This is a genomic window from Parvivirga hydrogeniphila, assembly GCF_023371205.1.
Classification (GTDB): domain Bacteria; phylum Actinomycetota; class Coriobacteriia; order Anaerosomatales; family Anaerosomataceae; genus Parvivirga; species Parvivirga hydrogeniphila.
Map to the genome: position 1 here is coordinate 115,344 of NZ_JAMCCO010000002.1, position 57,671 is coordinate 173,014.

Annotated in this window: 44 protein-coding genes (1 of these 44 only partly in view); 9 read left to right on the forward strand and 35 right to left on the reverse strand. The window is 68.0% G+C overall.

Going from position 1 to position 57,671, the window contains the following annotated elements:
* The 12 genes from MX659_RS06260 to tgt form a co-directional block, all read right to left on the reverse strand.
* Positions 1-1,051, reverse strand: partial view of an ABC transporter substrate-binding protein gene (locus tag MX659_RS06260; protein ID WP_267192624.1) — the beginning only. 1,664 nt of this gene lie to the left of the window's left edge; only the first 1,051 of its 2,715 coding nucleotides appear in the window; it begins with the start codon at positions 1,049-1,051; its stop codon lies beyond the left edge, outside the window.
* 20 nt (positions 1,052-1,071) lie between these two features.
* The gene (ccsA, locus tag MX659_RS06265; RefSeq protein WP_267192625.1) at positions 1,072-1,875 is read right to left on the reverse strand and encodes a cytochrome c biogenesis protein CcsA; all 804 of its coding nucleotides are present in this window, start codon (positions 1,873-1,875) and stop codon (positions 1,072-1,074) included.
* Positions 1,866-3,182, reverse strand: coding sequence for a cytochrome c biogenesis protein ResB (locus MX659_RS06270; RefSeq protein ID WP_267192626.1), 1,317 nt, complete (start codon positions 3,180-3,182; stop codon positions 1,866-1,868). Before MX659_RS06270 ends, ccsA begins: the two co-directional genes overlap by 10 nt.
* A 97-nt stretch (positions 3,183-3,279) precedes the next feature.
* Positions 3,280-17,169 (reverse strand): multiheme c-type cytochrome, encoded by a 13,890-nt coding sequence (locus MX659_RS06275; RefSeq protein ID WP_267192627.1) that lies wholly within the window; start codon positions 17,167-17,169, stop codon positions 3,280-3,282.
* Positions 17,170-17,389: 220 nt separating this feature from the next.
* Positions 17,390-18,085 carry a tetratricopeptide repeat protein gene (locus MX659_RS06280; protein ID WP_267192628.1) on the reverse strand — a complete coding sequence of 232 codons (696 nt, stop codon included), beginning with the start codon at positions 18,083-18,085 and terminating at the stop codon, positions 17,390-17,392.
* Between the two features lie 142 nt (positions 18,086-18,227).
* Positions 18,228-18,842: an MBL fold metallo-hydrolase gene (locus MX659_RS06285; protein WP_267192629.1), complete on the reverse strand. Its 615-nt coding sequence runs from the start codon at positions 18,840-18,842 to the stop codon at positions 18,228-18,230.
* Entirely contained in the window at positions 18,839-21,052 is a 2,214-nt protein-coding gene (locus tag MX659_RS06290; protein WP_323745494.1) for a RelA/SpoT family protein, read from the reverse strand. The genes MX659_RS06285 and MX659_RS06290 overlap by 4 nt, the downstream gene beginning before the upstream one ends.
* Positions 21,053-21,145: 93 nt before the next feature.
* Positions 21,146-24,769 (reverse strand): single-stranded-DNA-specific exonuclease RecJ, encoded by a 3,624-nt coding sequence (gene recJ, locus MX659_RS06295; protein WP_267192630.1) that lies wholly within the window; start codon positions 24,767-24,769, stop codon positions 21,146-21,148.
* Positions 24,770-24,840: 71 nt separating this feature from the next.
* The gene (secF, locus tag MX659_RS06300) at positions 24,841-25,770 is read right to left on the reverse strand and encodes a protein translocase subunit SecF (RefSeq protein ID WP_267192631.1); all 930 of its coding nucleotides are present in this window, start codon (positions 25,768-25,770) and stop codon (positions 24,841-24,843) included.
* Positions 25,763-27,067: a protein translocase subunit SecD gene (gene secD, locus MX659_RS06305; protein ID WP_267192632.1), complete on the reverse strand. Its 1,305-nt coding sequence runs from the start codon at positions 27,065-27,067 to the stop codon at positions 25,763-25,765. The genes secF and secD overlap by 8 nt, the downstream gene beginning before the upstream one ends.
* Positions 27,068-27,101: 34 nt before the next feature.
* A complete protein-coding gene (gene yajC / locus MX659_RS06310; protein ID WP_267192633.1) occupies positions 27,102-27,371 on the reverse strand; it encodes a preprotein translocase subunit YajC in 270 nt (89 codons plus the stop codon).
* Positions 27,372-27,462: 91 nt separating this feature from the next.
* Positions 27,463-28,587, reverse strand: a complete 1,125-nt coding sequence (tgt, locus tag MX659_RS06315) for a tRNA guanosine(34) transglycosylase Tgt (RefSeq protein WP_267192966.1) — start codon at positions 28,585-28,587, stop codon at positions 27,463-27,465.
* Between the two features lie 86 nt (positions 28,588-28,673).
* On the opposite strand from tgt, the gene MX659_RS06320 reads away from it, so the two are divergent.
* Positions 28,674-29,225 carry an RNA polymerase sigma factor gene (locus MX659_RS06320; RefSeq protein WP_267192634.1) on the forward strand — a complete coding sequence of 184 codons (552 nt, stop codon included), beginning with the start codon at positions 28,674-28,676 and terminating at the stop codon, positions 29,223-29,225.
* Positions 29,225-30,256, forward strand: coding sequence for a hypothetical protein (locus MX659_RS06325; protein ID WP_267192635.1), 1,032 nt, complete (start codon positions 29,225-29,227; stop codon positions 30,254-30,256). Before MX659_RS06320 ends, MX659_RS06325 begins: the two co-directional genes overlap by 1 nt.
* 3 nt (positions 30,257-30,259) lie before the next feature.
* Here the strand turns inward: MX659_RS06325 and queA are convergent, their stop codons facing one another.
* Complete coding sequence (gene queA / locus MX659_RS06330; RefSeq protein ID WP_267192636.1) at positions 30,260-31,294, reverse strand: tRNA preQ1(34) S-adenosylmethionine ribosyltransferase-isomerase QueA; 1,035 nt, start codon at positions 31,292-31,294, stop codon at positions 30,260-30,262.
* A gap of 91 nt (positions 31,295-31,385) precedes the next feature.
* Here queA and MX659_RS06335 point away from each other — a divergent pair, with 91 nt between their 5' ends.
* On the forward strand, positions 31,386-32,105 hold the full coding sequence (locus MX659_RS06335) for a CehA/McbA family metallohydrolase (RefSeq protein ID WP_267192637.1): 720 nt from the start codon (positions 31,386-31,388) through the stop codon (positions 32,103-32,105).
* On the opposite strand, the gene MX659_RS06340 is transcribed toward MX659_RS06335, so the two are convergent.
* The 7 genes from MX659_RS06340 to MX659_RS06370 form a co-directional block, all read right to left on the reverse strand.
* On the reverse strand, positions 32,102-32,686 hold the full coding sequence (locus MX659_RS06340) for an epoxyqueuosine reductase QueH (protein WP_267192638.1): 585 nt from the start codon (positions 32,684-32,686) through the stop codon (positions 32,102-32,104). The two genes, MX659_RS06335 and MX659_RS06340, sit on opposite strands and share 4 nt — an antisense overlap.
* Before the next feature lie 31 nt (positions 32,687-32,717).
* Positions 32,718-33,398, reverse strand: a complete 681-nt coding sequence (locus MX659_RS06345) for a TMEM165/GDT1 family protein (RefSeq protein ID WP_267192639.1) — start codon at positions 33,396-33,398, stop codon at positions 32,718-32,720.
* Between the two features lie 86 nt (positions 33,399-33,484).
* Positions 33,485-33,688 (reverse strand): cold-shock protein, encoded by a 204-nt coding sequence (locus tag MX659_RS06350; protein ID WP_267192640.1) that lies wholly within the window; start codon positions 33,686-33,688, stop codon positions 33,485-33,487.
* A 207-nt stretch (positions 33,689-33,895) separates the two neighbouring features.
* Complete coding sequence (locus MX659_RS06355) at positions 33,896-34,624, reverse strand: hypothetical protein (protein WP_267192641.1); 729 nt, start codon at positions 34,622-34,624, stop codon at positions 33,896-33,898.
* Complete coding sequence (gene folD / locus MX659_RS06360; RefSeq protein WP_267192642.1) at positions 34,621-35,469, reverse strand: bifunctional methylenetetrahydrofolate dehydrogenase/methenyltetrahydrofolate cyclohydrolase FolD; 849 nt, start codon at positions 35,467-35,469, stop codon at positions 34,621-34,623. The genes MX659_RS06355 and folD overlap by 4 nt, the downstream gene beginning before the upstream one ends.
* A gap of 22 nt (positions 35,470-35,491) precedes the next feature.
* Complete coding sequence (locus MX659_RS06365) at positions 35,492-37,186, reverse strand: formate--tetrahydrofolate ligase (RefSeq protein WP_267192643.1); 1,695 nt, start codon at positions 37,184-37,186, stop codon at positions 35,492-35,494.
* A gap of 62 nt (positions 37,187-37,248) precedes the next feature.
* A complete protein-coding gene (locus MX659_RS06370) occupies positions 37,249-37,827 on the reverse strand; it encodes an isochorismatase family protein (RefSeq protein ID WP_267192644.1) in 579 nt (192 codons plus the stop codon).
* Positions 37,828-37,903: 76 nt separating this feature from the next.
* Here MX659_RS06370 and MX659_RS06375 point away from each other — a divergent pair, with 76 nt between their 5' ends.
* Positions 37,904-38,254, forward strand: a complete 351-nt coding sequence (locus MX659_RS06375) for a desulfoferrodoxin family protein (protein ID WP_267192645.1) — start codon at positions 37,904-37,906, stop codon at positions 38,252-38,254.
* Here MX659_RS06375 and MX659_RS06380 read toward each other — a convergent pair.
* The 11 genes from MX659_RS06380 to MX659_RS06430 all read right to left on the reverse strand — a co-directional run bounded on the left by MX659_RS06380 (position 38,228) and on the right by MX659_RS06430 (position 51,184).
* Entirely contained in the window at positions 38,228-38,365 is a 138-nt protein-coding gene (locus MX659_RS06380; RefSeq protein ID WP_267192646.1) for a hypothetical protein, read from the reverse strand. The genes MX659_RS06375 and MX659_RS06380 overlap by 27 nt on opposite strands.
* A 71-nt stretch (positions 38,366-38,436) precedes the next feature.
* Positions 38,437-43,926, reverse strand: coding sequence for a cell wall-binding repeat-containing protein (locus MX659_RS06385; RefSeq protein WP_267192647.1), 5,490 nt, complete (start codon positions 43,924-43,926; stop codon positions 38,437-38,439).
* A gap of 161 nt (positions 43,927-44,087) precedes the next feature.
* Complete coding sequence (gene ruvB / locus MX659_RS06390) at positions 44,088-45,143, reverse strand: Holliday junction branch migration DNA helicase RuvB (RefSeq protein ID WP_267192648.1); 1,056 nt, start codon at positions 45,141-45,143, stop codon at positions 44,088-44,090.
* A 19-nt stretch (positions 45,144-45,162) separates the two neighbouring features.
* Positions 45,163-45,747, reverse strand: a complete 585-nt coding sequence (gene ruvA, locus MX659_RS06395) for a Holliday junction branch migration protein RuvA (RefSeq protein WP_267192649.1) — start codon at positions 45,745-45,747, stop codon at positions 45,163-45,165.
* The gene (gene ruvC / locus MX659_RS06400) at positions 45,744-46,241 is read right to left on the reverse strand and encodes a crossover junction endodeoxyribonuclease RuvC (protein ID WP_267192650.1); all 498 of its coding nucleotides are present in this window, start codon (positions 46,239-46,241) and stop codon (positions 45,744-45,746) included. The genes ruvA and ruvC overlap by 4 nt, the downstream gene beginning before the upstream one ends.
* Before the next feature lie 70 nt (positions 46,242-46,311).
* Complete coding sequence (locus MX659_RS06405) at positions 46,312-47,004, reverse strand: hypothetical protein (RefSeq protein ID WP_267192651.1); 693 nt, start codon at positions 47,002-47,004, stop codon at positions 46,312-46,314.
* Between the two features lie 32 nt (positions 47,005-47,036).
* Complete coding sequence (locus MX659_RS06410) at positions 47,037-47,687, reverse strand: hypothetical protein (RefSeq protein ID WP_267192652.1); 651 nt, start codon at positions 47,685-47,687, stop codon at positions 47,037-47,039.
* Positions 47,688-47,766: 79 nt separating this feature from the next.
* Positions 47,767-48,528 (reverse strand): YebC/PmpR family DNA-binding transcriptional regulator, encoded by a 762-nt coding sequence (locus MX659_RS06415; RefSeq protein ID WP_267192653.1) that lies wholly within the window; start codon positions 48,526-48,528, stop codon positions 47,767-47,769.
* 24 nt (positions 48,529-48,552) lie between these two features.
* A complete protein-coding gene (gene pdxT / locus MX659_RS06420; protein WP_267192654.1) occupies positions 48,553-49,131 on the reverse strand; it encodes a pyridoxal 5'-phosphate synthase glutaminase subunit PdxT in 579 nt (192 codons plus the stop codon).
* 1 nt (position 49,132) lies between these two features.
* Entirely contained in the window at positions 49,133-50,032 is a 900-nt protein-coding gene (gene pdxS / locus MX659_RS06425) for a pyridoxal 5'-phosphate synthase lyase subunit PdxS (RefSeq protein ID WP_267192655.1), read from the reverse strand.
* Between the two features lie 105 nt (positions 50,033-50,137).
* Positions 50,138-51,184 carry a DUF3048 domain-containing protein gene (locus tag MX659_RS06430; protein WP_267192656.1) on the reverse strand — a complete coding sequence of 349 codons (1,047 nt, stop codon included), beginning with the start codon at positions 51,182-51,184 and terminating at the stop codon, positions 50,138-50,140.
* Positions 51,185-51,296: 112 nt separating this feature from the next.
* On the opposite strand from MX659_RS06430, the gene MX659_RS06435 reads away from it, so the two are divergent.
* The gene (locus MX659_RS06435) at positions 51,297-51,500 is read left to right on the forward strand and encodes a hypothetical protein (RefSeq protein ID WP_267192657.1); all 204 of its coding nucleotides are present in this window, start codon (positions 51,297-51,299) and stop codon (positions 51,498-51,500) included.
* Between the two features lie 6 nt (positions 51,501-51,506).
* On the opposite strand, the gene lgt is transcribed toward MX659_RS06435, so the two are convergent.
* From lgt to MX659_RS06450, 3 genes are read right to left on the reverse strand one after another with little or no spacing between them, the layout of a single operon-like run.
* The gene (gene lgt, locus MX659_RS06440; protein WP_267192658.1) at positions 51,507-52,319 is read right to left on the reverse strand and encodes a prolipoprotein diacylglyceryl transferase; all 813 of its coding nucleotides are present in this window, start codon (positions 52,317-52,319) and stop codon (positions 51,507-51,509) included.
* Entirely contained in the window at positions 52,320-53,210 is an 891-nt protein-coding gene (gene htpX / locus MX659_RS06445; protein WP_267192659.1) for a zinc metalloprotease HtpX, read from the reverse strand.
* A gap of 7 nt (positions 53,211-53,217) precedes the next feature.
* Positions 53,218-53,775, reverse strand: a complete 558-nt coding sequence (locus MX659_RS06450) for a LemA family protein (RefSeq protein WP_267192660.1) — start codon at positions 53,773-53,775, stop codon at positions 53,218-53,220.
* Positions 53,776-53,881: 106 nt separating this feature from the next.
* Between MX659_RS06450 and MX659_RS06455 the strand changes: the two genes are divergently transcribed.
* Positions 53,882-54,571 carry a rhomboid family intramembrane serine protease gene (locus MX659_RS06455; RefSeq protein ID WP_267192661.1) on the forward strand — a complete coding sequence of 230 codons (690 nt, stop codon included), beginning with the start codon at positions 53,882-53,884 and terminating at the stop codon, positions 54,569-54,571.
* Between the two features lie 6 nt (positions 54,572-54,577).
* On the opposite strand, the gene MX659_RS06460 is transcribed toward MX659_RS06455, so the two are convergent.
* On the reverse strand, positions 54,578-54,967 hold the full coding sequence (locus MX659_RS06460) for a hypothetical protein (protein ID WP_267192662.1): 390 nt from the start codon (positions 54,965-54,967) through the stop codon (positions 54,578-54,580).
* Positions 54,968-55,098: 131 nt separating this feature from the next.
* Between MX659_RS06460 and MX659_RS06465 the strand changes: the two genes are divergently transcribed.
* The 3 genes from MX659_RS06465 to MX659_RS06475 are packed head-to-tail and all read left to right on the forward strand — an operon-like array spanning position 55,099 to position 57,409.
* Positions 55,099-55,752, forward strand: coding sequence for an AzlC family ABC transporter permease (locus MX659_RS06465; protein ID WP_267192663.1), 654 nt, complete (start codon positions 55,099-55,101; stop codon positions 55,750-55,752).
* Complete coding sequence (locus tag MX659_RS06470) at positions 55,749-56,078, forward strand: AzlD domain-containing protein (RefSeq protein WP_267192664.1); 330 nt, start codon at positions 55,749-55,751, stop codon at positions 56,076-56,078. The genes MX659_RS06465 and MX659_RS06470 overlap by 4 nt, the downstream gene beginning before the upstream one ends.
* Before the next feature lie 38 nt (positions 56,079-56,116).
* Positions 56,117-57,409, forward strand: coding sequence for a DUF1015 domain-containing protein (locus MX659_RS06475; RefSeq protein WP_267192665.1), 1,293 nt, complete (start codon positions 56,117-56,119; stop codon positions 57,407-57,409).
* The last annotated feature ends 262 nt before the right edge of the window (positions 57,410-57,671 follow it).

Here is a 57,671-nt window from a genome sequence, read left to right on the forward strand (position 1 = left end):
TCCCATCACGCCGAGGCCACGCGAGCGGCGCCCACTCCGTGAACAGGTCTTGCCAGGGCACCTGGATCTTCGTGACCGTCCCGTCTCGGTCGACGATCCACAACACCGCGACCTCGTTGGCCGGATCGCCGAGCGAGGACAGCCCGAGGGCCACGGGCTTCTCCGGGCGGAGCTCTTCCGCGTACAAGCGGCCCTTCGCATCGGCCGCGAACGGCCGCACGTCTTCGGGCAGCGTGTACGTGGCGATCTTGTCGCCGGCCTTGGTCCAGGAGGTCACCGTGTACGGCGGCGTGGTGTGCTCGCCCGTGATGGCCCCGTCTGACGCGACCCGGTACAGCAGACCGTCAGCGCCGAAGAACGACCCGCTCAAGATGAGCGACAGCGGGTCGGCCGGGGGTTCGAGCGAGCCTGGCATCGCGACGGGCACGAGCGCGTTGTTGAGGTGGACCTCCTTGCTCTCCGGGTCGATGGCCCACTCTTCGGAAAGCGCCCACACGCCGCCATCGGGATCGAAGGTGATGGCGCGAGCGAGAAAGCCGCGCGGGAGCTGGTAGGTCCCACGCAGCGATCCGTCCGGCCCATAGCGGAGAACGTGCTCCTGGTCGCCTGAGCCCATGGCGACGTCGACCCAGAGATCGCCCGATGGCGACGGCGTGAAGAGCGTTGCGCCGAGCGTGGTATCGAACGAAGCGAGCACGCTGCCGTCCCGGCCGAGCAGCCGGACGTGCGGGACGGCCCCCGCTCCCGGCGGATGGTGGACGAGCCAGAAACCCTCGTCCGCTGCTGGAGCGACGACCTCGAGGTACGAGGACTCCTGGCCTGGCGCCCTCGGCACGAAGGAGCGTTCGTCCTCGTACGGGAGCTCGAGGACCGTCGCGGCCGTGTACACGGTGTTGACCTGGCGTATCGGTGCGTTCGTGCTGTCGCGCGGATCTGCGCCCATCGTCCACGGCCGCTCACGGAGCACGAATGTGAGCATCGGCACCACGAGCGCCGCGATCACCACGCCGAGGACCCAAAGCGCCGTCGACGGCACCTGGAACCTTCCCATACGGACCGTGCGCCTCATGCTCACCACGCTCTGATGTCAGGGATATCGAAGTGATGGTACGTGTTGGACATGATGCTCCAGGACCAGAACACCGCGAGCACGAGCGGCAGCAACGCCAGAACGCACCACGCGATCCTGCGGCCACGCCACCCGAACATCGCGTACGCGTGCGCCGTCAAAGCATAGCCCAGCCACGCGGCGAACGCCGTCGTGCCGACGATCTCCCAACGGTACCAGTCTGCGAACAGGACGTAGCTGTAGACCGAGCCCACCATCATCATCGCGCTGAACGCAGCAAATCCCAGACCCACACCGCGGACGATGAGCGAATCGAGCTCAGCGCTCCGCTCGGCGTTCCGCTCGGCCAGCCGAACGAAGCCAGCTGTGCCCGCAAGCACCAGCATCGAGAACGCCGTCCACGCGAACAGCACGTGAATGTCGATGAAGAGGCTCCGCTCGGATATGGTGAGCGGATACGGCGTCTTGTCGAACGCCTGCCCGTACGCGAGGATCGCCACGACCCACCCGAGCATCAATCTGACGAGGAGCGGGTGAGCGCGCTCTTTCATCCGTGCCACGAGAACCGCTGTCGTCAGCGCGACGGCCCACGACGCAGCGATGGTGTTCTCGAAGGTCCCGAAAACCGGAGGGTGGCCCGTGACCGTCCACCGGGCGATCGCTGATGCGGCCTGCAGCGCCAGGCCACACGCCAGCAGCCTGACAATGGCCTCGCTGCGCTGGGGGCGCACAAGCGCAGCGACGAGGGCCGCGGCGAAGAACCCGCACGCCGCCCAGTAGAGCGCTGTGTGCACCGTCACCGCCATGAGCGCTCCAGTCGCCGCACGATGCGCTCGGCCACATCCAGGCGCGTCCCGTAGAAGTCGGAGCGCACGGACACGCGCCCAGACGCCCCGTCGGCCACGAACAGGGCCTCGGTGCGCGGGAACGCGAGGCGCAACGCCACGCCGACGACGACCAGCACCACTGCAATCGCGACAACGGGCGCCACCGGGTCGCGCACCACGCGGAAGACGCCGTAGTGCCGAAGCCCGGGGAACTCGAGCGTCAGCCTAGGCACCTCCACGGGCTCGCCGATTCTCACGAGCTGCTCGTCTGCAAGCACACGCTCCCCCGCCCCGCCCGTGAGCACCCGCGCCACCGACACGACGAGACGCGGGTCGTCGGAGTTGAACGACTGCACGCCTGGCTTTCCGTTCCTGTCGATGTAGTCTCCGTAAACTTGGACGTACACGCGGTAGCGATCCGCGCCGACAGAAATCTCAATCGTGTCGCGCTGCCCGGACGGGAAGGCTTTGAGCTTGTACACGCTGCGCACCGGCGCGCTTCCATCGTCTCCTCGCGCAACGACCTCGAGCGCGTACCCGAAGTCCGAGAGGCTGACGCTCGTGTCAAGACGAGGGAACCAGGGCCGACTCACAGACACGGCGTGCAAGCGACCATTCTCGCGCACCTCGGCCTCAAGCGACGTGAACAAGAGCATGTCTTCGTAAAACCGCGGTCTGACGCTCTCCACCTGAAACGATAGCGTCGGAGGCGACGCTGAGGACTCGCTGGACCTGTCGATGTAGGCGCTCTCCGCGCCCCCGAAGGTCTCTCCCTCGGCCAGCACAAGGTTTCCCTGGAAACGTAGATTCGGCCACAGCACGCCTGCGGTCACGCCGCTGAGCAGCACGACAAGGCCGGCGTGGAACACCACTGTCCCCAGCGGCGAGAAGCGGTTCTTCACCGCCCACACCCAGCCGTCGCCCGCGACGGGACGCCGGAAGCCGACAGCAGCGAAGACGCGTTGCACCTGCTCTGCTCCCACCGACGGCGCATCACGCAGCGGAACGCCGCCTAGGACGGCAGGACGTTCGCTGTCTGAAGGCGTCCTGCGGACGCGCGCGAGCGCCGTGCCCGTGTGAACGGCGATGCACGCGACCATGTTCGCAGCGAGCAGCGCGTACAGTACGCGGAAGAACGGCTCGCCGTAGACAATGGCCCGTATCTGCGGCTCAGGCAGGCCGTACGCCTGGAACGGCACGATCCACACGAGCAGGAGCACTATCCACACTACGAGCAAGAACGCAGCGAAGCGACGGGATCCTACGTATCGCATGATGCCTGTCATGTCGATTGAAACCTTACCGCAATGCGGCACCGGCGATGGCGCATGACACGCTCCGCCGACCGCTCACGCTGTCGCGTGCCAGCGCACACGCACGGCATCAGTTCGTGGGTCGAGCGTAGTAGTAGTTGGGCGTGACGGACTTGCCCCAGGTTCCACTATGCTGCGTGCAGCTGCTGTAACCGTCTGTGTTGTTGAGCGTCGAGCAGCCGTAGGTGCCGCTCGTGTCACCAAGCAGGTGGGCGTCCCACGCTGCGCCGTTGCAGAAGCGATAGCCCATCGGGTCGCCGACGGGCGCGCCGTCCTGCACGAGACCGTTCGTGCCGTTGTTGCCGTCGCCTGGCAGCATCGAGGTCCCGTGCAGCGCTCCGTTCGCGATGGCGTTGTCGTTCACGCGCCCCCCGTGGCAGTTCTGGCAACCAGTGAGAGCCACCGTCAGCTTGGTCGGATCGATGCAGCTTGAATTGACGTCGCCCACGTGCCTTGTGCGTGACAGATAGACTGCGGTCTTGTCGCTGTTGGAACCGCCGGCATCGGCGTAGACATCGACGCGATGGCAGTTGTTGCAGAAGCTCCGCGCATCGGCCGTGGTGAGGTTCACAACACCACCCGCCGTGGTCGTCTTCACGCCTGTGTTGTACCCGCGCAGGATCCACCGGTAGCCGGATCCGTGCGGGCCGCTCGCCATGTTCGTCCAAGTGTCGTTGCCGTGGCAGTCGGAGCAGGTCACGCGGCTCGTCGCAAGCCAACCATCCACGAACGTGTTCGACAGCCCCCACCCCGTGCTCGTGCCGCCGATGTTGCGCCGCTTGGTGCTGGAATTCCAGGTGCCGTACGTGTTCGCGGGCGGCTGGTTCTTGCCCTGCGCGAACAGCGGGTGGATCGCGTACTGCTTCGGGCTGAAGTCGAGCCCGACGTCCGTCATCGGCCCGTTCGCGTTCTTGAGCGACATCACCTGCGGCCGCGTCTGCTGCCCCCACGCGTAGATGCTGTGGCACTTCAGGCACATCTGCCACTCGTACGCAGCGGTCGTGACCTTGTCGTAGCTCGGCTGCGTCGGCGAGCCGAAGGTCCCGTCGCCTGCCCAGTTGCCGTTGGTGGCGCCGGTTATGTTCACTCCCCACACTCCCTTGTTCGCCGCGGAGATCGGCACCGCGTTCGCGCCGGTCGCACGGTTGTTCTGCGTGTTGTCCGTGGGGAAGTAGTAGGTGCCGGGTTGCGCCTCGTGCGGGTTGTGGCAGTCCTCGCACTCGACGTGCCGATTCGCGTTGCTGGTTCCCCACCATCCTGTGGTCGACGAAGGCGTCACCTGGGTCGGCGCGCTCACCGACTCGTCAGACCGATGGACGCCGCTGTACCCGGCCACGTTGTGCTTGTAGGTCTCCGCGAATTCGCTCTGGATGCTCCTGGACTGCGCGTCCATCGCCTTCGCACCGTACGCGTCGTTGCCGGCCGTGCCGCCGGTGTGGCACGTGAAGCAGAGGTTCTCCTCCGAGGAGGTGCTGGTGCCAGCGAGCGCGACCCCGAGCGCCTTCGCGATCCGGTTCTCGGCCGAGTAGTGCGTGCCGAACTTGTAGGTGCTCGTCTGGTACGACTTGAGCGAGTCCTGCTCGTCGTCGTGGCACTTCACACAGTTCGCTCTGAAGGTGCTCGTGCCGAAGCTCGAGGTCACTTCGTAGTCATGAGCAGACACGTCATAGGCCGCACCGCTGATGGCGGGCGTCTGGCTGCTCGCGCCCGTGGTCTTCTGGCCGGTCGTGTTCTTCGTGAGCGCACTCGAGTGGCACGACAGGCAGATGCCGTAGCTCGGCGAACCGCCCGCGATGAAGTCCGTGTTCGTGTTCGAGGCACCGCTCGTGTTGCTGATCGACGTGCGGAGGTTGGAGCCCTTGTTGGCATTGAAGTAGTTGTGGTCGGTGTGGCAGCTCACGCACGCAAGGGCCGTCGTAGAGTTCGGATACGTGCCGGTGCCAGGGGCCTGGCCAGGCGTGCCGGAGTCCAACACGTGGTGGTAGTACGTGGTGTCGCTCACCATGCGGTCGTACCGCTCGGTCGAGGTCGAGCCGTGGCAGTTCAGGCAGTCGATGCCGCCGTTGCTGCCGCCGGGGCCAGGGTTGTGGACGTTGTTGCTGGTCGCGTTCGCGTAGCTGTTGCCGTGGCATCCGTAGCAGGACTGCGTGTCCGCCTGGTTGTGGCCCGACACGGGCGGCAGCTTGAGACCGCGCTTGTTCGTGCTGTCGTACACCGTGCGGTCGATGCCTTCGATGTTCGCGCCCGCAGACACCGCGGCGTATCCGGTGCCGTTCCACCCGGCCGTCGTGTCTGCCGTGGTGTGGCAGGAGAAGCAGAACCTCCTCACGCCCGCGTCTGTGCTCATGTCGATCTCGCCTGCAGCGTCACCGATCATGATCGTCGTGGTGCTGTTGGTCATCGTCCTGACGAGCAGGCCGTCAGTGCTGTTCGCGTTCCCGTGCGGGTTGTGGCAGTCGTAGCACGGCAGGCCGTCGCCTGCGGTCAGGTTCCCGCCCGGCGTCTGGATCTTGTGGCCGTAGTTGGTATCCGCCGCCTGCGTCTGGTCGCCGCCGTTCGTCGTCGGGTAGTACTGCTTGATGTTGACGCTCGACGGATCGCCGTCGTGGCAGGTGAAGCAGTTCCCGAAGTTCGCTTTCGTGAAGGTGCCGCGAAGCTCGTCGTAGGTGTTGGCCGTGCCATGCACGTCGTGGCAGTTCTTGCAGTCGCCGTCCGTGAACGACGAGCCCGGCCACACGACGAGCTGCCCATCGCCGTCCGAGCGGTGGATACCGTTCGCGCCTGAGTACACGGTCATGCCGGGCCACGTGCCGTCCATCGGATACCCGGTGCCGGTCTCGGGCGTGAACGTCGGATACCCCGTCGACGCGGCGTTGTGGCACGCCTGGCACACGGTGTTGTTGTTGCCGGTGATGGCCTGGCCGTTGATCCGGTTGGTCTTGGTGGCCGGGTCGTAGGCGCCGAGCAGCTTCGGATAGGCCGAGCCGTGGTTGTCGTGGCACTCGGCGCAGCTCTTGGTCTCGGCGGCCGAGATGGAGCCGGAGGCGCTCCAGTGGCCGCGCGCGGCGTAGGTGCTCTTGTTGTTGGTGGCGGCATCCGCCTGCGTGACGGTGTACGGGACGTAGGTCGCGCCGGAGATCGTGCGCGAGGGCAGCGCGCCGTCGTGGCACTTCAGGCAGAAGGCCGACTTCTCCGCCACCGTGCCGTAGGCGGCGAGGTTGTAGGTGTTGTCCGGGTCGCTCACGCGCGCAGACGCGCTCACCGCGTGCGCGTTGTGGCAGCTCTCGCACTCCACCGAGTCGCCGCCCGCGGCCACCACGGGGTGCTTGCTCGCGAGCGCGAACTGCTGGTAGACGAGCTCGGAGCCGGCCGTCGGCATGTCCGCCACGCCGTACCAGTCCTTGCCGGCGACGCTCTTCTTCGTGCCGGCCAGGCCGTCGGTCGGCAGCGAGTGGCAGCGGTAGCAGTGCTCTTCCTGCAGCTGGTCGGTCACGGCCCCGCCGAGCGCGCTCACGATGTGCTGCGCGGTGCTCCAGTGAGGGCCGAACTGCTTGCCCGTGCCGGACTGCCAGTCTTTCGTCTGCTCGTCGTTGTGGCACTTCGAGCAGTTCGCGTAGAAGGTCGTCGAGTCGCTGAACGTCGAGGTCGCCTCGTAGTCGTGGGCAGAAACATCGAAACCGGCGCCGGCGATGATCGGCGTGGCGGTCCGTCCATCGCTCTTGCGGTTGACGGTGTCTTTCGCAAGCGACTGGTCGTGGCACGAGACGCACACGCCATACGTGCCGCTCCCGGGGAAGTCGCGGTTCGTGACGGACGACCCGGCGGCCGTGACGGATGTCCGAAGGTTGCCCGACTTGCTGGCGTTGAAGTAGTTGTGGTCGGAGTGGCAGCTCACGCAGAACACGTCGGTGCGCGTGCTGTTCGTCAGGTCCGGGTAGGCGCCGGTGTTCGGTGCGAGATCTCCGTCGTAGTACGTCGCGCTCATCGTGCCGCCGAGCACGTGGTGGTACACCGTCGTCCGGTTGGCGCCCGTCTTCGTGCCGGATCCGTCCTCCATGTACGCCTGGTACGCGTGGCAGCCGTAGCACTCCTGACCGCCTGAGCTCACGCCGCCGCTCGGATTGTGGACGTTGTTGGATGCGGCGGTGCTGTAGTCCCGCCCGTGGCAGTCGTAGCACGGCTTGGTGGACGTGCTGCTGTGCGGGTCCGGCGAACCGGAGAGGGCCTTGAGCTTCAGCCAGTTGTGCGTGTACCCGCTCGGAGCGGTCTGGCCCGCCAAGATGGTGCCGTCTCGACGAAGCCCTTCGACGAGATCGGTCCCGACGGCCACGTACGACGAGGTGCCCGGGTCCCACACCTGGCCGTCCGAGCTCGAATGGCAGAGGAAGCAGAAGCGGCGCAGGTTCGTGCCATCGCTGGCGTTCGGGTCGTTGTGCGTGATCTCGCCCGGCGCATCGCCGTAGTCGCGGACCTGCAGCATGAAGTCCGCCGCGCTCGACCCGTGCGGGTTGTGGCAGTCGTAGCACGGTAGCGCGTCATTCACCGTGAGCGTGCCGCCCGAGGTCGCGATGCGGTGACCGCTGCCGCCGCCAGCGCCGCCGACGCTGATCGGGTAGTAGCCCTTGATGTTGCGTGCCGCAGGACCGTCCGCGTCGTGGCACTCGAAGCACAGCACGAAGTCCGCGGAACCGTACGTCGCCCGAAGCTCGTCGTACGTGTTGGCCGTGCCATGCACGTCGTGGCAGACCTTGCAGTCGCCCGCCGCCGGCATGTTAGGAAGCGACGAGCTGCCGCCGCCGTTGGCGGTGGTGTGCGCGCTCGCGTTGTAGGTCGTGAACCCAGGCCAGGTGCCGTCCGCGATGTAGCCGCTGGCATCACGCGTGCCGGCGGGATACCCCGTCGACGCGGCGTTGTGGCACGCCTGGCACACGGTGTTGTTGTTGCCGGTGATGGCCTGGCCGTTGATCCGGTTGGTCTTGGTGGCCGGGTCGTAGGCGCCGAGCAGCTTCGGATAGGCCGAGCCGTGGTTGTCGTGGCACTCGGCGCAGCTCTTGGTCTCGGCGGCCGAGATGGAGCCGGAGGCGCTCCAGTGGCCGCGCGCGGCGTAGGTGCTCTTGTTGTTGGTGGCGGCATCCGCCTGCGTGACGGTGTACGGGACGTAGGTCGCGCCGGAGATCGTGCGCGAGGGCAGCGCGCCGTCGTGGCACTTCAGGCAGAAGGCCGACTTCTCCGCCACCGTGCCGTAGGCGGCGAGGTTGTAGGTGTTGTCCGGGTCGCTCACGCGCGCAGACGCGCTCACCGCGTGCGCGTTGTGGCAGCTCTCGCACTCCACCGAGTCGCCGCCCGCGGCCACCACGGGGTGCTTGCTCGCGAGCGCGAACTGCTGGTAGACGAGCTCGGAGCCGGCCGTCGGCATGTCCGCCACGCCGTACCAGTCCTTGCCGGCGACGCTCTTCTTCGTGCCGGCCAGGCCGTCGGTCGGCAGCGAGTGGCAGCGGTAGCAGTGCTCTTCCTGCAGCTGGTCGGTCACGGCCCCGCCGAGCGCGCTCACGATGTGCTGCGCGGTGCTCCAGTGAGGGCCGAAACGGTAGGTGGACCGCTGCGCAGTCTTGTACGCGGACGCGTCCTCGTCGTTGTGGCACTTCGAGCAGTTCGCGTAGAAGGTCGTCGAGTCGCCGAAAGTCGAGGTGGCCGCGTAGCTGTGGGCCGACGTACCGAACTGCCCCGCGCCCGCCCCTTCCACGATCTTCGGCGTCGCGGTGCGCCCGTCGTTCTTGCGGTTCGTGGTGTCCTTTGCGAGGCTCGCTGCGTGGCACTTCGTGCAGACGCCGGTGTTCGTGGACGTCGAGTAGTCGGTGTTCGTCCCCGCCGGGTTCGCAGTCGCAAGGTCGGGCCGGAGATTCGAGGACGCCGACGGATTGAACTTGTCGTGGTCGACGTGGCAGCTCAGGCAGTACACGTCGGTCGTCGATGACGGGTACGCGCCTGGCGCGAAGGCCTTGTCGCCATCGTACGTCGCGCTGCCGAGCACGTGATGGTACACCGTCGTCCGGTTGGCGCCCGTCTTCGTGCCGGAGCCGTCTTCCATGTAGCCCTGGTAGGTGGCGTGGCAGCCGTAGCAGTCCGCACCGCCGTTGCTGACACCGCCCGTCGGGTTGTGCACGTTGTTCGTCGACGACGCTGTCGGGCCGCCGTGGCAGCCGTAGCAGTCCTGGGTGTCGCCTTGCTTGTGGCCGTCCATCGAGATCGACGGCAGCTTGAGACGGCTGCCATCGCTCCCGTCGCGGCGCAGCCCCTCGACCGTCGTCGTGCCGACAGCGACCCACGCCGAGCCGCTCCAGCCGTTCGTGGTGTCCTGCGGCGTGTGGCACGCGAAGCAGAACTTCCGGCGACCATCAACCGTGGATACGTTGATCTCTCCTGCGCCGTCACCGATGTCGCGCACCTGCAATGCGTACGCGGACGCCGAACCGTGAGGGTTGTGGCAGTCGTAGCAGGGGACCGCCTGGCCCTGCGCGAGCTTCGCGCCAGCGACCGAAGAAACCACGCGGTGCCCAGACCGCAGGCTCGCGTTCGTACCGCCTGCAGACACCGGGTACAGCCCCTTGATGTCGGTGCCTTTCGTGCCGTCGTGGCAGGTGAAGCAGAGCTCGAACTGGTCGTCGTTCGGGCTCGACGGGTCGAAGGTCGCCACGAGCTCGTCGTAGGTGTTCGCAGTACCGTGCACGTCGTGGCAATTCTTGCAGTCGCCGGGGGCATACCCTGAAGATGGCCAGACGGCCTCGGCCGCGGTGTGCGGGCTTCCCGTGTGCGTCACGGGCGTGTAGATGACGTCGTAGGTCCCGAAGCCAGGCCAGGTGCCGGTGTCGAGGTAGCCGTTCGTTGCACGTTGCGCTTCGCTGGCAGGGAAGTCGGTCGACATCGTCGTGTGGCACGCACGGCACACCGTATTGTCGTTGGCCGTGATGCTGGTCGAGCCGATCCGGTTCTGACCCGTCGCGGCGTCGTACTCGCCCAAGAGCTTCGGGGCCGAAGAGCCGTGGTTGTCGTGGCACGTCCCGCACGGGACGATCTCGCCAGCGGAGATCGCGCCCCACGCGCTCCAGTGACCGCGTGCTGCGTACGCGCCCTTATCGTCGGCCGGATCGACCATCGTGACCGACGCCGGCACGTAGGTGGTGTCGTTGCTCTGGTAGGTCACACCGCTGCCGTCGTGGCAGTTGAAGCAGAATGCGGCCTTCTGGATCGTCGTCGAGTACGGCGCTGGCCGCAGCGTGTTCTCCGGATCGGTGACGCGCGAACCCTCTTGCGACCGCACGACGTGCGGGTTGTGGCAGCTCTCGCACACGACCGTGCCTGCGCCGGTCCCCAGCGGATGGCTCGATCCCGGCGGCTGGCCGACCGTCTCGAACTGGTCGTACACGCGTTCGGCGATCGCCGCCATCGTGGCGCCGGCGCTGCCGTACCAGTCACGGCCTGGAACGGTCTTCGCGTTGGGGAAGCCGCCCGCCTCGGAGTGGCAGCCATAGCAGTGCCACTTGCCGACGGTCTCGGTCGCTTCTGCGCCGAACGCGCTCAGAATCCGGCTTGAGGCCGAGTAGTGCGTCCCGAAGCGGTAGGTCGACGTTTGGAAGTCCTTGGCCTGCTCGTCGTTGTGGCACTTCGAGCAGTCGGCAGAGAAGGTGTTGCCGGAGCCGAACTCAGATGCCACACCGTACTGGTGTGCGCTCACGTCGAACGCCGCTCCACTGATCGGCTGCGTCACGAACGTGCCGTCCGTCTTCTGGTCCACGACGTCTTTGGCGCGGCTCGTTTGGTGGCACGAGACGCAGATACCCGAACCGGCGCCATCGACGAAGTCGGTTGCGACGGTCGGCGTCCCGTCGCTGCTGGCGATCGAGGCGCGCAGGTTGGCCGCAGGCGAGCCGTTGAAGTAGTTGTGGTCTGTGTGGCAGCTCACGCAGTACACGTCGTCTTGCGAGGTGGGATATGCGGTGGACGTGGCTGGCGCGATGTCCCCGTCGCCTGCCGCCCCGCCGAGGACGTGGTGGTGCACGGTCGCACGGTTGTCACCCGACTTGGAGCCTGAGCCGTCCTCCATGTACTGCTGGTACACCGCGTGGCACGTGTAGCACGGCTGGCCACCGCCCGAGACGCCACCGCTCGGATTGTGGACGTTGTTGCCGCCCGGAGCGTACGAGCTGCCGTGGCACTGGTAGCAGCTCCGAGCGTCCTCCCATCCGTGGCCGCTCACGTTCGGCAGCCGCAACACGTTGCCCGCCGGGACAGACCCGTCGCGACGCAGACCCTCGATGGAATCCGTCCCCACCGCTGTGTAGGTGGCCGCCACGCTGTCCCAGACCATGCCGTCCGAGCTGGAGTGGCAGGTGAAGCAGAACGCACGGACACCTGCTGCTGTCGACGTCTCGAGCGCGCGGCCGCGCTCATCGCTGAGCAGGCGCGCGTTGCCACGCGTCGACCCGTGCGGGTTGTGGCAGTCGTAGCACGGGAGCGGAGCGCCTGCTGGCAACCGCCCGCCGGCGGTCTTGATGCGATGACCTGAGCGCGGGGCGCCCGCGGTCACGAACTGCTGGATGTCCACGATACCTGCGGGCGACGTGCCGAGCACGCTGTGGCCCTTCGATCCGTGGCACTCGAAGCACAGCCATGCGAAGTCCCCGGTGGTCTGGTCCTGCGTGACCGTAGCCGTCGTCGGCGCCGTGAACGTCGCGATCAGTGCGTCGTACTGCGTTGCCGACCGGTGCGAGGCGTGGCAGTACAGGCAGTCGCCGTCCTCACGCCCTGCAGACGCCGTACCTGGGATCGAGGCATGCGCGTTGGCCGTCGGGGACGTGTACGTGGACGGTCCCGGGAACGTCCCTGATACCGGATAGCCGGATCCGTCCTTCACCGGAGCCGACACGCTCGGATAACCAGGGCCGTACCAGTCATTCGTGGCGTTGTGGCACGCGAAGCACCAGGTATTGTCCGCTGCGGCCACGGAGACGCTGTTGATCGTCGAGCGCGGCAGCATGGGCTTGACGGTATAGTCGCCGTGCGGCCCGTGGCAGCTCGCGCAGTCGTTGGTAAGGTCCGGGTCCGTCGTCGTCTCCTCGAGCGAGTGTCCGCTCGTCAAGGCGAACGAGTTCTCCGGACCTGTCTTGACGTTGGTACTGGCGCCAGAGCCGTCGTGGCACACGTAGCACGTCGAGTTGGCGCTGGGGGCCTCCCCTGCATCGCGCAGGATGGCGTGCTGCGTCGCCGCCTGGTGCGGCTCGTGGCAGAACGCGCAGAACCGCGTCGAGCTCGTGTAGGTGGCGTGCGGAGCCTGCTTCCACGTCGCGGTCACCGGACCGACGGCGGCGGAAAGCGCCGATTCGTTGCCGGCGGCGTCGTACGCGCTCACCTTGTACCAGTACGACTGTCCCGGCACGCCGGTGACGTCGCTGAACGAAAGCGACGTCGTGGTGCCGAGCGGTCGGTACTCCCCGGTCTCGGAAGTCGCCCGGTACACGCGGTAGCCCGTGACACCGACGTTGTCGGTCGATGCGGACCATGAGATGACCGCGATGACCGGTGGCGCGGTGCCAGCGGTCGCCACGACGCTGCTAGGCATGCTCGGCGGCTGGGTGTCCTCACCGCCGCCGTAGCCGAGGAAGCCCGCGGACGAAGCCCTTGAGCCGTTCCCATACGGGTCTACGACGGCGTCTGCCAACACCGACACCGTGTACGCCTGGCCCGGCGTCTGCGGCGACGTCGTCAACCGTACGCGCGCATCGCCTGACTGGACGACCGCATCGGATATCGTCAGGCCCGGTATGCTGAAGTCCGAGGCTTCCACGGTCGCCGGATCCAGCGGCTCGCTGAACAGGACGTCCACCGTCGTCTCGTTCAGGGCAGACGCAGACGAGACGGCCGGTCCCTGGTTGTCGATGCGGACGCTGCGGGACTCGGTCGCTCCGGTGTTGGAGACGTTGTCGACTCCGCGGGCGCTGATCGAGTAGAGGTACTCCCGGTTCTGACCGCTCGCGTGCGGCCCCCACACGAACGTCCAGCTCTCGGCGCCGTTCGCGTTGTTCCAGACCTCCACGGGCGTGAACGACTTCGAGGAGTCGTCCCACCAGGTGCCATCAGACCTGCCGATGCGTACCTGTACAGCATTCACACCAGAGCCGCCGTCCGACGCGGTACCAGCAATGGTCGTGGACGTGCCGGTGAGCACGGACGCATCAGCGGGCTGGCTGATCGTGACCGTCGGACCTGCAGCGTCGATCGCGAGCGTCGAGCCAGAGGCCGCCGAGTCGATGTCCGCGAACGCGTTCACGCTTCCAGACGACACCTGGATGCCGGAGCTCTGCAGACGGGAACCCACCGCATGGCCGTCGAGCGCGCTCGCCCCGATCTGGTAGACGACCCACAGGCGCTTGGTCGCGCCGTCAGGAACGAGGTAGTTCAGCCCTGTGACGCTTGCCTTCGCAACGCCGCTCACGTCGCCGTCGAACGTCGCTGAGCCGACGAGCGTGTCCGCGCCGTCGTCGTAGAAGAGACCGTCCGCATCCGTGTCTTCGAAGATGCGTACCGCGGTCACATCGGTCTGCAACGTGTTGGCGGTGTCCAGCCCCGTCACATCGATCTGACTGACGGACACCGGGCCACCAGATGCGGAGAGCTCGTAGGCGTCCACGACGGCCGACTGGGCCTGCGTGACGTACACCGTTCCCGATGGCCGGTCGGCTGCACCCGACGACTGCACGACGGAGAGCACCGCGCCCGAAAGCGGCACGTAGGTGACGCGCAGGTACAGCTCATCGATCTGCGCCGTCGTGCCCCCCTGCCCGGTCTCGTTCAACTGCACGGCAAGCGCATTGAGCTCGTCCAGCGTCCATCCGTCGCCGCCCGGATCAGGGATGTCCGTCACCGCGTACTGTTGGTAGCTCCCTGAGACCGTGATGGTGAAGTCGCTGTTCGCCATGATGGTGGACGATGAGCTTGACTCGTACACGGACGCACTGAGCGGACGGGCCGATCCTGTCGCCTGCGCCCAGAACACCAGGTCTACCGAGAGGATCTGCTGCGGGGTGCTCGCCAGATCAGCGATGCTCAGGTTGAGGTAGCCGCCGCTGCTGTTCGCTTGCGCGAAGATGGCGTCGCCGGACGCTGCGAGTGCCGTCACGAACTCGGCAGACGACGTACCACCTCCGGGCTGCACGTTCCAGTTGTTGTTTCCCAGCTGCGTCGCGTATCCCCCGAGCGAGCCGAGGACGCCGTCAGGGTGCAGCGCGGCCTCGACCGGCGGCGTGTACCCAACGAAGCTACTGTCCGTCGAGGGGTTGCCCACACCTTGCGCGTCAGCAAGCGATCCGGCCGCCACCTGCACGACATAGGACTGGCCAGCGGTCTGCGGGCTTGTCGTGACCCGCACGGTGACGTTGTCTGCTTGGAGCACCGCAGCCGAGGCGGAAAGACCGCCCGTGAACGTGAAGTCCGATGCTTGCACGGTCGACGCGCTCAGCGGTTCGCTGAACACGACGTCCACGGTCGTCGTGTCCACCGCGGCAGCCGACACGATGCTCGGTCCGCGGGTGTCGACCTGTACGCCCGTCACGGCCGGTGAGAGGCCCGGGGCGTTGCCCGTCGCGTCTGACGCGCGCGCTTCGATGGTGTAGCTGTACGTCCCGATCTGCTCGTTTGCAGGCAGCGTCCACGAGTACGTCCAGTTCGCAGAACCGGTCGCCGCAAGCCACGTGTCGGAAGCGGCCACCCAGGTCGAGCCGTTCCAGTAACTGCCGTCTGAGCGCGTGATGCGGACCTGCACTGAGGCGACGCCCGAGCCCGTCAGCGGCCCGCCGCCGTCAGGATCGTCGCTCGCAGTGCCGCTGATGATGGTCGGCTGCGCCGTGGTGATGCTGCTCGGCGTCGGTGACAGGACGCTCACCACAGGCGAGTACGCGTCGACTTCGAGCGTCTGACCGCCGTTCGCAGAGGTGATCGGCGAGGTCGTGAACGACACGGTCGCAGGCGCTGAGACCGTCACGTCACCGTCGACGATCTGCGAGCCGACCGCGTGGCCGTTGCCTGCGAGCGCGCCGACGTCGTACACGATCCACACCCGGCGCGGCGAACCCGGCGAGACGGTGAGCGCCAGCCCGGAGAAGGTCGCGGTCGAGCCGCTCCCCTGCCCTGAGAACGCCTGCGCCGTGCCGACCTGCGAGTCACCTGCATCGAACACGTCGTCGCCGTCGTCCAGGTACAGCCGCACGCTCGACACGTCGTCCTGGAGCGTCGAGGTGGTGTCCAGTCCGCGCACGACGATCTGCGTGACCGTGACGTCGCCGTTCGACGCGCTCAGCTCAAACTGGTCGACGGCGTGCGTCGAGCTCCTGAGCACGTACACCTTCGCAGGCGGCACGTCCGCGCCGGGAGCGACCGATAGCGACGGAACCGGCTGGTAGCCCGTGAAAGAGCCTTGCGTGAGCTCGTTCGCGTTCCCGTAGACGTCTTGGATCTGGCCCGCCGACACCGACACCGTGTAGGACTGGCCTGGGGTCTGTTCGCTCGTGGTGAGCCGCACGGTCTTGTTGTCCGGCTGGAGGTTCGCCGCGCTGACCGTCAGGCCGGCGATCGTGAAGTCGCTCGCGCTGATGGAGGCGCCGTCCAGGTCCTCATCGAACACGACGTCCACGCTCGTCGCGCTGGTCGGCGGAGTCACAGAGGCGATGCTCGGACCCGTGTTGTCCACGCGCACGCCGGTCACGGGAGACGCGTCGGCGCCCTGGAGCCCGACGTTGTCGGTGGCACGCGCGGTGATGGTATACGTGTACTCCCGGTTCTGGCCCGCATCGAGAGACCACGCGTACGTCCACGAGGTGGTGCCCGTGGCCGCATTCCACGTCTGCGACGCGGTCCAGCCCGTGCCATTCCAGTACTGGCCGTCTGAGCGCTGTATCGCGACCTGCACGCTCGCCACACCGGACCCGGAGCCGTCAGAGGCGGTGCCGGACACCGTCGCGGACGAGCCGGTGAGGACCGCGTTGTTCGCGGGACTCGTGGTGTCCGCAGTCGGAGGAGCGGCGTCGACCTGGAGGGTCTGGCCGGTGTTCGCCGAGATGATGTCGGTGAACGCGTTGACGGTCTGCCCCGCAGACACCGTCACGTCGCCGTTGTTGACCCGCGAGCCGAGCGCATGCCCGTCGACCGCAGAGGCCCCGATGTCGTACACGATCCAGATCTTGGCCGTCGTTCCGTCGGCGACAGTCAGGCCGAGCCCCCCGAACGTCGCAGTCGATCCCGATGCGTTGCCTGAGAAGGTCTGCGTCGTGCCGATCTGCGTGTCGCCGCCATCGAACACGCCGTCACCGTCATCACGGTACAGCTTGACACCGGACACGTCGGTGAGAAGCGCCGCCGCCGTGTCGAGCCCGCGTACCACGATCTGCGTGACCGTTACGTCCCCGTTGCCGGCTTGCGCCGTCAGCGCGAGCTCGTCGACGACCCGGCCAGTCGCTCCCTGGCCGACGAACTGCTTGGCGGTCGGACGGCCGGGATCGGCGCCCTGCGCGACGGTGAGGGTGGGTGTGGCCGGTGTGTAGTCGACGACGACGGAGACCTCCGTTACCAGCACAGAAAGCGGATTCGAACCCTTAATGGCCTTGACGACGACTTGCAGGTTGTTGACGTCTGTGACGTCCCACGACGTGCCGTCGGGTGCATTCGCGGGCGACCACGAGTACGTCGCGTACGAGGTCGAAAGTGTGCGCCGGTTCGAATCGTACACCGGAGCTGCTCCGGCATTCGAATACCCGATGTCCATCTGGTCGTCGTCGAGCGTCCGCGCCACGACGTTGATGGTCACGCTGTTGATGGTGGCGTTCGCGACCGGAAGGTCGTCGATTGCCAGGTACATTGCCGCGTTGAGGCTGTTCGTCGAAGCGTACGTCGAATCGCCGTCGTTGGTGTCCATCGCATTCGCCCAGTCATCCGCCGTGGGCGAAGTGGACCAGTTCGCCACAGAAAAACCGTCTCCGCTCGGCGTGAGAGTGGCCGTATCCGCGGAGGCAGGAAGCACGAAGACGCCCGCTAAGGCGAGCGTCAACGCTGCAACAATCGCGCCAGCCGCAGCTGGATGCGCTTTCCACCAGCTGCGCACCGCTGCTACCATGCCTCACGCTCCCGCGCGAACCTCATCTGGATCCTTCCAAAGCAGCGAGCCGAGCCTTCAGCTGCTCGTCGTTGGGGGTAAGATGCAGCGCCTCCTTGAGCATCGCCCGCGCGTTCTCGTAATTGCGTAGCCCCTCGTACGCGGACGCCATCGCGGCGTACACCTGTGCCTTCTGCGCTTCGTCGAGGGCGCCGTCTGCCACCACGGTCTGCCACTGCTCGATCGCGTCCTCATAGCGCCCGACCTGCACGTACGTCCTTGCGAGCTCATCGGCATACGCGCGGTCCTTCTTGAGAGAGACCGCCTTCTCGAAGTGCGTGATGGCATCTGCCGTGCGCCCGATCAGCCGCTCCAGGACCGCCATCCGGTAGAACGATTCGTGGTCCTTCGGGTCGGCCCCTACCACCTCAGAGAACACCGCGATGGCCTCTTCGTTCTTGCCCTGGGCCGCAAGCGTCATCGCGAGGAGCTTCTTGGCTTCGATGCTTCCCGGGTTCGACACCAGCACGTCGGACGCCATCTGCTCGGCTTCAGCGAACTTGCCGTCGTTGTACGCTTGAGACGCAGCTTCAAGCGATGCTTCGCGCTGCGCCTTGCCTTCGGGTGCCGACCAGACCTTCCAGCCCACGAATGCAAGGGCAGCAACGACGACGACGAGAACGACCACGACGGCGACGGGGCGAAGCACTTTTCTTGGTGTCGTTCGCTCGACGTGCACGGCAACGCCTCCCACAGGGTACCGAGGACCAATCCGGTTCCCCGTTCGCTAAGCATCAATAACAAACACTATACCAACCTGCGGCACCTTCTGCCATCAGCACCACGGGGGCCGAATCGCTCGTCGTGCACAGACCGACGCCTCACGCGCGCGGGAAGAAGGGGTTGATCCGGCGCTCACGACCGATGGTGGTGTCCGGGCCGTGACCTGGGTGCACGACCGTCTCGTCTGGAAGCGCCGCGAGCCGCGCGATGGAACGCGCCATCGTCCGGGCGTCTCCGCCGGGAAAGTCGGTGCGACCGACGCTTCCCGCGAACAGCGTATCGCCGCTGAACAGGTGGCCGTCGCCGTGAAGGCAGATCGAGCCCGGGGTGTGCCCGGGCGTATGGAGCACCGCCAGCTCGACGCCTGCCGCCTCAACGACGTCTCCGTCTTTCAGCAGCCGGTCGGCCGGCGGCGCGGCCACCTCGAAGCCGAACACGCGACCGCCGTTGCGCTCAGCAGAGTTGATCGCGTGCGCGTCTGCCTCGTGCACGCAGACCGGCGCGCCCTTCTGCGCGGCAAGCGCCGCCACCGCGCCGATGTGGTCGAAGTGGCCGTGCGTGAGCACGATCGCCTCCACGCGCCGCGGCCCGATGATGCCCAGCAGCCGCACCGGCTCGCCTGCCGGGTCGATGACGAGCACGCGCTTCGCATCCGAAGACACCAGCCAGCAGTTCGTCTCCAAAGGACCGACGATGAGGCGCTCGACGATCACGACCGCCTCCGTTTCGCGCCGTTCGGCTCCGGCAGGCTGCGGCGTGCGTCGAACACGCCGCCGACGCCGCGCACCGAGTTCAGCACCTTGGTGAGCTGGTCCATGCTGCCCAGCTCGAGCAAGAACCGCATGGTGGCGATTCCCTGGCGGTCGGTCGAGACCGACGCCGAAAGCACGTTCACGCCAGCGTCAGCGAGCGCGACCGACACGTCTTGGAGCAGCCGCGTGCGGTCGAGCGCTTCGATGAGGATCTCGACCTGGTAGACGCTCGCCGCCCCCGTGTCCCACTCCACCGCGATGATGCGCTCCGGCTGGCTCAGCAGCTCCCGCGCGTTCGGGCAGTCTTTGCGGTGCACCGACACGCCGCGACCGCGCGTGACGAAGCCGACGATCTCGTCGCCTGGGACGGGGTTGCAGCAGCGCGCGAGGCGGATGAGCAGGTCGTCCACGCCAGCGACGCGCACGCCCGCGGTCGCGCGCCGACGCTTCGCGCGTGGCGGCGTCATGGGCCTGTCGAGCGGCAGGCCAGCGGGCCTCTCCTCCACCGGCGGCTGCACGACCCCCTCGCGCGCGAGGTGCTTGATGAGCTTCGTGGCGACCTGCCGGGGGCTTTGCTTGCCCGCGCCGATCTGCGCGAGGAGGTCGTCGGCGCTCCCGACGTTCATCTCCTTCGCCACAGCCTCCAGCGCCTTGGCGACACCGTGGCTCCCCAGTCCGAGACCGTGCTTGCGCAGCGCCTTCAGGAGCTCCTCGCGCCCGGTCTGCAGGTCGTCGACGCGCGCAACCTTGCTGAAGTACGCCTTGATCTTCGAGCGCGCAGACGACGTCTTGACGATAGCGAGCCAGTCGCGGGACGGGCTCGCATTCTTCGCGGTGAGGATCTCGACGCGGTCGCCCATCTGCAGTTCGTACGAGAGCGGCACGATGCTGCCGTTCACCTTCGCGCCCACGCAGTGGTTCCCGACCTCGGTGTGGATGGCGTACGCGAAGTCGATCGGCGTCGAGCCCTTCCTGAGCGAGATGACATCGCCTTTCGGCGTGAAGACGAAGACCTCGTCTTCGAACAGGTCGATCTTGAGGGCCTCCATGAACTCGCGCGGGTCTTTGAGCTCGGTCTGCCACTCGAGCATCTGGCGCAACCACGCGAGCCGCTCGTCGAACGACTCGTCCTTGCCGCCTTCTTTGTACCGCCAGTGCGCCGCGATGCCGTACTCGGCAGTCCTGTGCATCTCCTCCGTGCGGATCTGGATCTCGAGCGGCCGGCCAGCGGGGCCGATGACGGTGGTGTGGAGCGACTGGTACATGTTGAACTTCGGCATCGCCACGTAGTCCTTGAAGCGCCCCGGGACCGGCTTCCAGATGGAGTGCACCGTGCCGAGCGCACCGTAGCAGTCCTTGACCGACCCGACGATGACGCGAAGCGCGATGAGGTCGTAGATCTCTGAGAAGTCTTTCCCGCGCTGGGTCATCTTCTGGTAGATGCTGTACAGGTGCTTGGGTCGACCGGAGATCTCCGAGGCGATGCCGACGGCCTCGAGCTCGCTTCTGAGCTGCTGGATCACCTGCTCCAGGTACTCCTCGCGGGCAGCGCGGCTCTCGGCCACCATCCGCTGGATCTGGTTGAACTTCTTCGGCTCCAGGTAGAAGAACGCCAGGTCTTCGAGCTCCCACTTGATCTGCGAGATGCCGAGGCGATGCGCAAGCGGCGCGTAGATCTCCATCGTCTCGATGGCCTTCTCGCGCTGCTTCTCGGGCGGAAGCGCCGACAGCGTCCGCATGTTGTGCAGGCGGTCAGCGAGCTTGATGAGGATGACCCGGATGTCCTTGGCCATCGCGATGAGCATCTTGCGCAGGTTCTGCGACTGCGCCTCGGCCACCGTCGAGTACTTGATGCGGCCGAGCTTGGTGACGCCGTCGACGAGCGCGGCGACCTCGGGGCCGAACCGGGCGCGGATCTCGGCGAGCTTCACGCCGCTGTCCTCGACGACGTCGTGCAGGAGCGCGGCCTCAAGCGTGATGGTATCGAGGTGGAGCTCGGCGAGGATCTTGGTGACCTCGAGCGGGTGCGAGACGAACTCCTCGCCCGACTTGCGCACCTGGCCGGCGTGCTTCTCGAGCGCGAACTCGTACGCAGCGCGCAGCCCCGCCAGGTCAGCGCCTGGGCTGTAAGACTGCACGATGGCCTCGATCGACTCGACGGTCGTCGGCACGCGCTCACCTCGATGCCTGGGTGCCCGCTCGCACAGTGTGCGCGAGCGGTAGACGTAAGTATACGCGCTGCCCGGAGCCGCGCGCGGAAGGCCCTACGCGGACGGGACGATCGGACGGTTGATCCTCGTGAGCAGCTCCTCTGCGCTCGCAGAGAGCACCCACTGCTTGAATGCCCCGAACTCCGCCACGGCCTGCCTGCCTTCCGCGTAGCGGACGGAGCGTTCGAGATCGACCTTCACGCCGCCCACGTCGATAAGCTCGATGCGGCGGTAGGTCGCGATGCCGCTCGTTCGAACGAGCCCGAGTTCGCGGAAGACCGCAAGGCCCGCAGACACGCCTGACTCGTCCAGCCGCGAGGTCGGCCGCTTGCGCCTCGCCGCCTCCGCAAGCTCGGCGTTCGTGGCCTCGATGCCGTCCTCCCCCGCGTCGCGCGCGCGGTCGCGAAGCGCTAGATAGAGCGCGGCCAAGTCGTCCCGCTCTGGCGCGAGCGAGGCGACGATGGCCTCGTTGATGCGCGCGTCGCGTTCGCAGAACAGCAGGTGGACGGCCGCCGGAGCGCCGTCCCGGCCCGCCCGGCCGCACAGCTGGTTGAACTCGACGGCCGAGAAGGGCATGTGGTAGAGGACGACACGCCTGACGTCGGGCACGTTCACCCCCTCGCCGAAGGCGCTCGTCGCCACGACGGCCCGCACCGACCCGTCGCGGAACGCCTCTTCCACCGCGTGGCGCATAGACCGCCCGAGCCCGCCGTGGTAGAACGCGACCGCATCGCGGACCCGTGGCGCGGCGCGGCGCAGATGCTGGGCGAGCCTGACGGCCTCCTCCCGGCTGTTGACGTACACGACGCTCTTCTCGCCGTCTGCGAGAAGCGACGCGAGCGCCGTGCGCTTGTCCGGCACGCCGCGGCGGTCTTCCAGCGTGAGGTTCTCGCGCACCGTCGGGTCGAGCACGCGCCGCGTCACGCCGAGCGCCTGCTCGATCGCGGCCGCTGCCCCATCGTCGGCGGTGGCCGTCGTCGCGAGCACGTCGCGTACGCCCGCGGCCTCGAACGCGGCCGACAGCTGCGCGTAGGCAGGCCGGTGCCCGCGCCGCGCGGCGCCCACGTGGTGCGCCTCGTCGACGACCGCGAACCGCACGCGCTTGGTCGCGCCGAACCGCTCCGCGTGCCGCTCGAAGAACTCGGGCGTGGTGAGCACGACGTCGACGGAGCCGTCCGCAAGCGCCCCGAACACCCCGTCGCGCTCCGCAGGGCCCGACTCGCCCGTGAGGACAGCCGCGGTGCAGCCAGCGCGCGCAAGCGTGCTCGCGAGGTGGTACGCCTGGTCCGCGACGAGCGACCGCAGCGGGTAGATGAAGACCGACGCTTCGCTCCGCTCCACCGCCCGTCTCGCAGCGTGCGCGAAGAACACGAGCGACTTTCCCCGCCCCGTCGCCATGACGAGCAGCGTCCGCTCGTTGCGCTCCAGGGCCGCCAACGCTTCTCGCTGCGCCTCGTGCAGCACGATGCCGGGCGCGATCGCCTCGATGACGCCGTCGAGCAGCTCCTCGCCGGAACGCTCCTTGAGGCGAGCGCGCGCGGCGGCCGCTTCGTCGCCTGCCTGCGCCTGCTGCTCGTCGTCGTCCGCTCGCCGGACGAGCACGTTCACGCCGAACGCACCGCGCGTTGCATCGCCGGTGACCTCGCTGACGACGACCTCGTAGACCGCGCCTGCGTCGATGTGCGGCGCGAGCGCCGCGGCGAGACGCCGGTTGAAGTAGCCGACGTGCGTCCCGCTCGGGTCGTGCAGCGCGCAGGCGGACCCGTCGTGAGGATTGTCCGGCTCGCGCACGATGCGAAGCGGGGTGCCGGGAACGAGACGCGCCACGGCTTCCTGGCGGCCCTCGAACGTGACGCCGACGAGCTTCGTATGGAACGCGGGCTCCTCGGCGATGGTCGCGTACTCGGCCCTGTCCAGCGACGCGTCCGCCCCCTCGAACAGCGCATCCACGAGCTCGCGAGCCGGCGACTCCGGCGATGGCGCGTGCGCGTGCACGCCCCTGACGACGAGGCGCACGCGGTCGCGTCCACGCCACGACGAGCGCTCGATCTCCGCGACGACGTCGGCTGCGGCCTCGTGCGCCATGAGCGCGTCCGGGTCGGGGCAGCGGAACATCACCGCGTCGGCGCGTGCGACGCCGTCGTGGACGTCCATCATCAGGTGTTGACCCATCGAGCCCGCCAGCCGGCACCTGTCGAGGAAGACGCCCGGGAGCGCGAAGACGGGCCGCGGGTTCCCGAACCCGAAGGGCTCGAGCATCGTGATCTCCGCCGCCGCCTCCAGGCCGACGTCGGAGAGGCGGGCCACGGCATCCACGAGCGCCACGCGCGGCCCGAGGCGCGCGACGTCGTCTGCGAGAGCCTGCGAGATGGCCGCTCGGAAGTCGTCGATCCTATCGGCAGGCAGCGCGAAGCCCACGGCCGCCTCGTGGCCGCCGAACCGCGTGAGCAGCCCGCCCGTGCGCGCGAGCGCGCCGTAGAGGTCGACGCCTGGCACCGAGCGGCCCGAGCCCTGCGCTTCGTCGCCTTCGATGCACAGGACGAGAGCCGGAAGCCCGAAGCGCTCGGCCAGACGCGACGCCACGATGCCGCGCACGCCTTCGTGCCAGTCCTCGCCGGCCACCACGATCGCGGGAGGGGTCGGCCCGCCGAGCGCCTCGAGCCGCGCGAGCGCTGCCTCGAAGACGTCGGCCTCCACCGACTGGCGCACCCGGTTGTGCTCGTCGAGCGCGCGCGCGAGCTCTTCGGCCTCGGTCTCGTCGCTCGTCATGAGGAGCCGAAGGGCGAGCGCGGGGTCCGCCATGCGCCCTGCCGCGTTCAGCCGCGGTGCAAGCCCGAACGCCACGCGCTCGGCTGTGATCTCGCTCATCTCGATGCCTGCCACGGCCGCGAGCGCGCGGATGCCCGGACGTGGCGCACGGCGAAGCGCCGCGAGCCCGTCTGCCACGAGCGCCCGGTTCGGCCCCGTGAGCGGCACGACGTCGGCGACGGTCCCTATCGCGGCGAGGTCGGCGAAGCGCGCCCACGCGTCCGTCTCGCCCAGCAGCTCCCCCACCGCGCGCGCGAGTGCGAGCGCGACGCCCGCGCCCGAGAGCTCGGGGCCGCCGTCTGCGAGCTTCGGGTCGGCGACCGGGACGCCCTCGGGCACCAGGTCGCCGGGTTCGTGATGGTCGGTGACGACCGCGTCGACGCCGCGCGCTCTCAGCGTGCGGACCTGCTCGGCAGCAGAGATCCCGCAGTCCACCGTCACCACGAGGTCCGGCCGCTCGGCAAGCACGCGCTCCAAAGCGGCATCCGTCAGACCGTAGCCCTCCCGGAACCGGTGCGGGACGATGGGCGTCGCGTTCCCGCCGAGGTCCCGGAGCGCGAGGGCGAGCAGCGCCGCCGCCGACACGCCGTCCAGGTCGAAGTCCCCGAACACCACGACGTGCTCGCCGCGCCGAAGCGCACGCGCCACGCGCTCCGCGGCCTCGGCGAGCCCCGGGACTGCGGTCTTTTCAGGCCAGTCGCGAGCGAGCGACGGCGCCAGGAAGCGCCGCGCCTCGGCCTCGCTCGCCACCCCGCGGGCGACGAGAACAGACGCCGTCAGCCGCGAGACGCCGAGCGCCTCCGCGAGCCGCGCCGCTTCCGCCGCATCCATTGCGCGACGCAGGCGCCATCCGCTTGCTGTGCTCACCATGCGTGCATCCTAACGCACAGGGCCGACACGCTGCCGCGCATCGGCCCTGGGATCGTGTGCGCGCACGCGCCTTAGGAGGCCTTCTTCGCCGCCTTCTGCGCCTGCTTCTTGCGGAGCGCCTGGTACCGCGGCTCCGATTCCTTCCATATCGCATAGATGTTGCTTGCGACGCCCACTGACGAGTACGCACCGGAGATCATGCCGACGAGGAGCGCGAATGCGAAGTCCTTGAGCGTCTCGCCGCCGAAGAAGAACAGCGCCGTCACCGGGATGATCGACGTCAGGCTCGTGTTCACCCAGCGCGCAAGCACCTGGTTGATAGAGTCGTTCGCGGCCTCCGTGAACGTCTGCTTCGTAAGCGTCCGCGTGTTCTCCCGGATGCGGTGGAACACGACGATCGTGTCGTACAGAGAGTATCCGAGGATGGTGAGCAGCGCAGCGATCGTGTTCGGCGTCACCTCGCGACCGGACACGGCATAGATGCCGAGCACGATGAGCGCGTCGTGCACGAGCGCGAGCACCGCGGTGACCGACATCTTGTACTCGAACCGCACGGAGATGTACAGCAGGATCGCAAGGATCGAGATCGTGAGCGCCGTGAGCGCTGAACGGGTGACGCTCCTGCCCCACCCTGGGCCGATGGTGGTCACCGTGACGTCCTGCTTCGGGAGACTGAGCTCGTCTACCACCTTCAAGAACGCCTCTTCGGCCTTTTGCGAATCGGACTCGGCGGTGCGCACGAGCCACGACCCGTCTTGCGTCGTCTGAATCGTCGCGTTGCGCGCGTCCGGGACGCCGGCCTTCTGAAGCGCCGTGCGCACCTGCTCCGCGGTGACGCCCGGCTTCGTCTTGAGCGTCATGACCGTGCCGCCCTGGAACTCGATGCCGAAGACGAGCCCTTTGAAGATGAGCGCGGCGATGCTCACCGCGATCAGGACACCGGATATCGCGAAGAAGATGTTCTTCTTGCCGAGGAAGTCGATGTAGATGCGCCTAGACATCCTGGCCTCCCTTCACGCCGAAGAGGGCGGGCGCTTTGTGCACCACCGACTCGGCCAGGAGCATCACAGCGCTCCGCGTGAACAGGAAGGCCACGAACAGGTCGCAGACGATGCCGAGCGCGAGCGTGAGAGCGAAGCCCTTCACCGGACCGATCGCGAAGATGAAGATCGCGATGGCGCTCACGAGCGTCACGAGGTCGGCGTTCAGGCTCGTGATGAGCGCGTGCCGCGTGCCGGACTTGGCGGCGCTGCGGAACGTCTTGCCCATCCGCACCTCTTCCTTGAAGCGCTCGAAGATGAGGATCGACGAGTCAGCGGCGAGGCCGACGGTGAGGACGAGACCGGCCACGCCAGGCAGCGACAGCGAGTACGCACCCGCGCGCGAAAGGAGCGCGATGATGCCGAACAGCAACGACAGGTACGACGCCAGCGAGAACCACGACAGCAGGCCGAACCCTCGGTAGTACACGAGCATGAACAGCGCGACGAGCCCGAAGCCGGCAAGGCCCGCAAGCAGGCCCTGCTTGAGTGATTCCTGGCCGAGCGTCGGACCCACGATCTGCGTGGAGGAAGGCGTGAGCTTCACCGGCAGCGCGCCCGCCTGCAGCACCGCCGCGAGACGCTTGGCCTCCTCGGCGGTGAAGGTGCCGGAGATCATCGTCTTGCCATCGGTGATCGGCTGGCGGATGGTCGCCACCGACTGCACGACGCCGTCGAGGGTGATCACGATGGCCTGCCCCACGTTGGCCGTCGTGTACTTCGCCCACGCGTCCGCGCCCTGCTTGTCGAAGTCGAGGGAGACGGCCGGACGGTTGCTCTGGTCCACCGTGACGCCGGCGGACTTCACGTTCGCACCCGTGACGATGATCGCGCTTTCCGGGTACGCGCCTTCCGGCAGCACCGCGCCGTACTCGAGCGCCACGTCCGTCGCGGTGATGCTCCGGGCGTCCACGAAGTCGAGCCGGCCGGTCGACCCGAGCGTCTTGAGCGCTTCGCGCGAGTCCTTGATGCCGGGGATCTGGACGAGCAGCGCGTCGGCACCGGAGCGCTGCACGCTGGCCTCGCTCACACCGAGCGCGTTCACGCGCTCCGTGAGGATGGTCTCCGCCCGGTTCATCATATCTTCGGTGAGCGGCTGGCCCGGTGCGGGCTCAGCGGTGAGGATCACCGACAGGCCGCCTCTCAGGTCGAGCCCTTGCGAGATCTTCTTGTCGAGCGGCCAGAAGGCCCACCACGACAGCGCTACGAGCACCAGGACGATGCCGAGCGCAAGGACGTTCTTCGACTTGTCGTCCATCCCGTCTCCAGTCTTTCCGTGTCGTTGCTGCCGGCTATTCGCCGCTTTCCACCTTGCGCGCGATCGCAGAGCGCGCGTAGGTGACGACGACCCCCTCGGCGACCTTCAGGTCGACGGTGTCGTCTGCGAGCGCCACGATCGTGCCGTACAGCCCGCCGATCGTGACCACGCGGTCCCCGACGGCGAGCGACGCCATCAGCTGCTGCTGCTCCTTCTGACGCTTGACCTGCGGGCGGATGAGCAGGAAGTAGAACGCCACCACGAGCAACACGAGCGAGAGAAGCTGTCCGTACTGCTGGTTCATCGCAGACCTCCTCGGTCAGAAGCGCAACGGAGCCGTGCCGATGCACGGCCACACATCATACCACCCGCGCGGGCTCAGCACTGCGCCATCATCAGTAGTCGTTTGCGCCAGGGCTTTCCATCCACGCGCGCACGAACGCCGCGTACTCGCCAGCGACGATCGCCTCCCGCGCGCGGCGAACCAGGTCGAGCACGAAGTGCAGGTTGTGCGTCGTGAGCAAGATGGCGCCGAGCATCTCTTTCACGTTCACGAGGTGCCGGAGGTATGCGCGCGAATACGACCGGCAGACCGGGCACGAGCACGCAGGATCGAGCGGACCGAAGTCCCGCGCGAATCTGGCGTTGCGCAGATTGAGGCGCCCTTCCGACGAGAACGCCGTGCCCAGACGCGCCGTGCGCGTCGGCAGCACGCAGTCGAACATGTCCACGCCGAGCGCGATCGCCTGCACGATGGTCGTCGGGTTGCCGACGCCCATGAGGTACCGCGGCCTGTCCGCCGGCAGAAGCGCACCGACCTCGGCCAGCGACTCCAACATGAGCTCGTGCGGCTCGCCCACCGAGTAGCCACCGATGCCGTAGCCGGGAAACCCGATCTCCCCCAGCCGCTCGATGCTCTCGCGCCGAAGGTGCTGGTAGAGTCCTCCTTGCACGATGCCGAAGAGAGCCTGGTCCTCTCGTGCGTGCGCCGCCCAACACCGCTTCGCCCACGCAGCCGACCGGCGCACCGCCTCGGCCACGAACGCCTCCTCGGCCGGGTACGGCGGGCACTGGTCGAGCTGCATGATGATGTCGGCGCCGAGCTGCTCTTGGATGCGCACGTTGTCCTCAGGCGTCCAGCGGTGCCACGCGCCGTCGACGATGCTGCGGAAGATCACGCCATCGTCGTCGAGCTTGAGCGTGTCGGCGAGCGAGAAGATCTGGAAGCCGCCGGAGTCCGTCAGGATCGCGCGCTTCCAGTTCGTGAAGGCGTGCAGGCCGCCCGCCTCGGCCACCAGGTCCGCTCCCGGACGCAAGAACAGGTGATAGGCGTTGGCGAGCACCACCTGCACGCCGAGCGCCTCGAGCGACTCCGGCGTCATCCCCTTGACGGTGGCGCGCGTGCCCACCGGCATGAACACCGGCGTCAGCACAGGTCCGTGCGCGGTGTGGAAGACCCCGGCGCGAGCACCGGTGGCGCCGTCTGCCGCCTGGACCTCGAATCTGTGCATCGTGGACATGCCGGCCATTCTATCAGCACCCCGCACGCGGTATCCTTGGACGCGAACCGGCGAGCGCTTCAGGCCGTCTTACGCAAGGAGAGGCAGTGGATCGCACCGGCGTCACCGGCGATAGCGAGCTTGTCGCTCAGGCCCAGGCCGGCGACGAGCGCGCGTTCGAAGCGCTCGTGCGCGCGCACATCGACGCCGTGTACGGCCACGCGCTCAGATTCTTCGGCGACCCGACGGCCGCAGAAGACGCGACGCAAGAGGTGTTCATCAAGGTGTTCCGCTCGCTCGGATCGTTCGATGGCCGCTCGGCCTTCTCGACGTGGCTGTTCCGCGTCACCCGCAACGTGTGCCTCGACATGGCGCGGGCCCGCACGCACGTCCCGGTCCCAACGGACCTCTCGGACTTCGACCCGCCGCGCACCGAGGACGCGTCCGATGCCGTCGCGCTCGGGCAGTCCGTCGAAGCAGCGGTCCGCACGCTCCCGCCGGAGGAACGGGAGGCGCTCGGCGCGATCGCGCTGTTCGACCTCTCGTACGAGCAGGCCGCAGAAGCGCTCGGCGTGCCCGTCGGAACGGTGAAGTCCCGCGTGTTCCGCGCGCGCAAGGCGCTCGCGGTGCTCCTGATGGAGAGCGAAGGAGGCGCGTGATGGACTGCGAGCGCGCCATCGCGGTCTTGCTCGAAGCGGCAGACGGACCCGTCCCTGCCGAGGACCTCGCGCAAGCCGAGGCGCACTGCGACGCGTGCCCCGAGTGCGCGCGCGTCAAAGCCGGTCTCGCCACGCTCGCCGCCGCGCCCAGGCCCGCCGCTCCGCCACAGCTCGCAGACGCCGTCCTCTCAGCCGTCCGCGACGAGCGCGAGCGGGCCGCCGAGCAGGCCCGAGCCCTCGAGGCCGCTGCGCGCGAGCTCCCCGCTCGGTCTTCCGAGCCCACCGGGATGCCCGCTCGCTCGCGGTGGCGCGGATGGGAGCGCCGGTTCGCCGGCTTCGCGGCAGCGGCCGCCATCGTCATCGTGGGGCTCGTGGCAGTCGGACTGTCGCTCCCGCACGTGGCGACCATGTCCGGCACGGCGGTCGTCGAAAGCGCCCAGGACCGCACCGCCCCGAAGTCCGCCGCGCCGCCGGGAGCCGAACCGACGGCCGAGAGCAACTACGGCGCTGCGCAGGCGTCGGCCGTGGCGAGCGCGCCCCCGTACGTGACGCTCGACGGGCTCGTGTTCCGGCTCGAGAGCGTCGAGCGCTCGATTCCCTCCGCGCTTGCGACCGCAGGCGTGATCGCAAGCGCCCTCGACGACCCTGAGAGCGACCCGGCGACGATGACGGCGCTTGCAGACCCTGCCGAACCCTCTGTCACGACCATCTGGCTTCAAGCTCCCGATGGCCGGGCCCTCCGATTCCGCCTCGTCACGCGCTCATACGCTGGCGATGCCTTCGCGCTGGAGAGCGGCACGCCCATCGCGCGCTTCGGTGAGTGGCCGACGCTGCCATCCCGGTTCGCGCCCCCTGCCTCGCCGGACGGATCGCCCACGTTCCGCTACTTCGGCTCCGACGATCGCGGTGTCCGCATCTACGTGCCTGCAGGGGCGCGCCCGCTGGACGGGTTCGCGGTCGCTCCGGGCACGACCGAAGACGATCCGGCGCGCGGCAACCCGAACTGGACCTGGTGGGTGCGCCTCGACTGACGCTCAGACGATGAGCATCGCGTCGCCGAACGACAAGAACCGGTAGCGCTCGCGCTTTGCGGTCTCGTAGGCGCGCATGATGAGGTCGCGGCCGGCGAACGCGCTCACCATCATCAGCAGCGTCGAGCGCGGCATGTGGAAGTTCGTGATGAGCGCGTCGACAACGCCGAAGGTGAAGCCGGGCAGGATGAACAGGTCCGTCACGCCCTCGGACGGCTCCACGAGCCGCGTCTGCTCGTTGTACGCGCTCTCCAGCGCCCGCACGCTCGTCGTACCCACGGCGATCACGCGCGAGCCCCGGCGGCGCGCCTCGTTCACCGCGTCGGCCGTCCACGCCGGCACGCGGTAGTGCTCGGCATGCATGACGTGCTCGCGCGGGTCGTCCACCGCGACGGGCCGGAAGGTGTCGAGCCCCACGTCGAGCTCGACTCTCGCGACGTGCACGCCACGCTTCTGGATCTCGTCCATGAGCGCTTCGGTGAAGTGCAGTCCTGCCGTCGGCGCAGCGACGCTGTGCTCGTGCGTCGCGTACACCGTCTGATACTTCTCGGGGTCGTCGAGCGAGGCGGTGATGTACGGCGGCAACGGCATCTCGCCGATGGCGTGCACCGCGTCCATGAACGTGCCTTCACGCACGCTGAAGGTGATGACGCGGCCTCCGGTCTGCTCGATCACGTCAACGATGAGGCCGGTGAGCAGCCCATCGCCGAACACCACTTTCGCCCCGGGCTTCAGGCGGCGCCCCGGCTTGACGAGACACTCCCAGGTGGTCCCGTACCGGGGGCGCAAGAGCAGCACCTCGACCGCCCCGCCGGTCTCGTCCTTCGCGCCGCGAAGCCGCGCGGGCAGCACGCGTGTCTCGTTGACGACGAGGACGTCGCCTTCCCGCAGGTACTCGGGCAGGTCCCGGAACGTCTTGTGGTCGATCTGCCCGCTTGCGCGCTCGACGACCATCAGGCGGCACGCGTCGCGCGGCTCGACAGGGCGTTGCGCTATGAGCCCGGTCGGGAGATCGTAGTCGAAATCTGCAGTCCTCACCTGTCCTCCACTCGCCTGCGTGCTCCGCGCCAGTGTAACGCATCCGTTCCCGCGGCTATCGCTCGAGCCGCCCATCGGATACCATCACGCCGTGAGCACCTGGTCATCGGCAGACATACACCTGCACACCACCGCCTCTGACGGTTTGTACTCGCCACGGCAGGTCGTGGAGTGGGCGGCTGAGCGCACCGATCTTTCTGTCATCGCCATCACCGACCACAACACCATGGACGGCGCCCTCGAAGCCGCCGAGATCGCGAGGGACCTTCCGATCGAGCTCGTGCTCGGCATGGAGATCGACTCGGTGGACGGGCACGTGCTCGCACTGTGGGTCCGAGAACCCGTGCCTTCCGGGATGAGCGCGCTTAAGACGGTGGACGCCATCCACGAGCAAGGCGGCATCGCCATCGCCGCGCACCCGTTCGCACCGAAGTGGTGGGCGAAGCACGGGCTGTGCCGCGGTGACGAGCGCGTGTACGACGCGGTGCCGTTCGATGCCTTCGAGATACACAACGCGACCCCGCTGCTCTTCCACGCGAACCTGCGCGCCCGGGCCTACGTCAAGCGCAACCCCGGGCGCTTCGCCGTCACCGGCGGAAGCGACGCCCACATCCTGTCGGCGATCGGCGCGACGCGCACGCTCTTCCCCGGCCGGACCGCTGCCGACTTGCGCCGCGCGATCGAAGAGAAGACCACGCGGGTCGACAACACGCTGTTCTGGCTCACGCGCAATGCGCGCTACCTCGCCCACATGCCGAGCATCGTCAGACGCGAGCGCGCACGGCGGCACGCCGACGGGCACACGCCTTAGGGCGCCCCGCCCTTCTCCTTCGCGCGACGAGCGTCCCGATCAGCACGGGCCTTGGCGGCCTCCCACTCCGAGAGCATGCAGCCGCAGTACTTCTGCCGGTACATGCCGAGCTCCTTGGAGCGGCGCACGGCGTCCTGGTAGCGGCTCCTGAAGTCGCGCCCGACGTAGGCGAGGCCCGCCTGCTCGGCCACCTCGCGGGCGACCTCATCGAGCGCAGCAGCGTCCTGGTAGGGGCTCACCGTGAGCGTCGTGGCGAGCGCATCGATCCCGCGCTCCGCGGCAACGCGCGCGGCGAGCGCGAGCCGGAGCCGCCAGCACGCCCGGCAGCGCTCGGCAGGCGTGCGCCACAGCCCGGCGGTGGCTTCGAGCCAGAGCACGGGAGCGTACGGGACCTCGACGACCTCGGCCCCCACCGACGCCGCGTACTCGACAAGCACGTCGCGACGCCGTTCGTACTCGGCGCGCGGGTGGATGTTCGGGTTAGCGTAGACAACGAGCGGCTCGAACCCCTCGGCTCGCAAAGCGTCGAGCGGCTCGAGCAGGCACGGCCCGCAGCATGCATGAAGGACGACGCGCTCCATGGCCCGATTGTATATGCCCGCGCGCCTCGCGTCAGCGCATGGCCGCGATGCGCAGCCCGATGGTGAGCAGACCGAAGGCGATGAAGATGAGCGCAGACGCGTAGCGGAGCTGCCGCTCCGGCAGACGCGTCCCGAGCGCCCGGCCGACCGCGATGGCGACCACGTCGGCCGACACCATGCCGAGCGTCGAGCCGAGCGTCACGCCCCAGAAGCGCGCCCAGCCGTCAAGGCCGGCGTCCTGCACGATGCCGATGCCCGCGAGCGCGTGCGAGATGCCGGCTCCCGCGCCCTTCAGCGACGCGATGAGCGCCGCGCCCGGGTCGGCCGCGATGGCCATCGTCATGATCTGCGTCTTGTCTCCGACCTCGGCGAGGAAGAACCCCGCCGCGCACGCCAGCACCGGGCCGAAGCGTGCGAACCGGCTCGGGGCATCTTCGTCCTCGTCGAGGTCGTCGCCGCGGAGCGTCCAGACGCCGAAGCCGACGAACAGAAGCCCTGATACCCACGACAAGAGCTCCTCCGGAAGCAGCGAACCGAGCCCCTGGCCGACGGCCACGGAGACGATGTGGACGATAAGCGTCGAGAGCGTGAGCCCCGCGATGACCTGCCACGCTTTGAAGCGCGAGGCAAGCACGAGCGCGAGCAGCTGGGACTTGTCGGCCAGCTCGCCGATGAAGATGAGCGTGAACGCGACGACGAAGACGAACGCCATCTCAGTCCTCCTGCGGGCGGAGCGCCACGAGAAAGCGGGCGGCCCCGGGTCCAGGACCGCCCGCCCATGTGGCGACCGGAGAGGTTCTAGAGCTTGCGGACGTTGCTCGCCTGCAGCTTGCCGTTCTGGCCGGTCGTGATCTCGAAGGTCACGGCCTGCCCTTCCTCGAGGGTCTTGAAGCCCTCCATCTGGATCTCGCTGTAGTGGACGAACAGGTCGTCGCCGTCCTCACGCGAGATGAACCCATAGCCCTTGTCCGGATTGAACCACTTCACCGTTCCCTCTGGCATGCACTTCCGTCCTTCCGCCCCGCGCGGGGCCACGCTCGTGCGACGTGTCTGCCGGCGACCTTGATGCGCTCGCGTGCGCGGCTGTCCAGACGGGCGGTGCGTGCTCGTGGCGCTTCTCGGTTTGACAAACCGTCTCGCAACAACCTTGGGCCTACGCCCACTACGGCCACGATGGTAGCACAAGCGAGCAGAATGCAAGAGGGTGCTTCACGAACTCCGGGCGCGCTCGCGTCTTACCACTACGACCAGCGCAACGACGGCGAGCATGAGCCCGGCGACGGCAGCGATGAGCACGGGGCTCGCGCCGCCCGACGCGCCGGAGCCCGAAGCCCCGCCTCGTTCGTACTCCACGGTGACTTCGAACCGCTGCCCAGCGGCAAGCCTCACCGGGGAGAGAACGTACAGCGTCTCCCCCTTCGCGTTGCGCTGCGGCTCGCCGACAGGCTGCGGCGCGATCTTCACGCCGGTCGCGCCTGGCTCGATCACCACCGAGAACGTGTACGGCCCTTCCTCCCCCGTATTCACCCACGCGAGCGTGGCGAAGACCTTCGAGCCGCGCACCCGAGGCGAACCGACGGTGGCCTCCACCTGGGCGATGGGTTTCTGCTCGAGGCGGAACACCGCCGCCAGCGCGCCTGCGGTCGGCACTAGAGAGGGCTGGCGGAATGGGTCGTTCGCCGGGTCGCCACCCAGGATCTCGCCGCTCCACAGCACCTGCGCACCTGCCGGCAAGGGGACGGTGACGGTGGCAGGAAGGCTCGTTTCTGGCGAGAGAACCGCGTTCACGATGACGTCGGACGAACCCGTCTGCCCCACCGGCACGAACTGCACCTGGTACTCGGCCACCCGTGCGTGCGCCACAGACGGCGCGAAGACCGCCGCAGCCAGCAGAATCGCTATCGCGAGAGCCGCGACGCGCCGTTTCGCCACCATCACCTGCTCGCCTCCTCTGACGCAGCGACCGTGTTCTCCATCAGCATCGCCCGGGTCATCGGACCCACGCCGCCCGGAACCGGGGTGATCGCGCTCGCGATGGGCGCAACGCTTTCGAAGTCCACGTCTCCCACGAGGCCTGCATCGGTACGGTTGATCCCGACGTCGATCACCACCGCGCCTGGCTTGACGTAGCTCGCATCGATCATCCTCGCCCGGCCGATGGCGGCCACGAGGATGTCGGCCTCCCGGCACACGGCGCGCAGGTCGGCCGTCTTCGAGTGGCACACCGTCACCGTGGCGTCTGCCTGCAAGAGCAACAGCGCCATCGGCTTGCCCACGATGACGGAGCGGCCCACCACCACGGCGCGCTTGCCCCGCGGGTCGATGCCGTAGGCGCGAAGCAGTTCCATCACACCCGCCGGCGTGCACGCGTGGAGCGCCGGCAGCCCGCGCACCAACCGGCCGATGCTCACCGGATGGAAGCCGTCCACGTCCTTCTCGGGTGCGATGCGCGCGATGACGGCCTCGGCGTCGAGCCCATCTGGCAGCGGGAGTTGGACGAGGATGCCGTGCACGGCCGGGTCGGCGTTGAACCCGTCGACGAGCGCCTCCAGCTCGGCCTGGGGCGTGTCGGCAGGAAGCCGCACGTCGATGGACCGGATACCGACCTGCGCGCAGTCGCGCTCCTTCATGTCCACGTACGCGCGTGACGCCGGGTCGTCACCCACGAGGATGACGGCCAGGCCTGGCTCGACACCTCGTGCCTTGAGCGCGGCCACGCGCTCGGCAGCCCGCTCCTTGACGTGAGCTGCCACCTTCTTCCCGTCGATGATGACTGGCGCCACCCGCTTCACCCTCCGTTCCTGGTCATGACAGACCCACCACGTTGCCGTCGGCGTCGATGTCGATGCCTTCACCCGCCGGCCGGCTCGGCAGACCGGGCATCGTCATGATGTCACCGCACAGCGCATAGAGGTAGCCCGCGCCCGCGGACAGCTTGACGTCGCGGACCAGCAGCCGCCATCCGCTCGGACACCCCTTCGCCTGCGGATCGTGCGTGAGCGAGAGGTGCGTCTTTGCCATGCACACGGGGAGCCGCTTGTACCCCATCGCCGAGTACGCGGCAAGCGCCCGCTCCGCCGCCGGAGCGAAGTCCACGCCCTCGGCGTTGTAGATGCGCCGGGCGATCGCCTCGATCTTCTCGCGCGGCGGGAGCGTGTCGTCGTAGGTGAGCTCGAAGCTGCTCTCACACTCCCACGCGCGCATCACGGCGCGCGCCAGGTCCTCGCCCCCGGCTCCGCCGTCGGCGTGCATCGTGTGCACCGCAACGTCGCATGCGCCCGCCTCCAGCGCGGCCCGGCGCACCATCTCGTGCTCGGCGTCCGTGTCGCTCGGGAAGCGGTTGATCGCCACCACCACCGGCACGCCGAACGCCCGCACGTTCGCGATCTGCTTGCGCAGGTTGCACAGCCCCTCGCTCACCGCTTCGAGGTCCTCGGCGAGCAGACCGGGGTCGAGCGGCTGCCCCGGCTTGATGGAGAACCGCCCTGAGTGCGCCTTGAGCGCGCGAACCGTGCACACCAGCACGGCTGCGTCCGGCTTCAGTCCGGAGGCGCGGCACTTGATGTTCGCGAACTTCTCGAATCCGAGATCGGCGCCGAAGCCCGCTTCGGTGACGACGACGTCCGCAAGGCCGAGCCCGATGCGGTCCGCGATGATCGACGAGTTGCCGTGCGCGATGTTCCCGAACGGACCCGCGTGCACGAGCACCGGCCCGCCCTCGAGGTTCTGCACGAGGTTCGGTTTGATGGCGTCTTTCATGAGGACCGTCATGGCGCCTGCGACCTTGAGGTCCTCGGTGGTGACCGGACGGCCCTCCTTCGTCGCCGCCACGACGATGCGGCCGATGCGCACGCGCAGGTCGTGGAGGTCTTCTGCGAGCGCGAGCACCGCCATGAGCTCGCTTGCCGCAACGATGTCGAACCCCGTCTGCCGCGGCAGCCCGTTCGCGCGTCCTCCCAGCCCGACGACGATGTCGCGAAGCGCGCGGTCCGAGATGTCCACGACCCGCCGCCAGGCGATCGCGTGCGGATCGATGCCGAGGCGGTTGCCGTGGTGCAGGTGGTTGTCGATGAACGCCGCGCACAGGTTGTGCGCCGCCGCGACGGCGTGCGCGTCGCCCGTGAGGTGCAGGTTCAAGTCCTCCATCGGCACGACCTGGGCGTACCCGCCGCCTGCCGCCCCGCCCTTGATGCCGAAGACGGGGCCGAGCGAGGGCTGGCGGATCGTCGAGACCGCGCGCAGGCCGAGACGCCTGAACGCCTGCCCGAGACCCACTGTGGTGAGCGTCTTGCCCTCGCCGAGCGGCGTGGGCGTGATCGCCGTGACCACCACGTACCGTCCGCGAGGCGTCTCGCGCACGCGCGCAAGCGTCGCGAGAGAGATCTTCGCTTTGGCCGGTCCGTACGGTTCGAGCTCGTCCGGGAGAACCCCGAGCTCTTCGGCCACCTCGCGGACAGGACGGAGACGAGCCGAACGCGCTATCTCGATGTCAGACGCCATGCGGCTCCTCGCCTCGTTCGATGCTGCCGGGCACGAATCGCAAGTGTACCCCACCGCGCGCCTCAGCCGCAGGCGTCGCGCTCTTTCACGATCGCGAGGATCCGCTTGAACTCCTCGGTGCCTGCCCGCGAGACCAGCTCGTACAGCACCTGCTCGACGGTCACGACCTCCACGCCGCACAGGCGCAGGCGCTCGAAGGCCACGTCGCGGTCGAAGTCACGCCGCGAGCACACGGCATCGGCGACGACGACCGGCCTCAGGCCGTCGAGCGCCATCGAAAGGGCCGTTTGCGTCACGCAGATGTGCGCTTCCATGCCGCACAGCACAGGACTCGTCCTTTCGAGCGCGGCGAGTGCGCGCACGAACGCCGGCTCGGCCATGCAGTCGAACGCCATCTTGTCGACCACAGGCGCGTCTCCCAGGGCCTCGGCGATCTCGGGGACGATCTCGCCGATGCCACGCGGGTACTGGCGCGTGGCGAGGACGGGAACGCCGAGCTCCCGCGCTCCCCGCACGAGCGCCCGGACGCCCGCGACCGTCGCGTCGCATCGCGGCATGGCCGCCGCGAGCCGCTCCTGCACGTCCACCACCACGAGCACCGCGTCGTCGCGCGCGAGCGCGCCTGCGCTGCTGCCGCCCATCCCGTCAGCCACCTCCCGTGCTTTGGGTATGAAGTCCCATGACGCGAACGATACCAACGGAAGGAAGGAGCGCGCCATGCCTGACGCACCCGTGCTCGGGCCGATCAACTTGATCGACGACCGCGCGTCTGCGGGAGATTTCGAGAAGAAGCACACCCCGTACATCGAGGTCGAGCGGCACGACGACGGCTCGCTCACCGCGACGGTGACGGTCGGATGGGACGTCCCCCACCCCAACCAGCCGGACCACTACATCGCCTGGATCGAGCTCTACGCTGACGGAGCGCCCATCGCCCGGTTCGACTTCGTACCGGTCGTCTCCTGGCCGACAGTCTCGGTGCGGCTTGCGCTCGACGCCGGTACCACGCTCCGTGCGGTCGAGCACTGCAACCTGCATGGCCTATGGGCTGCCGAAGTCGTCGTGTGACGCTCGCTCCTCGGCATCGCGCTTGAGCGTCGAGCGCACGCCGAGAAGCGTCCCGGCGATGATGATGGCCAGTCCGAGGATGACGCCCGGCAAGGTCTCGCTCGTTATCACCTGATACCTCCGTGGAAGGAGCCGCCCCGAAGGGCGGCTCCTTCATGCTACAGCATCGACATCCGGTGCGCTTACCAAAGCAGGTCTGCGATGGCGTTGGACACCGCAGCGCTCACCGCACCAGGCCCGCCGAAGACCGTGAGCTTCAGGATCTCGGAGGTATGCGATTCGATCGCTGTCTTCGTATCCGGGCTGAGCATGGTCGGCTCGGTGAGCAGCAAGACTCCCTCCTTGGCACCGCTGGCCACCCCGCCGGTAAGCGCGTCGGGGAAGTTCTTGCCGGTCGCCACGCCGACGACAGTCCACGTCAACCACCCGTTCTCGACGGCCTTGTCTGCAACCGCCACGGCCGTGGCGTACCGGTCAGCACCGGCCATGCGCTCGACTGCCACGCCGGGCAGCGCGTCGACCGCAGACGCCACGCTGCCAGACACAGCGCCGGTGCCACCAGCGATCCACACCGTGCTCACGCCGACGTCGGTGATCGCCGAGCGCGTGCTCGCCGGCAGCTCTCCGGTCCGAGTCAAAAGCACCGGCATCGCCATCCGGTAGGCCGGCGGCGAGACGGCGACGCCGTCAGCGAAGTCGTCGCCGCGCACCAGGAAAGCGCCGTCCACCGGGCCGCCTCGCAGCTCCGCGATCTTGCGCGCTACCTGGGCGGCCGTCGCATACCGGTCAACGCCTGCGATGCGCTCGACCGCCACGCCGGGCAGCGCGTCGACCGCAGACGCAACGCTGCCAGACACCGCGCCTGTGCCGCCGATGATGAAGACCTGCGTCGCGCCAAGGCGCACGATCTCGTCGCGGACCTGTGGAAGCAGCGTGTCCGGCTTCGTGAGCAGCACTGGGCCCTTGACCTGGCCAGCGAGGCCAGATGCGCTCAATGCGTCGGGGAACTTCTCGCCGGTCGCGAGCACCACCGTGTCGGCGCTGTCGAACGTCTGCTGGCTCGCGGCGACGGCCGTGTCGTACCGCGTGTCGCCCATCGCTCTGACGAGGGCATCGGTCGTGCTGAAGGGAAGCGTCGTGGTGAGCTCATCGCCATCGCGTGAGAGCAGCCCGTCGATTTCGACGAGATACTCCGTCGAGGACTTGAGCGTGTCTTGCGGCGTCAGCATCACCGTGCCGTTCTCGCCATCCACCGAGACGTCGAGCGCGAGAGTCTCCGTCCCGTCGGTGACAACGAACGTGCCGTCCGTGATGCTGCTTTCGTCCAGACGCTTGCTGAACTGGATCTCGACCGTAGCGGTGGGGCTGAGCGCCGGCTCGGAGGGGTTCGGCGTGTACTGCTCGACCTCGAACGGATAGTGGAGCGTGAAGGGGATCGCTATCGCACGCGGCGCCTCGGTCGGGCCAAGGTAGACGACGCCCTCGAAGTCGCCTTCCCGCTCCGCCAAATCCCCACGGTACTTCGTCCAGTCGACCGACAGCGGAACCACCTGGCCCGCGCTGAGCGGCCCGGACGGAAGCCCGCTGACCTGGAGGTCGCCGCCCATCGGGTAGGACGCCGTAAGCTCGAAGGTGTCGGTCCCTGAGACGCTGTAGCCGTACACGTCGATCAGGTACGACCCGTCGGCCGGCTGCTCGATCCGCACGTGCTCGTCGCCCGTCGCCGTCTCGGACGCGCCGACCAGCTGCCAGCCGGATCCGTCGAACCAGTAGACGTACAGGTCGAGGTCGGAGCCCCCTGCCGCTGAAATCGCGACGTCAAGATACGCCGCGCCAGTGAGAGAGAGATCGTAGTACTTGTCCTCGCTTTGCGTGATCTCCTCAGCGGGATAGTACAGGCGCTTGCTGAGGCCATAGGCTTCGGCCGCCAGACCGTTCAGGTCCATCGTCGTCGTGAACTGCAGTGGGACCGAGCCAGAGCCTGCCGACTCGCAGACCGCGATGCTCGATGGATCGACGCCGACGATGCCCGCTTGGCCCGATACCGGCTCGCGCCACGATTCGCCGGACCAGACCACGCTGTGCAGCATGATCTCATTGAGCCCGCGCTCGAGCGGCCCGGCCACCCATTCCTGCGTCGTTCCGGTCGCGGTCTGCCAGAGCCAGATGCCAGCTCCGATGTTGGTGTTGGCGGAGCCGCCCTTCAGCTCCATGCCGTGCGGACCGAAAGTAGTCGGGTCGATCGAAGACCACTCGTCGTCGGAAGGACCGTACAGGAGCGTGTCGATGTCGGTGTCGACGGCGCCGGCCCCGTCAGGCCACTCCGTCTTGACGAGCCACGTGGCGCCTGGAGGCAGCGGCTCGTCGTCTTGCACGTCTGCCATGAAGAAGCGCCAGTCGCCTGACTCGGCACGCCAGTTCCAGCTCTGACCGCCGAACATCTCGCTGTTCGGCAGGATCGGGCTGGGGTCGTCTGTGGCCACCTGGGTGGGCCGCAGCGCGGCAGCCCCCATCCCGTCATCGACGGTACCGAACGAGAAGTTCGGCGTGTTGGACGCCACCGTGATATGCACCGGCACGATAGAGGTGAACGTGTCGCCGCCCCGGTAGGTGGTGATGACGTACTCGCCCTCGTAGAAGCCGGGCTTGGCGTCCGAGGGCACCGTGAGCGTCAGCGGCACATCGATCGCCGAGGAAGCCAGGAGGGTCTGCGTCGTGTCCTCTGCGGCAGAGCTCAACCACGGGTGATCGGCTTCGCGGTACAGCTCGATGACGATCTGCACCTGCACCGTCTTGTCCGCGGTGGCATCGTTGCTGTGCTGGAGGCCGAGGAAGACGCCATCGTGCATCCGGTCGAGCGGGTGCTGGATGCGGATCTCGTGGCTGTTCGCGAAGTTGTTCGAGTACGTGAACCGCATGTACTCGCCCGGATCCATCTCACCGGGATCCACGTAGCCGTCCGAGTCCGCGTCTGCCCACAGCGACCCGTCGCTGTCCTGGTCCTTCCAGTCGTACGCGAGCAGGCGCGTCGTGTTGTGCGTGGAGCCGCTCGTGTTGAACGCACCCGTCGGCGCGAAGTCCGCGAACGGCGTCGCCGTCCTGATGACCACGAGGTCGGGATCCCAGTCCCGTATCTGCGCGGTGATGTTGCTCACCCAGTCAGGCCGGTTGAAGTCATACGGGGACTCGTTCGTGCCATCGAGCTCCACGAGCATCGATGTGGCGGACACTTGTTCGAGCGTCCTGTCCATGACCGCGACGTCCACATCCGAGTCAGCCGACCGGTTCCACACCTGCACAGAGCCCTCGTAGGTCATGCCGGGATGAACGACGCTCGGGAACGAGAGGTACGAGCTGCCCCGATAGTCGCCAGGGACCCACTGGCTCGGCGTCACCTCGACGCCGCCTGTGCCGGTGATGAGGTCGATCGACTTCTTCGCGTCGACCATGCCGGCGCCCTGGACGGCGGAGTCGTAGCCCAAGTCGCGCGCGCCGGCCATGAGGTAGTCACGCGCCTGCGACCACGTCGGATAGCGGCCGAACCGCTGCTTGAACGCGTCGTAGATGAGCGCCAGATTGCCGGCTGCGACCGGGCACGAACGGCTCGTCCCGCCCCAGACGATCCAGGAACGCCAGCCGTCCCATGCACCTTGGTTGAGGGCCATCGCGCCGGAGGAGTACGCGCCGTCGGCCACGACCGACGGACCGGCGTGGCCCATCGCGGACGGGCCGCGGTTCGACCACGGGATGACGTCGCCCACGGTCACCTGATCGGCGTCGTAGATGGAGTCCCAGCCGCCGCACGCACCGAGCTGCGTGGATGCGCCGACGCCGATGCCCGTCGACGGCGTCGGCGGTGCGTTCGTCCCGTACCCGGGAGCGCCGTTGCCCGTCGAGAAGAGGAACGTGGTCGTGGCGTTCACCTGCGTGTTCAGAGCGGTCACGTACCGGGAGTGGTAGTCCCATTCGTCAGCGTCCACCGCGGAATCGCCGTACGAGTTGGAAACGGTCTGCACCTCGTCTCCCGTCCCGGCCTGCATGTCTGCGCCGAACGCCGCGTAGTCGTACGCGAGCAGCGTCGAGGTGAAGAAGTTCCAGTAGATGTCGGAGAACGCCACGACTTTGGAGTCGCGCGCAGCGCCCTGGACGATGCCGTCACCGCCGCCTGTCGGCGTCTTGAACGGCGGGTAGACGCCGTCGTCCATGATCGGGTCGGACGGGCCGTCGGTCATCCCCTGGCCCACCACGTTGCTCGCGCACAGCGTGCCGTGGTACTCGTCGAAGTTCAACGCGCCCATGAAGCAGACGAGATCGCCGTTCCCCGGCACCGGCGCGGACGGATCGTGCCCGCCTAAGATGAACTCGAATCCCGGCGGCTGGTTGGCGCCGTCAGCGATCCAGTACACCATGCCGCCAGAGAGGTCCGCGTACCCGTCGGGACCGTACGTCTCTGCCTCCGAGTCCCAGTAGTCCAGGTACGAGATCGGCGAGGACATGGTGCACGGCTTCTCGTACGAGAAGTCGTGGTCCATCCACACGTCCACGTAGACGGTGTCATAGACGCCAGGCGTGGTCTCGTCAGACACGAGAACCGCGGGGTACTCGCTCCACCCGCTCATCCACGCATACAGGTTCTCGTCCCACAGGTAGCCGATGTGGTACGTGCCCGACTTGCTCGTGCCCGGCGTGACGAACGTCTTGCCGTCGAACGTCGGGTCCGTCTCGGTGATCGTCGCGCTCGTGTCGGACCACCAGGTCTGACCGTCGTGCACGAACGAGGTGCCGTAGTAGACGTCGTACGCGTACAGGAGCGCAGAGAACGGATCGAAGGCCTCCGGCCAGCCGTGGTGCGGCGAGGCTGGGTCGGACACGATCGCTTGCGTGCCCTGCAGGTCCGGGTGCGCGAAGTCGACGCTGTCGTCAGCGACTGCGACCTTCACGCCCGCTCCGGTGTAGCCGGCGTCCCACGCGGCGGCCGAGTTGTGGCCGCGCGGCGACACGTCGAACCACCCGGTGGCGCCGCCCCCATCGTACGCAGCGTCTGCGCCACGCAGCACGGCGTCCTTGCTCGAAAGCGGCCGCCGCGCTGGGCGCACCTGCACGCCGTCGGCGTCGAAGAGCGACCGGAACTTCGTGAGCGCGCCTGCCTTCGCGGCCTGCTGGAGCCGCGCTTTGGCCGCTTTCGCGGCCTTCGCCCGCTCGGCCTTGGACGGCAGCGGCTTGTCAGGGATCGGCGGCGGCGTGATGCGGCCGTTGTCGAAGACCTTCGTCACGCCAGCAGACGTCGCTATCTTCTCCAAGGAGCGCACCTTCGCGCGACCAGCGTACAGGTCGTGCTTCGGGTCTGCTCGAAGCGCGAGCTTGAGCGGCATCTCGAGCTCTTTCGGCGGCTTGGTGCCTTTGGCCACGAGCACCGCGACGTCCACGCGGGCATCGCGGTCCTTCGGGGAAACGGCGGACTTCACGCGCTCCTTGAGCTTCGCGTCCAACCGGTTCCCGCTGAGCTCGAACAGCCCCGCGGACGCGCCGCCTGGCGCGGACTCACCGCTCGGCGCCGGCGCTTTCGGCTTCGGCGCGGCTGCGGCGAGCCCTGGGCCCGCTATGCTCGCGAGAAGCGCGATCGACACCACGATTCCGAGGATCCGCCTGGATGGACGATGACTGCTCGCCATGCGCCCGCCCCCTTCCGATCGAGACGTCGCGACGACGTCTGCCGCCTCCAAGACCGCGAGCGCGACCGCTCGCGCAGCACCCTGGTACCAACTATGCGCAAAGAGGGCGACCTGATGCAACGGAGGAGCGACGAACGGTCGTGGGCGCCACCTGAACGGCGTCAGAACAGACCCGACTGCCCGCTCTGGCCCGGGGCCGCGATCCCGAGGTGCTCGAATGCGCGAGGCGTCGCCTGCCGTCCCTTCGGGGTGCGCGCGATCATGCCGAGCTGCAGCAGGTACGGCTCGTACACGTCCTCGAGCGTGCCCGGCTCCTCGCCCACGGCTGCTGCAAGCGTACCGAGGCCGACCGGCCGCCCCCTGAATGTCGTGGTGAGCGCGTGCAGGATGGCGATATCCATCTTGTCGAGCCCCACGTGGTCGACCTCGAAGAATGCGAGCGCCTCGGCTGCCACGTCTTCGGTGATGGCGCCATCGTGCCGGACCTGGGCGTAGTCGCGCACGCGCTTGAGCAGCCGGTTCGCGAGCCGCGGCGTCCCGCGCGAGCGCCGCGCGATCTCGTTGGCGCCGTCTTCCGAGACGCGCACCCCGAGAATCGCCGCGCTGCGCTTGACGATCGCAGCGAGCTGATCAGGCGTGTAGTAGTCGAGCCGGAAGGACATCCCGAACCGGTCGCGCAGCGGACTCGTGAGAAGCCCTGTGCGCGTAGTCGCGCCGACGAGCGTGAACCTCGGCAGGTCGAGCCGAAGCGAGCGCGCCGCCGGACCCTTGCCGATGACGATGTCGATGGCGAAGTCCTCCATCGCCGGGTACAAGACCTCCTCCACCACCCGGTTCAGGCGGTGGATCTCGTCGATGAACAGGACGTCTCGCTCCTCGAGGTTGGTGAGGATCGCCGCCAGGTCGCCCGGACGCTCGATCGCAGGCCCGCTCGTCGTGCGGATCGTCACGCCGAGCTCGTTGGCGATGACCCCTGCGAGCGTCGTCTTGCCCAGGCCTGGCGGCCCTGACAGCAAGACGTGGTCGAGCGGCTCGTTGCGCGCCTTGGCAGCCTCGATGAGCACCGCGAGGTTCGCCTTGACGGTCTGCTGGCCGAGGTACTCGTCAAGCGTGCGCGGACGCAAGGTGCGATCGATCTCGAGGTCGTCCTCGGTGTGCTCCGCCGCGACCAGGCGTTCCGTTCGCTCGAGCGCGTCGTCTGCCTCCCAGATGCTCATACCGCGACCTTCCCAGCCATCACACGCCGCCGCCCAGGCGTCTGAGCGCGTGCTTCAGTGCAGCTTCTGCGTCGCCGGGCGGCCCGTCGTACCCCTTGAGCGCCGTCGCCACTTCTGCGGCAGAGAACCCCATCGCGAGCAGCGCCTGCTCGGCCTCGCGCACGCCACCCGCGGCAGGCGCCGCTGACTCTCGTGCGCCAGCGCTGCCGAACCGATCCTTCAGGTCCACCACGATGCGCTCGGCCGTCTTCGTGCCGATGCCAGGAACGCGCGCGATGAAGGCTGCGTCGTGGCGCGCCACCGCGTCGAGCAGGTCCTCGGGCTTGAGCGCCGACAGCGCGGCGAGCGCCACCTTCGGCCCCACGCCGCTCACGCCGAGCAGCGCGAGGAACACCTCCCGCTCGAGCGGCTCGGCGAACCCGTAGAGCGTGAGCTCATCTTCGCGCACGTGCAGGTGCGTGAGCACCGATGCCTCACGGCCTTCGGCCGGCAGCGCCGAGATGGAGCTCGTCGACATGAGCACCCGGAAGCCCACGCCGCCGACGTCGATCACGCAGCCTGCGGCGTCCTTCGCGACGAGACGCCCCGTGAGCGAGGCGATCATACGGCCGCCCCCCTCCGTGCGGCGGTCCCGCGCGCGTGCGCGTGGCAGATGGCAGCCGCGAGGGCGTCCGCTGCGTGATCGGGAGCCGGTTCGTGGTCGAGCCCGAGCAGCACGCGCACCATGTAGGCCACCTGCCGCTTGTCCGCGCTGCCGACGCCGACCACCGCATCTTTGATCTGCGCGGGGCTGTACTCCCCGAGCCTCAGCCCCTTCTCGGCCAGCGCAAGCAGCGCGACGCCCCGCGCCTGGCCGGTGGCGAGCGCGGAGCGTGCGTTCGAGCCGAAGTACACGCTTTCGACAGCGCACTCCGACGGCGCGTAGCGGTCGATGACGGCCATGAGCCGCTGGTGGATCTGGGCGAGCCGCTGCGGGAGATCGTCGGTCGGCTCTGTGCTCACGCACCCGTACGCGAGGCAGCGCAGCCGCGAACCCGTCTGCTCGACCACGCCCCAGCCGGTGTTCGCGAGGCCAGGGTCGATGCCCAAGATGATCAACGCCGCTTTCCGCCTCCCTGCTGACCGAACATATGTTCAGGGGCAGGATAGCATCAGCGGCTGACAGGCGCTACTGCTCGATCATCGCCCGGGCAAAGGCGAGCAGGTCCTCTCCAGGCATCTCCGTCGAGCCGATTGTGATGCTCACGCCATCTTGGAACCAGCTCGCCTGCGAACTCGACACCACGACGCCCGGCGCCCGAACCGCTCCGTCTTCTCCCACCTCTTCGGGCAGCGTGAACTTGTCCCAGTACCATACAGTGACACCAGAGACGCGAGCAGTCTTGAGGCGCTGAGCCATTCGCGGATCGTTCTCGAAACCGGCCGTCAGCTCACGACCGAACGTGGCTTCGTCCGGCACGACCTCGGGATCCCATGCCTTCTCTTGGATCCTGAAGCCCCCCTCGTACACCAGCACAAGGTAGTTGGACATGCCTGCAGGGAGCCGTTCGGTCTTCGTCCCGTCTCGACGCGCACTGCGCAGCGGAGCCGCGTACACCCGCACCAGCCTGCGCCCTTGCATGTCCTGCAAGGTCCGGGGCCGGAACGTCAGCACTGCGGCCGCAGCAGACACGTCTGCATACCTCTGTCCTGCCCGCTCGAAGTCCTCGTCCTGTCTGTGATACCGTCCCGCGCCTGGTATGGAAACCAACGCGTTAGCGTCATCGGTGCGTGCACGGACCGCGTACGACACAGCGATCACCGCCACGATGACGGCCCCCGCGAGCGCGAGCACACCGAGCACAGCCCGCTTCGGTGACATCCCTGCCTCCCTACCCGACACTGCTCTCGACTTCATCGAGGTGTGCTGTACCAGCTGCTGTTGGACCTGCGGACAGCCTTGTAGTCAGGATCGGAATCCTCGATGTGCAGCCGGTCCCATGGCGTCCAGACTGTCGGACCGGCTCCCTTGTACTGCAGGTTGCGATACGAGCCATGCCCGTCATCCAGTGGATCGGACCTTTCCATCGAAGACTCAGGGTCGCCGCCACGCAAGTGCATTGGAATCGTCGCCCACTGGATGCTCCCCCGGCCGACCTTGTAGTCCGTGCTCGGGTAGTCCTGGTCGATCCAGTACGTGTACCAGGTCCCAGCAGTCGGATAGCCATACGTATAAAGTATCTGGCAGGCAGTGTATGGTGGGTCTTCGTATGCGTAGAAATGTTTCGTTGGTGTGTACAGTCCAGCGTAGTAGAGCTGGCCGATTTCTATGTACCCGGCGTCAAGATAGTGCCGCGCGGCGGTCAAGTACAATGATCGGACGGTGTGAGAGACATACAGGTACTTCCCATAGTAGTAGACATCGCCCTTCACAGAATGATCACCGACGTGATCCGGATCGCAGACGATGTCGTACCTGATCTCGCCAGCCGCGTGCGCTGTCCCAGCCCAGAGAAGAGCGACAACAGCTGCGAAGGCCGCGATGGCCTGAACCGACTTGAACACGGCCCCTCACCCCTTGCTTGCTCATAGATGCTACGCCTCGCAAGGAGGGACCGTCAAGCGATGCCCCCGGGGTTCGCAATCACTCGCCTTCCAGCGCCGCGGCGATCTCCTCGGTGAGCTCCATGTTGTGGTAGACCTCCTGGATGTCGTCGCTCTCTTCGAGCACGTCCACCAGGCGCAGGACCTTCTTCGCGGTCTCCACGCTCACCTTCACCGGCGTCTTCGGACGCATCGAGAGCTCGGCGCCTTTCACCGGCACGCCGGCCGCGAGCAAGGCGTCCCGGACGCGAGCGAGATCGGCCGGGTCTGTCGTCACCACGAACTCGTCGTCGTTGTCCTCCAGGTCGTTGCCGCCCGCGTCTGCCACGAGGAGCAGCAGCTCTTCTTCGTCGGGAGCGCCTGCTTTTTCGATGACGATCTCGCCCGTGCGTTCGAACTGGAACGCGACCGCGCCGGCGCCCGCGAGGTTCCCGCCCGCGCGCGTGAAGGCCGACCGCACGTCGGCAGCGGTCCGGTTCCGGTTGTCCGTGAGCGCCTCGATGTAGATGGCCACGCCGTCAGGACCGTAGCCCTCGTAGACGATTTCCTCGTAGGCGTTGGCATCAGCGCCGGCCCCGAAGGCCTTGTCGATCGCGGCCTGGATCTTGTCCTTCGGCATGGAGTAGCTGCGCGCCTTCTCCACCGCGGCTGCAAGCCTGGCGTTCTTTTCGGGGTCGGGGTCGCCGCCGAGCTTCGCAGCCACGGTGATCATGCGCGAGAGCTTCGAGAACAGCGTGCTGCGCTTGGCGTCCTGCGCCGCCTTGCGATGCTTCGTGGTCGCCCACTTGGAATGTCCAGACATCGTGCCGCCCTTTCGCGTGAGCCGTCAGGAGCCGACGACTTCGTCCAGGAAGAACCGGTGCACCCGCGGGTCGCCGGTGAGTTCGGGGTGGAAGCTCGTGGCCATCACACCTTCGCCCCGGGCCGCCACCACGTGGCCGTCGTGCGTTGCGAGCACCTCGACGCCGTCGCCGACCTGCTCGATCCACGGCGCCCGGATGAACACCCCCCGGAACGGACCGTCCGGCAGGTGCTTGAAGTCCAGGTCAGCCTCGAATGAGTCCACCTGCCGGCCGTACGCGTTGCGCCGCACCGCGATGTCCATCAGCCGCAGCGGCTCTTGGCCCGGCAGCGCATCGATGATCGTGGTCGCGATGAGGATCGCGCCGGCGCAGGTTCCCCACACGGCCATGCCTGCGCCGTGCTGCTGCCTGATGGCGTCGTAGAAGCCGTACGCCGCCATAAGCTTGCTGATGGCGGTCGACTCGCCGCCAGGGATGATGAGCGCGCTCGCACCGCCGAGCTGCTCGGGCTTGCGCACGGCCACGGCGTCGACACCGAGCGCCTCCAGCATCATGATGTGCTCGCGGAACGCTCCTTGGAGCGCCAAGACACCGACGCGCACGCTACCAGCCCCGCTCCTGCATGCGCTCGGCCTCCGGGATCTCCGAGATGTTGATGCCGACCATCGGCTCCCCGAGGTCCCGTGACACGCGCGCGATCACGTCCGGGTCGTCATAGTGCGTCGTCGCCTCCACGATCGCCCTGGCGCGCTTCGCCGGGTCGCCGCTCTTGAAGATGCCCGATCCGACGAAGACGCCGTCGCAGCCGAGCTGCATCATCATCGCAGCGTCCGCAGGCGTCGCGATGCCGCCCGCAGAGAAGTTCACGACCGGGAGCTTGCCGTTCTCAGCGACCCACTTGACGAGCTCGTACGGCGCCTGCAGCTCCTTGGCCGCGGCGAACAGCTGCTCCGGACGCAGGCCTTTCAGCCACGCGATCTGGTCCGTGAGGGTCCGCATGTGCCGGACCGCCTCGACGACGTTGCCGGTGCCTGGCTCGCCTTTCGTGCGAAGCATCGCGGCGCCTTCCGCGATGCGCCGCAGGGCTTCGCCGAGATCGCGACATCCGCACACGAACGGCACGGTGAACTGCCACTTGTCGACGTGGTGCTCCTCGTCGGCAGGCGTGAGGACCTCGGACTCGTCGATGTAGTCGACGCCGATCGCCTGGAGGACCTGCGCTTCGACGAAGTGGCCGATCCGGCACTTGGCCATCACGGGGATCGACACGGCGTCCATGATCTCCTGGATCTTGGCAGGATCGGCCATGCGCGCGACGCCCCCGGCCGCTCGGATGTCGGCCGGTACGCGCTCGAGCGCCATCACCGCGACGGCGCCGGCGTCCTCGGCTATCCGCGCCTGCTCCGCCGTCACCACGTCCATGATGACGCCGCCTTTGAGCATCTCGGCCAGACCGGTCTTCACCCGCAGGGTCCCGGTCTGGGGAGTCGTGTTCTCAGCCACCGCGCTCGCGCTCCTTCGCTTCACTGGATCCGGCAGCCCTGGCCACGCCAGGGGGACATTGAATTGTACTCGCCTGCACCGCGCGCAACAACGCACCCGCAGGCTTCATCGCATCGTGATGTCGATCGACGGCTGGATGACCTGCATCCACGTGTTCCCTGGCGCGAGCAGGATCGGCTTGCCGTTCTCGTCGACGAACTTCGGCGGAGCGTCCTTCGTCGCCGTCCACGTGCCGTCGAATCGCTGGCCGTCACGGAACACCGTGCACGTTCCGCTCCCCTCCAAGATGATCTCGTAGGTGGTCGAGCCGACGACGTCGTGGCTCGCCGGAACGTGCTTCGCGCGGATCACGACGACATTTCGCGCCGCGATCTGCTTGCCGGTGCCCTTGTCCATGTGCTTGGCGCCGTTGTTCTCGCGCAGGTACATCTTCGTGGCAGAGTCGTACGTCCAGCGGACCTTGTTCGCCGGCGAGAACGGGACGTAGATCTCGGTCACCGTCGGGGTCGCCTCAAGCGCCTTGCGGTCGAACAGCAGCCCCTGGACGGCCATCGTCTCCGGCATCGAGCGGCGCGCGGCCTCTTCCCGGACCTTGGCGAGCACCACGTACAGGTTGTGCGGGGCAGGTTTGTCCTTCGAGCGGAAGTACGGATACGAGATGCCGGCGTCCTGCGACAGGTTCTCGGAGATCGCCGAGCGGATCCGCGCATTCACGCTCGTGCTCGCACCTGAGAACACGAACAGCGCGTGGTACTGCGGCACGATGTACAGGTCCGACAGGCGCGCGCTGCGAACCGGGCCGACCACCTCCGGTTCGTTTGAATGGAACAGCGCGTTGAACCGCGTGATGCCACCTTCTGCCACGCTCTCGTAGACGACGTCCGCGAGCGAGAGATTCGTCTGGGGCCGCGCCGCCGGCGAGTTCTCGATCTTCACCGAGATCACACGGCGCAGCGTGGCGTCTTCGCTGGGCGCCTCCTGTCCGGTGAGCGGCCACCGCGGCGGCTCGGGCGGCTTGGGCACGACCCGCTCGCGCTCGACCTTCGGCCACAGCGAGACGACTTTCGGAGCCGACGCCTTGCAGCCAGACGCAGCAGCCAGCACGGCCGCGACGACGGCCAGCACGAGTGCGAGACGACGCTTCACTGACACCATCCTCCTTGTCTCCTGCGCCAGTCTAGGGAGCGCACGGGCTCGGGTCAACGCGCGTGACGAACCGCCGGCCGCGCCGTAGAATCGCTCCTGGCGAACCCGAGGAGCTGCCATGCCTTGCTACCTGCTGCACGTGCTGGAATCGCCCGACGAGGACCCCTACGCCGATCCCGAGGTGAAAGACGTGATCGGCAAGGTCCCGCAGTTCTTCTGCACGAAGTGCCAGCCGATCCTGCGCCTGCCGCCGAGCGACGGCGTGAAGTGCCTGCGCCGCGAGTCGCCGTGCTGGAAGCCGGGCGGCCCGGACTGCCGCTAAGCCGCGTCACGGCTCGGCCGGCGCGTCTCCTGCCGCCTTCCCGCGGCGGTACGCCCACACCACGAGCGCGATTCCGGCCACGACCATCGGCACGCTCAGCACCTGCCCCATCGTGAACGGGCCTGCCACGAATCCCAGCTGCACGTCCGGCTCCCGGAAGAACTCGACCGCGATGCGGAAGACTCCGTACAGGGCAAGCAGCGTGCCGAGCATCACGCCGTCGGGGCGCTTCTTTTGCGACAGCACGAGCATGACCACGAACAGCACGACGCCTTCCAGGAACGCCTCGTAGAGCTGCGACGGATGCCGCGGAAGCGGTCCCGCACCCGGGAACACGACGCCCCACGGAGCGGTCGTCACGCGCCCCCACAGCTCGCCGTTCACGAAGTTGGCGAACCGCCCCAAGAACAGCCCGATCGGAGCGCCCACCGCGCCCAGGTCCGTCAGCCGCAGGAACGGCACCTTCAGCCGCTTCGACATGACCCAGCCGGCGAGCAGGATGCCCGCAAGCCCGCCGTGGAACGACATGCCGCCCTCCCACGTCTCAAGGATGCGGACGGGGTGCCGCCAGTACTCGCTCCCGCCGTAGAACAGCACGTAGCCCAGGCGCGCGCCGAGCATGAGGCCGATGACGGCCGCAAGCACGACGTCGATCTCCTGGTCCGTCGTGAGGCCGACCTTCCATCGCGCGTTCAGCCGGTGGAAGATCGCCGCTGCGAGCACGAAACCGGCGACGTACGCAAGGCCGTACCACCGCACCTGCAGAGGCCCGACCGCGAACGCCACCGGGTCCAGGTGCGGGAACGCGAATGCGGCCACCTACATCGCCTCCAGGCGGCGGATGCGCTCTTCGACCGGCGGGTGCGTGTTGAACAGCGCGTTCAGCCCGCCGCCGTAGTCCTTGAGCGGGTTGTAGATGTACAGCGGCTCGGTCGCCTTGTTCGCAACAGACAGCTTGTTCGGATCCTGCGCGATCTTGCGCAGCGCCGAGGCAAGCCCTGCCGGGTACCGGGTGAGCAGCGCGCCGTTCGCGTCGGCCAGGTACTCGCGCTGGCGCGAGATGGCCATCTGGATGAGCGTGGCGAAGATCGGCGCGAGGATCGCGAGCGCGATGCCGACAAGCGCGAAGAGCGCCTGGAGCTGACCTGCGCCTTCGCTGTCCCGCCGTCTGCCGCCCCGCCACCACAGCGACCGCAGCATCCAGTCTGAGGCGATCACGACCGTGCCGGCCAGCACGGCCGCAAGCGTCTGGATGAGCGTGTCGCGGTTCTTGATGTGCGCGAGCTCGTGCGCGATCACGCCTTCGAGCTCGAGCCGGTCGAGCTTCTGCATGAGCCCCGTGGTGACGGCGACGGCCGCGTGCTCCGGGTCCCGCCCCGTCGCGAATGCGTTCGGCGCCGGATCGTCGATCACGTACGCCCGCGGCACGGGCAGGCCCGCCGCGATCGACAGCCCCTCGATCGCGTTGACGAGGTACGGCTCGGTGTCGCGGTCGACCGGTCGCGCACGGCTGAGCGCGAGCACGATGCGGTCCGAGTACCAGTAGGAGCCCCACGTCATCGCCACCGCGACGACGAACGCGATCAGCACTCCCCCGTATCCGATGTCGAACGCGCGGCCGAACACGTACCCGATGGCGAGCACGAGCGCGAAGAAGACGACGATGAGCAGCGCCGTGCGGCGCTTGTTCGCGGCTATCTGGTCGTACATGGGTGCGTCAGAACTTCACGGCGACAGGCTCGCGCGCGGTCTCTTCGATCTCGAAGTACTCGCGCTCGCGGAACCCGAAGAGGTTCGCGATGAGGTTCGACGGGAAGACCTGGATGGCCGTGTTGTAGGTCATCACGGAGTCGTTGTAGAACTGCCGGGCGTACGCGATCTTCGACTCGGTGCCGGCCAGCTCTTCTTGCAGCATCAAGAAGTTCTGGTTCGCCTTGAGATCCGGGTAGCTCTCGGCCAGCGCGAACAGGCTCTTCAGCGTGCCGGTGAGCATGTTCTCCGCTTCGCTGTGCTCCTTCACGGTCTGGGCGCTCATCGCCGCGTTCCTGGCCTGGATGACCTTCTCGAGCGTCTCGCGCTCGTGCGCAGCGTAGCCCTTCACCGTCTCGACCAGGTTCGGGATGAGGTCGTAGCGCCTGCGCAGCTGCACGTCGATCTGCGACCACGCGTTGTCGATGCGGTTGCGAAGCGTCACGAGCCGGTTGTAGATGCCGATCACGGCGAACGCCACGACCAGCGCGACGAGCCCGACAGCTCCGATGCATGCGAAGCCCATACGGTTCCTCCTTCGGACCGACACTCCATGTCGGCGCGACGCGCACGCGCTACAATGCGTCGAGCGCCACATCCATCATCCTAGCAGAACCGCCCAAGGAGCGAGCGTGATACCGATCCGCGACGAGAATCCTACCCGGTCGTTTCCCATCGCGACCGTTTTCATCATCGCGGCCAACCTCGCGGTGTTCCTGTACGAGTACTCGCTCGACCCCGCAGCGCTGCAAGACTTCATGTCGCGGTACGCGCTCATACCGAGCCGGCTTCTCGCCGCGCCGGCAAGCGCAGCGGCCCTGTCGATCCTCACCTCGATGTTCCTCCACGCCGGGTGGCTGCACGTCCTCGGCAACATGCTGTACCTGTGGATCTTCGGGAACAACGTCGAGGACCGCCTCGGCACGCTTCCCTTCGTCGGCTTCTACCTCGCCTCTGGCGTGGTAGCCGCCGTTGCGCAGACGCTCGCGTCCGGCCCCGTCTCGATCCCGGTCGTGGGAGCGAGCGGCGCGGTCGCAGGCGTGCTCGGCGCGTACCTCGTGCTGTACCCTGGAGCGAGCGTCGTCACGCTCATCCCGATCTTCTTCTTCGTCGAAGTCGCCCGGCTGCCAGCGTTCGTCGTGATCGGCTTCTGGTTCCTGCTGCAGCTCGGCAACGGCGTGGCCTCCCTCGGGACAGCGGCTGCTGCGACCGGCGGCGTCGCGTGGTTCGCCCACATCGGCGGGTTCATCACCGGGATGCTCATCGCGCTCGTCGTGCGCGCAGCGCAGCGGAACAGCACGCGAAGCTACTACGGCTGGTAGCAGCCGCTACCGCGCGTCGATCTCGGCGAGCAGGTCCTCGACGCAGGTGACGTGCGAGAGCTGGCGGCGGAAGTACTCGCAGTACGCCTCGATCATCCGCTCGCTCGGAGCGGCGTCGGCAAGATCGCCGGCCGGCGCGTCTGTGTCCTCGGCGCCCTCGTCGAAGCCCTCCCGGATCACCGCTTCGATGCGGGCCTCGACCTCGCCCAGGCGCACGAGTTCCATCGCCACCCGGAACAGGTGCGGCACCTCGACGGTCACACGGAGCGCGGTCCCGCAGTGCGGGCAGATGAACACGATGTCGCAGTTCGACGGGTCGTGAAAGACGACGGCCGAGACGTCTTCCAGCCCGAGCTCGACCTGGCCATCACGCGGGCATATGAGCCTGAACTCCACAGCCGCCTCCTTGCCGCTCACTCAAGATTGTACCGCGCCCACGGCCTTTGCAAGCGTGTGATAGCATGTGCGGCATGCTCAAGCCGGCAACCGACGCATTCTGCCGCTCCTCCTCCCGTTGGGCGCGCTTCGTGCGTGGCGTCCGCCTCGGATTCCCTATTTTGCTCGGATACGCGCCCGTCGGTGCGACCTTCGGCGTGCTCGCGCGCAAGACCGGCTTCTCGCCGCTGCAAGCCGTCCTCTGCTCGGCGACTGCGCTTGCCGGGGCCGGACAGTTCATCGCGCTTTCTGTGCTCGCGGCAGGCGGCGGCGTCCTCGCGGTGCTCGCGGCGACAACCGTCGTCAACCTCCGCTACGTCCTGTTCGGCGCCACCGTCGCGCCGATGTACGGGCGCGCGGCAGGGGCGCTGCGGCCGCTCCTCGCATTCACGCTCACGGACGAGACGTTCGCGGTCAACACCACCGACGCACGCACGTCGGGCGCCGATCCCGTCTCCGCGCTCGGCGTCGGCGCGATCGCGTGGGTCGGCTGGGTGGGCGGCACGGCGCTCGGCGCGCTCGCGTCCGCCTCGATCCCCGATCCCACACGGTTCGGCGCCGAGTTCGCCATGCCCGCTATGTTCACGGCGCTCCTCGTCGGGCAGATCGAGAGCCGGTCGCACGCCGCGGCCGCAGCGATCGCCGGCGTCCTCGCGCTTGCCTCTGCCGCGGTGCTTCCCGGCACCTGGGGCATCACCGTCGGAGCGGTCGTCGGAGCGGCCATCGCCGCGTGGTGGTTCCGGTGAGAAGCGCCGCGACCATCTGGGCCGTCATCGCCGGCATGGCCGCGGCGAACTTCGTCGTGCGCTTCGCGCCGATGGCGCTGGTGTCCCGAGCACGGATACCCGGGCCGATCGCGCGGTGGCTCTCCTTCGTCCCCGTGACGGTCATGGCGTCGCTCGTCGCAACAGAGGTCCTCCGACCAGGCGGCACCTGGGCGCTCACGCTCGCCAACCCGTACCTGCTGGCCGCTCTGCCGACCGCGGCCGTGTTCGCGAAGACCCGCAGCTTCCTCGGCGCGACGCTTGCGGGCATGGCGTCGTTCCTGGTCTTCCGCGCGCTGGTCGGGTAGACTTCGCCTACCGCCACCCGAACGCAGGAAGGACACCGATGCCGCTCGTCCGCCCGTTCCGTGCCATCACCTACAACCGGGATCTCGGACCCGACATCTCGCGGCTCATCGCGCCGCCGTACGACGTCGTCGACGCCGCGATGCGCGCGGAGCTTCTCTCGCGCGACCCGCGCAACATCGTCGCGATCGACCTGCCTGAGGGCTCTGATGACCCCGATGCGCCCGACTACCGATACCGTGCGGCGCACGACCTGTGGCGCCGATGGCAGGAAGACGGCGTGCTCACGCCAGACGAGTCCCCTGCGCTCTATCTGCTGGAGCAGGACTGGGAGCACGAAGGCCGTCCGGTGCGCCGCCGGGCGCTCCTGGCTGCCGTTCGGATCCACTCGTTCGAAGAGGGCGTGATCGTCCCGCACGAGCGCACGCTGCCGAAGGCCATCGCAGACCGCCTCGAGCTCACGCGCGCGTGCGCCGCCAACTTGAGCCCCGTGTTCGGCCTGTACTCCGACCCCGCCGGCGAGGCCGAGGCCGTGCTCGACGCGGCCGGCACAGGCGCCCCCCTGTTCGAGGCCGTCGGCGACGACGCCGCGCGCTCGCGCCTGTGGACGGTGCGCGACCACCGGGCGATCGCGGCGCTTGCGCAGGTGCTCGCCGACAAGCAGGTGTTCATCGCCGACGGGCACCACCGCTACACGGTGGCCGTGGCCTACCGGGACGAACGCCGCGCACAGGACGCGGCGGCAGGCGTCGAACGGCGCGATCCGGCCTACGACTACGTCCTGATGGCGCTCGTGAACATGGACGATCCGGAGCTGCTCGTCTTGGCGACCCACCGCGTCGCCCGCGCGCGCGGCGCATTCGATCCCGACGCGTTCTTCGACGCGCTTGCCGAGCGCTTCGTGCTTGAACCGGCGAGCGCCTCGGACATCGCGAAACTGGACGCCATCGAACGGCCGGCGTTCCTCGTGGCCACGAAGTCGGGCGACCTTCGTCTCGCCGTGCTGCGCGACGACGTCGACCTCGACGAGGCGATTCCTCTGCCCGCCTCGCACCACTGGAAGTCGCTCGACGTGGCCGTGCTCCAAGAGCTCGTCCTGCGCCCCGTGCTCGGCATCCATCCCGACGAGCCGGAGACGCTCGAACGGCTCTCGTTCGTCAAGGACACGCGCGCGGCCCTCGAGGTCCCCGGCGGCGACGTGGCGTTCGTCCTGCGACCCACGCGTATGGAGCAGCTCAAAGCCGTCGCGCTCGCTGGCGAGAAGATGCCGCAGAAGTCGACGTACTTCCACCCCAAGCTGCCGACGGGCCTCGTGTTCCACGCGCTCGACTAGCGTCGGACGTGCGAGCGCAGGCTGGGTGGCCCTCAGAAGCCGGCACGGCTCCACCAGCTGAACGCAAGAGCCGCGACGCCGACGAGGGGCCCTGTGTCGTCGGTGGAGCGCCAAGTCGTCCTGTCCGAGACGCTGCCGGCTGCGGTGACCGAACCGTTCGTGTGATAGAGGAAGCGCCAGCGCGCCCGGATTGCGCGTCGGTCGCTGTCTCCGTCCGTTCGATCGCATCATAGGCGGTGTCCAGGCTAGCCGCCGATAGACC

What these genes read in the sequence shown, in the direction of transcription:
- ccsA (WP_267192625.1), bottom strand. Translation starts at nt 1,875, where the DNA reads ATGGCGGTGACGGTGCACACAGCGCTCTACTGGGCGGCGTGCGGGTTC.
- MX659_RS06270 (WP_267192626.1), bottom strand. Translation starts at nt 3,182, where the DNA reads ATGACAGGCATCATGCGATACGTAGGATCCCGTCGCTTCGCTGCGTTC.
- MX659_RS06275 (WP_267192627.1), bottom strand. Translation starts at nt 17,169, where the DNA reads ATGGACACCAACGACGGCGATTCGACGTACGCTTCGACGAACAGCCTC.
- recJ (WP_267192630.1), bottom strand. Translation starts at nt 24,769, where the DNA reads ATGGTGAGCACAGCAAGCGGATGGCGCCTGCGTCGCGCAATGGATGCG.
- secF (WP_267192631.1), bottom strand. Translation starts at nt 25,770, where the DNA reads ATGTCTAGGCGCATCTACATCGACTTCCTCGGCAAGAAGAACATCTTC.
- secD (WP_267192632.1), bottom strand. Translation starts at nt 27,067, where the DNA reads ATGGACGACAAGTCGAAGAACGTCCTTGCGCTCGGCATCGTCCTGGTG.
- yajC (WP_267192633.1), bottom strand. Translation starts at nt 27,371, where the DNA reads ATGAACCAGCAGTACGGACAGCTTCTCTCGCTCGTGTTGCTCGTGGTG.
- tgt (WP_267192966.1), bottom strand. Translation starts at nt 28,587, where the DNA reads ATGTCCACGATGCACAGATTCGAGGTCCAGGCGGCAGACGGCGCCACC.
- MX659_RS06325 (WP_267192635.1), top strand. Translation starts at nt 29,225, where the DNA reads ATGGACTGCGAGCGCGCCATCGCGGTCTTGCTCGAAGCGGCAGACGGA.
- MX659_RS06340 (WP_267192638.1), bottom strand. Translation starts at nt 32,686, where the DNA reads ATGGAGCGCGTCGTCCTTCATGCATGCTGCGGGCCGTGCCTGCTCGAG.
- MX659_RS06345 (WP_267192639.1), bottom strand. Translation starts at nt 33,398, where the DNA reads ATGGCGTTCGTCTTCGTCGTCGCGTTCACGCTCATCTTCATCGGCGAG.
- MX659_RS06350 (WP_267192640.1), bottom strand. Translation starts at nt 33,688, where the DNA reads ATGCCAGAGGGAACGGTGAAGTGGTTCAATCCGGACAAGGGCTATGGG.
- MX659_RS06365 (WP_267192643.1), bottom strand. Translation starts at nt 37,186, where the DNA reads ATGGCGTCTGACATCGAGATAGCGCGTTCGGCTCGTCTCCGTCCTGTC.
- MX659_RS06370 (WP_267192644.1), bottom strand. Translation starts at nt 37,827, where the DNA reads ATGGGCGGCAGCAGCGCAGGCGCGCTCGCGCGCGACGACGCGGTGCTC.
- MX659_RS06375 (WP_267192645.1), top strand. Translation starts at nt 37,904, where the DNA reads ATGCCTGACGCACCCGTGCTCGGGCCGATCAACTTGATCGACGACCGC.
- MX659_RS06385 (WP_267192647.1), bottom strand. Translation starts at nt 43,926, where the DNA reads ATGGCGAGCAGTCATCGTCCATCCAGGCGGATCCTCGGAATCGTGGTG.
- ruvB (WP_267192648.1), bottom strand. Translation starts at nt 45,143, where the DNA reads ATGAGCATCTGGGAGGCAGACGACGCGCTCGAGCGAACGGAACGCCTG.
- ruvA (WP_267192649.1), bottom strand. Translation starts at nt 45,747, where the DNA reads ATGATCGCCTCGCTCACGGGGCGTCTCGTCGCGAAGGACGCCGCAGGC.
- MX659_RS06405 (WP_267192651.1), bottom strand. Translation starts at nt 47,004, where the DNA reads ATGTCACCGAAGCGGGCTGTGCTCGGTGTGCTCGCGCTCGCGGGGGCC.
- MX659_RS06415 (WP_267192653.1), bottom strand. Translation starts at nt 48,528, where the DNA reads ATGTCTGGACATTCCAAGTGGGCGACCACGAAGCATCGCAAGGCGGCG.
- MX659_RS06435 (WP_267192657.1), top strand. Translation starts at nt 51,297, where the DNA reads ATGCCTTGCTACCTGCTGCACGTGCTGGAATCGCCCGACGAGGACCCC.
- htpX (WP_267192659.1), bottom strand. Translation starts at nt 53,210, where the DNA reads ATGTACGACCAGATAGCCGCGAACAAGCGCCGCACGGCGCTGCTCATC.
- MX659_RS06450 (WP_267192660.1), bottom strand. Translation starts at nt 53,775, where the DNA reads ATGGGCTTCGCATGCATCGGAGCTGTCGGGCTCGTCGCGCTGGTCGTG.
- MX659_RS06475 (WP_267192665.1), top strand. Translation starts at nt 56,117, where the DNA reads ATGCCGCTCGTCCGCCCGTTCCGTGCCATCACCTACAACCGGGATCTC.